The sequence below is a fragment of the Parafrankia colletiae genome (genome assembly GCF_001854655.1).
Taxonomy (GTDB): domain Bacteria; phylum Actinomycetota; class Actinomycetes; order Frankiales; family Frankiaceae; genus Parafrankia; species Parafrankia colletiae.
In genome coordinates, this window is record NZ_MBLM01000161.1 from 1 (window position 1) to 40,892 (window position 40,892).

The following is a 40,892-nucleotide window of genomic DNA, read 5'->3' on the forward strand; positions in this document are numbered from 1 at the left end:
CAAGAACTGGCACATCCTCGATCGCTACCGCGGCTGCCCCCGCCGCGTCGCAGCAACCGCCCAGGCCATCCACATCCTCTCAACCGAAGCCGCTTGAAACGTCAGGATGGAAAAGGCTCACCGGACGACTGGTGGCCGCCGAGCTTCGGCGCCGGGGATTTTCCGTCGTRCTGGCCGGCCGCGACGGTGAACGGCTGCGGGCGCTGGCGACGGAGCTGGGTGATAGGGAGCCCGGTGATTCCGTCGACGGCCGGGAGGTCGAGATAGGGATACGTCAGGTCGGTGTCGACGACCCGGCGGCCCTGGCGGACGCGTTCCGCGGCAGCGAGGCCGTCGTCAACGTGGCGGGCCCGTTCACGCTGGTGGGTGAACCGGTGGTCCGGGCCGCGATCGAGGCGGGCACGCACTATCTCGACACGACCGCCGAGCAGCTGTTCGTGAAGAAGATCTTCGACGAGTTCTCCGACGCCGCCGAGGACGCCGGGGTGACCGTTCTCCCCGCCACCGGTTTCTACGTCGTCCCCGTCCCCCGGCACGTGCTGACCGAGCGGCTGTCGGTCTCATCAGCGCCAGTGTCGTCACGCCGGAGTTCCTGCAGCTGCTCCAGCTGCCCGCCGAGACCGTCGCGACCATCATCGACAACCTCCCGGAGGGACCGGAGGGCACCCGCCGTCCGGCGGCAGGGTTCACCATCGTCGCGGAGGCGACCGGTGTCGACGGGCGGCGCGCCCGCGGTGTGCTGCAGGGCCACGACATCTACGGGTCGACCGCGGTGATCGCGGCGGAGGGCGTGCGCAGGCTGCTCGCCCAGCCGCCCGATCCCGGTGTGCTGACCCCCGCGCAGGCGTTCGACGCCGCGGACTTCCTCGACGCCCTCATTCCGCACGTCTACTCCTGGAACGTGGAGGAGCCGGCGGACTCACCTGCCGCGCGGTAGCGCGCACCGGCCGCGGGCCCGGGCGGGAGCACGACCGCCCGGGCCCGCGGCCCGCAGACCGGTGCCACCCACTCGAAAGGGATTCCCGACTCATGACGGAAAAACAGGAGGCTGCGGCGGCGGTGCGGCCCGCATCTCCGAATCCCGCATCTCCGAACCCCGCGTCCTTGAATGCCGGGGAGTTCGTGTGGACGTCCGTGCACACGATCGCGCTCACCCTGCTGTGTATCGCGGCGATGCTCGAAACCCTCGACATCACGATCGTGAACGTCGCGCTGCCCAGCATCCAGGACGACCTCGGTTTCACCCTGGGTGACCTGCCGTGGGTGGTGAACGCGTACACGGTGGCGTTCGGTGGTTTCCTGCTGCTCGGCGGCCGAACCGGTGACGTGTTCGGCCAGCGGAGGATATTCGTCGGGGGAATCGCCCTGTTCCTGGTCGCCTCGCTCGCCGCGGGCCTGTCGCAGGGAGCGGGCGGCCTCATCGCCACGCGGGCGCTGCAGGGCCTGGCCGGAGCGTTCACCATCCCGATGACGCTGGCGATGATCGCGTCGATCTTCCCGGCGGGCCCGGCGCGCAACAAGGCGCTGGCGGTCTGGGGCACCACCGCCGGGGTGAGCAGCGCTCTGGGCGTGGTGCTGGGCGGCGTGCTCGTCTCCGGGCCTGGCTGGCGGTGGATCTTCCTGCTGAACGTGCCGGTGTGCGCGCTCATCCTGGCCGGTGCCAACCGCTACCTGCCGGCGGACCGCGCGACCCGGTCGCACCGCTTCGACGTCGTCGGCGCGCTGGTCGCCACCGCCGGCACCGCGCTGCTGATCTACGCGGTCCTGCAGGCCAGCGAGCACGACTGGGGGTCCGGGCGGACGATCGGCCTGCTCGCCGGCGCCGTCGCGATCCTCGTCTACTTCGTCGTCCACGAGCTGTTCGTCGCGGCCGAGCCGCTGATGACGTTCTCGCTGTTCCGCAACCGTTCGGTGTCCGGCGCCAATGCGGTCCAGGCGCTCGTCGCGGTCGCGCTGTGGGCGATGCTGTTCTTCGTCACCCTGTACGCGCAGGAGGTACTGAACTACTCCCCGCTGAAGACCGGCCTGGCCTACCTGCCGCTCGCCGTGACGCTGCTGGTCGCCGCGCCGGTCGGCCCGCTGCTCGTCCCGAAGATCGGCATCCGTGCCGTCGTCGCCATCGGCTGCGCGATCGTCGCGGGCGGTCTGCTGCTGTTCGCCGGGATCTCGCCGGACGGCGGCCTGGGCATGAACATCATCCTTCCGTCGGTGGTGGTCAGCCTCGGGTTCGCGATCCTGTTCGTCCCGATCAACATTGCCGCGGTGACGGGCGTGCCCGCGGAGAGCACGGGCATCGCCGCAGCGCTGCTCAATGTCAGCCGGTACGTCGGGGGGGCGCTCGGCTTCGCGGTCATCGCGACGCTCGCCGAGAACCGGACGGCCGACGCGGTCCGCGCCGGTGACGCGGCGGCGACCGCGCTCACCGAGGGGTTCAAACTCGGCTTTGTCATCACTGCGGTGACCATGGTCGTCGGGGTGCTGGCCGCGCTGCTGCTGTTCCGTGAGGACGGCCGCGGCGAGAAGGTGAACCTCGCCGCGGTGCAGTCCGCCGCGATCGAGGGCGGCGGCTGACCGGCCCGCGGCCGGCCGGGCACGGACAGCCCCGCCCTCCCCGACCCGGGGGGCGGTCAGCCGGCGAGCCGGACCGTGTGGTGACGCGCCCATTCTCAACGTGGTGACGCGCCCATTCTCAACGCGCTCGGCACCGGCGCGCCACTGAAGATCGTCGGGGCGTCGTCACCCACATCGCCTGGCCCGCGCACAGCCGCTCCCTCGCCCTCGCCGGGCTGATCCGCACGGCCACGCAGCTGCAGGCACGAGCCGGTTGATCGGCCGCCTACAYGGCCTCACCTGCTGTCGCCTGGGCACCCGAACCGCATGCATGATTCGATGGGAGGGAGCTGGAAGTCTGTCACGTGACGTGATGACTCCAGCTCCTGCTCCACCGTCATCCGTCATCCCTCATCCGAAACGCGCACCGGTCCCCAGGAACTAGGGATTATAGAAGTAATCCCACCGGTCGCCTACAAAAGCGCAGGACCAGTCCTGGTCAAGAGGCGGCGTGTTTCCGTATGCAACGCAGCCCTCCCTGGAGCTGAAGCTTGGTCCCACATTGGTCGCAGATGCAGGATTTGCGGCAAGTATGAACAGGGCTGACATCAGGGCGAATGTGCAAACGGTAACGATCTTCTTGATCACGTCTGGATCTCCAATCGAGAGCGGATGGCCCGGCCCCGAACACTGATCCGGGTCTTCTCGGCCGGCAAGCGTCTCCACCTTGGCGGCGACTGGCGATATAACGTGTCGTCGGAAATGCAGACCAGAAGAGGATGACTGGGGGGGAAGATGCCCGCCCCGCGACTCACGAAACCACGACAGGACGGATTGCTGTCATGTAGTACTGGGCATGAAATGGCAGTAGTGCTGGGCATGAAAGGGCAGCTAGGGGCAGTGTGGGTGACCGGCGGAGAAGTGGCGATAGGCGGAGAATGTCACGCCACGTCAATGGGCGGTGTCGCGGCGGCGGGCGAGCACCAGGCTGACCGCGACGGTGAGAACGGCGTAGGCCACGGTGACGCCCAGGCCGTGCCAGGGGCCGGCGTGGTAGTCGGGGCGTTGGACAGTGTGCTGGACGGAGAAGCCGGCGAACGGTGTCCAACGCCCGACGAACTCCTGGATGCGGTCGCTGGTGGCGAGCAGCCCGGGTAGGAGGAGCGTGGCGACCACCAGCGGGATCGCGATCGAGGTCCGCCGCACGACGGTGGCGATGCCGACGGCGTAGAGGGCGACAGCGGCGGTCAGGAGTCCGGTGCCGACGATCGCTCGCAGCGGTGCCACGCTGAGCAGGTCGGGTTCGGGGTAGCTGGGGGCGACGTAGCCCTGGCCTCGTTGGAGCGGGCGAGCCACCAGGTAGGAGACGCAGGACGAGACGACGCCGATGACGAGGGTGGTCGTGACGGCGACGAACGCCTTGGCGAGGATGACCCGGTGGCGACGAGGCGTCGCGGTGTAGGTGGTCGAGATCATGCCCGAGCGTTCTTCGTTTCCGATCGAGGTCGCGCCGACGACAGCGGCGACGACGGCGCCGACGAGGACGCCGACGAGCGTGTTGGCGACGATGTCGTCGTCGCCGGGCACGCCGGGCGGGTCGGTGGAGGGCGTGTTCGCGACGACGAGCGCGGAGAACGCGACCGGGAGCGTGGCGAGGAGGCCGAACGCGACGAGCGTGCCGCGGCTGCCGAGGATTTTGATCCACTCGGCCCGCACGATGCTCGGCCGCGGGCGTCGTACCGCAGCCGACGTCATGGACGGACCTGCTCGGGTGCGGTGACGACCTGCTCGGGTGAGGTGACGAGTCGGAGGTAGACGTCTTCGAGGCTCGGGGGGCCGCTGGTGTCGACCTCTTCGGCCAGCAGCGAGTCGATGCCCGCGTCGGCGGCGATCCGGCCGTGGTGGATCACGACGACACGGTCGGCGATGCCTTCGAGCTCCCGCATCAGGTGTGACGACAGAAGGACGGTCCGGCCTTCGTCTCGCAGGTTTCTCACCAGGCCGCGGAACCAGACCATGCCTTCGGGGTCGAGTCCGTTCATGGGTTCGTCGAGCATCAGGATCGGCGGATCGCCGAGAAGGGCCACGGCGACACCGAGTCGCTGCTTCATCCCGAGCGACCATCCGCCGACCCGGCGTCGGGCTGCGGCGCTCAGGCCGACGTACTCGAGCAGCGCGTCTGCCCGGCCCGTGGGGATGCCGCCGGCGGCAGCCAGCCAGCGAAGGTGGGTACGGCCGGTCAGGCCGGGATCCACGGCGGTTGCGTCGAGCAGCGCGCCGATCCTGGTCAGCGGGTTGTGGAGGTGCCGGTAGTGCTGGCCGGCGACAAGGGCGCGGCCCGCGGTCGGACTGGCCAGCCCGAGCACGATACGCATCAGGGTCGTCTTGCCGGAGCCGTTCGGGCCCACGAGCGCGGTGACCGCGCCTGGTGGCACCGTGAACGTGACGTCGTCGAGGGCGACCACGGTGCCGAACCGTTTCGTCAGCGCCTCGAACGTCAGGCCGGGTGGGGGGAGGTCGGATCGCATGGGTTGGACGGTAGGGACGACCGCAGTGGCGGCGGATCCCCCGCGGGAGCGGTTGTGGGCCTCCCCCACGAGAGCGATGCGCGGCCTCCGTCCGGCCGGACAGACTGGTCGGCGATGAGCACACGAGTTCTCCCGACGATCGGCGGGGGCGTCGAGGAGCGGCTGACGCGCGCCCTGGCGATGCGGTGGCCGTGGATCGGTGCATCGGGAGCGCTCCTGATCGCGGCATCGGCCCAGGCCGGATTCGACGACCGGTTCCTGACATCGATCGCGATCGTCGTTCCTGTCGCGTTCGCCGTCCGCTTCCCGCGGACGGCGGCGGTGGTCGCCACGGCCGCGGCCCTGGGATGGTTCTTCCCACAGGGCTACCCGATTCCCGTCGCTGCCGGGGCCGGTCTGATGGTCGTGTACGGGGTGGCGGCCTACCGGTTGAGGGCGGTCGACATCGGTGTCGTCGGCGCCCTGTTCCTCGTGAACGCCGTGTCCCCGTTCAACGGCTCGGATGCGGGAGCCGCCACCTACCTGCTCCTCGCCGTCGTCGCGGGAGCGCTCGGTTTCGGCCGGCTCCTGCGGAGCCGAAGCGCGATCATCTCCGAACACGAGGCGCTCGCCGTGGCGCACATGTCCGCGCTGCGCGAGCACCTCCTCCTGACCGACCGCACAGCCATCGCACGTGAGCTCCACGACGTGGTCGCCCACCACATCTCGCACATCGCGATCCAGGCCGAGACCGCCCGGTACACGACACCCGACCTGCCTGAGCTCGCCGCCACCCGGTTGGCGGCGATCGGCGAGTCCGCCCGCACCGCACTCACCGAGATGCGCACCATCCTCAGGGTGATCCGCTCGCCCGCTTCGCAGCCCGAGGGCACCGGACGCGGTCAGCCCGAGTCGACGCTCGCACCTCGCCCGGGTCTCGGCCAGCTCGACGCGCTCGTCGAGGCCGCTCGCGGCCACGGCACCCCGGTCGCGGTCACGGTGGGCGGACCCGCCGCCCCGATCCCCGCCGACATCGACCTCGTCGCCTACCGGGTGATCCAGGAGTCCCTCACGAACGCCCGCCGCCACGCTCCCGGCGCGGAGGTGGACGTCGCTGTCGACCGCGCCCCGGGCCTGCTCCGCCTGACGATCCACAACGGAAGTCGAGGCCCGGTCGGGTCCACCGACGGGACCGGGCTCGGTCTGGTCGGCATGCGCGAGCGGGTCGAGGCCGTCGGCGGGACCCTGCGCCACGGGCCTGTCCCCGACGGTGGGTTCACCGTCGTCGCGGAGCTTCCCCTGCGACAGGACCGATGACCGCGCCGATACCGATCCGGGTGCTGATCGCCGACGACGACGAGATCGTCCGGGCCGGGTTCTCCGCGCTGCTCGAGACCCGCGACGACATCGCCGTCGTCGGTACCGCACGCGACGGGCAGGACGCTGTCCGTGCCGCGGGCGCGCACCGCCCCGACGTCGTCCTGATGGACGTCCGGATGCCCGTCCTCGACGGCATCGCCGCCACTCGCCGCATCACCACGACGCTCGTACCCGTACCCAGAGTGATCGTTCTGACGACGTTCGACCTCGACGAGTACGTCTACGACGCGCTCTCGGCGGGAGCCAGCGGCTTCCTCCTCAAGGACGTGCCGGCCACGACGCTCTTCGACGCCGTGCGCGTCGTCGCCCGCGGTGATGCCCTGCTCACCCCCGACGTCACCCGACGCCTCATCGACGAGTTCGCCCGCGTCCGGCCCCGCGTCCGGCCCGAACGGCTCACCCAGCTCACCGCCCGCGAGGTCGACGTCCTGCGGATGCTCGCGGCCGGCCATTCCAACCCCGAGATCGCCGCCCGGCTATACATCAGCAACGAAACCGTCAAGACCCACGTCAGCAGCATTCTCGCCAAGATCGATGCCCGCGACCGCACCCAGGCCGTCATCACCGCCTACGAGTCCGGACTCGTGCGACCTGGCGCACCATGACCGCCCGCGCCCGCTCGTGAATTCATCGGATGCGGCCGGGAACAGATTGCCTCGGGGGGCGAGGCCGGTCACTTGTTCAAATTGGTGGTGAAGTAGTCGGTGAGCTTGTCGACGGCGAGGTCGATGTACTCGCGCCTGTCGTAGAGGTCGACGTGGCTGGCGCCCCTGATCCAGTGGATCTCCGCGGGGCCGGTGRCGCGCCGGTGGGCCTCCAGACCCATCCAGGCGGTGACGGCGCGCTCGCCGAGGATCTGCAGGATCGGGCGGGGGCCGATCAGCGGGACGGCATAGAAGACGTCACTGGAGGCCATCCTGTCGATGCTCTCCCAGGCCAGGAACTTCGCCGAGCGCTCGTGGTAGCCGCGGGGGCCGCAGTAGTACTCCCAGCCCTCGACGCCGTGCTGGCCGCCGAGTGCGCCGGCCTGTGCGGCGGTCTCGGGGAACATGGTCATCACACCGGGGTCCTCGCCGCGGGCGGCGGCCGTGCGGGCCTGGGCGGAGGCGTCCAGCAGGGACTGGAAGACGGCCGGGTCCTGGGTGCCGTCGGCGCCGTAACGGAACTGGCGGGCGGGTTCGGCGGTGCACACCGTCGCCACGGCCCTGACCCGGTGGTCGCCGCTGGTGGCGGCGAGCGAGTAACCGCCGGAGGCGCACACGCCCAGCAGGCCGACCCGGTCGGCGTCGACCTCGGGCCGGGTGGTGAGGTAGGAGACGGCGGCCTTGAAGTCCTCCACCCGCTGGGCGGGGTCCTCCAGACCGCGCGGCAGACCACCGGACTCACCCTGGTAGGCGGCGTCGAAAGCCAGGGCCACAAACCCCCGCTCGGCCATCAGCTGCGCGTAGGTACCGGACGTCTGCTCCTTCACCCCGGTACCGGGGTGACCGACCACCAGCGCCGGAAGCGGGCCGTCGACCGGGCTGTCGGGAACGTGGAGGTGCGCGACGATCCCGATACCGGCGCTGTCGAACGTGACGCTGGTCCTGGCCATGAGAACAGCTCTCCCTTGTCGATCAGTCACAATGCGCCTGCCATCCTGTGCGGCAGGTGCATAGTTGGTTCCTCTGCCGCCGACTATGTGCCGACGAGGCCGGGCGGGAATCAGTCAATGACCCGATGATTCGCCAGGAACCCGGTGAAGTGCTCGTTCAGCACACCCTGTCCGCGGTGTCTCCACCATCGACCCCGGCCCACACCGCGGCAAAGAGGAAGGTCTCTGCCCGGGAAGGAACCTGCCCCCTCACACATGTGCCGTGTCCGCGGCGGAAACCGCACACTGGAGACCATGAACTCGGCATCCCCCTCCCACTTCGGCGCCTTCCTGAAGGCCCGCCGGGCACAGCTGGATCCGCGGGAATGCGGCCTTTCCGTGACGGACTCCACGCGCAGGGTCGCGGGGCTGCGTCGCGAGGAGGTCGCCCAGCTCGCCGCGATCAGCGTGGATTACTACACCCGGCTCGAACAGGGCCGCGTCCGGGCCTCCGCACCCGTGCTCGCCACCCTCGTCCGCGCCCTGCGCCTCAACGACGACCAGGAGAGCTATCTGTACGAGCTCGCGGGCAGGAGCGACGCCCGGCCGCACCGGCGCCGTCCGGCCCAGCGCGTACGGCCTGCCATGCGCCGGCTGCTGGACCAGCTCACCCAGACGCCCGCGCTGGTCCTCGGTAAACGCCTGGACATCCTCGGCTGGAACCCGGCGGCAGCCGCTCTCTACACCGACTTCTCGTCGCTCTCACCGGCTCGCCGCAACTACGTGAACCTGCTGTTCACGAACCCGGTGCTCCGCGAGATGCACCAGGACTGGGAACACGACGCCCGCGAAGCGGTCGCCGCGCTGCGCACGGAGGCCGCCGCCGATCCCGACGACCCGGAACTCGCCCGCCTCGTCGGGGAGCTGTCCGTCCAGGACCCCGATTTCCGCACCTGGTGGGCCGAGCACCGCGTCAGTAGCGCCAGCTATGGCACGAAGCGCTACCGGCACCGCCTCGTGGGCGACCTCACCCTCGACTGCGACACCTGGGCCAGCCCCGACGGCTCCGGACAACGCCTGATGGTCCTCACCGCCGAACCCGGCAGCCCCTCCCACGACGCCCTGCGCATCCTCACTTCCTGGACCGCGGAGCAGCCCAGCACCGAACGAACAGAGGACCGGAGCCGATGAGCACCTGGGCACCCGAAGACCTCGCCCTGCTCGCCGAGACCTACACCCTGCTCACGACCAGCGGTCTCGAACCGCCCGTCGGGCTCGACGCCGCCTTCCGCGACAGGTACGGACCGGTGTCCGACGCCCTCGTCGCGAGCCCGCAGGCTCGTGCCGCGACGATCAGAATCGACCCGGCGCCCGTAGGCCCGTAGCGGGGGCCACGGGCCTACGGCCTGCTACACCGAGGCTGGTGCCGAGACCGGCAGGGTTCGCCACTAGAAGGCAGACCGGATCAGACCTCCGTCCACTCGGATGGTTGCGCCGCTCACGTACTCGGCGTAGTCGCTGCACAGATACGCGACGGCAGCAGCGATCTCTTCCGGCCTGCCGAAGCGGCCGTGATCGTTGGGGATCAGCGCCTCAACAGCGTTCGCCTGGATTTCGTCCCAGGTGTGGCCCCAGCCACGCGAGGGGCCGATGCTTGTCACAAGTTCCCTTGTCGCCTCAACCAGGATGGCTCCGGGCGATACGACGTTGGACGTGACGCCGGTGCCCTTCAGGTCGCGAGCGAGCGACACTGCCAGGTTGTGCCGGGCGGCAAGAGTGGCGTTGTACTGAGGGTGGGTGTTCATCGGCTGGATCGCGAGGCCACCACCGATCGTGATCACGCGTCCCCATCCACGGTCACGCATCGCGGGCACGAGGTGTCGGATCATCCGGACGCCGGAGACGACATTCACGTTGTACGTGTCGGCCCATTCCTGGGGTGTCGCGTCGGCCCAGGAGACGTGGCGGTAGAAGCCGGCGTTGTTGACGAGGATGTCGATGGGTCCGTCAGCCAGCGCTGCACGGGCCACGTCAGCCGCCCCGTCGTCGGTGGAGAGGTCTCCGAGCGCTACCGAAGCACTGCCGCCGTCGGCACGGATCTCCTCCCTGACGGCCTCAGCCCGGGTCCTGTCCCGGCCGTGGACGACCACGGCCGCTCCTTCACCGGCGAGCAGCTTCGCGGTCGCCTGCCCCAGCCCGGCACTGGAGCCGGTCACGAGAGCGCGCTTGTTCCTGAGGTTGAGGTTCATCTGCATGCCTCCTTAGGCATCTGTGTGTGGAGTGGAGTGCGAACGGGCCTTCTCATGCGGCTCGGTCAGAGACGGCGACCAGGGCGGCGGCAGGGGCGAGTACGGCGGCCTGTTGGGAGGTGTGCCGCCGCTGGGCGGCGAGGATGACCAGTCCGACGACCACGGCCAGGGCGTAGAAGGCTGTCGCGACCTGGAAGACCGTGGCGTAGCCGTGGGCTGCGGTGACGGCCGCGGGGGCCGGGTCGTGGTGCACGGCGGCGCCGTACACGACGGTCAGCAGGGCGAGGCCGATGGAGCCGCCGAGCTGGTGGGCGGTGTTGACGAGGCCCGAGGCCGCACCGGCGTCGGTGGATTCGACATCGGCCATGCCGAAGTCGGTGAGAAGGATGATCGCAATGCCCTGGCCGGCCCCGAGGACGAGCAGGGGCAACAGGACCCACGGCAGGTATGCCGTGCCGGCGTCGATCTGGCCGARCCAGGCCATGCCGACCAGCGCCACGGTGAGCGAGGCGACCAGCAGGACGGGCTTGCTGATGCGTGGCGCAAGGTAGCGGACGACGTAGACCATCGCGAAGAACATCGCCGTCATCGGGATGTAGGCGACGCCAGTGGCCAGCGGGCCCAGGCCGCGGACATTCTGGAGGTACTGGCTGAGGAAGTAGAAGGTGGAGAACATCGCGCCGACGATGAGGACGCGGCCGAGGTAGGCGCCGGTGCGCTGGGCGCTCGCGAAGAGCCGCAGGGGGACGATCGGCTGCTGTCGGCGCAGCTCGACGAGCACGAAGACGATGATCAGCGCGACCGCTGCGGCGAGCGGGACGACGGTGCGTGCGCTGCCCCATCCGGTCTCGGCGGCCTCGACCAAGCCGTAGACCAGGGCCGACATGCCCATAGTGATGGTCAGCGCCCCGAGGATGTCGACGCGCCCGGGCTGCCGCTCAGTCTCGGGCAGGTAGCGCGGGGAGGCGGAGTTCGCGACGCACGGCATCGCCGGCGCCCGCGTCGACCGCATCGCCGAGACGGCGTCGGCGAACAAGGCGATGATCTACAAGTACTTCGGCGCGAAGGACGAGCTGTTCGACGCCGTCTTCGCCAACCGCGTACTCGCCTTCGTCGACGAGGTCGAGTTCGACGCGGCCGACCTGCCCGGCTACGCCGGCCGCGCCTTCGACCTCTACGAGCGTTACCCCAACACGCTGCGCCTGACGACCTGGTACGGCCTCGAGCGGGCCGACGGCAAGCTGCCCGCCATCGTGGAGTCCAACATCGCGAAGCTCACGAAGATCGAGGAGGCGCAGAAGTCCGGCCAGCTGACGACGGCGTACTCGCCTCTGGAACTGCTCACCGAGGTCCGGGCGCTCTCGATGAGCTGGCACCTGCACACGCCCGAGTTGGCGCTGGTACGCCGCCCGAGTCGCGCGCGGTGCCGTGAGATCGTCGTCGAGAGCATCCGGCGCCTGGTGAGTGTCGACTAGCCCAGCTCGGTCTCCGTTCCCTCCACGCGCCGGCCGGGCTCTCGAGCCGCAGCCGCCCGCCGAGCGCTCCCACCCGGTCGGCCAGACGGCGGCGTACTGGCGCTCCTCGTGCTGATCGGAGTGGCCGGCAGCAAACTCTGTCCACCGTCTGGGCCGGCTTCGTTCTCACTACCGCCGGTCTGCTCCTCACTCCGCGACGCGGACCGGCCACGCTTCCGGCATCTCACGGTTGTCCGGTACGTGACGCTGGTCACAATTCGTCTGCTGATCTGGCTGTGGGTGAACGGAAAATGCGCAAAGTCAGCGACCGGGATCGTTTCTGGTGACGCTGAGTGTTTGCCTTCGAGTCAAGATCCTGTCTAACGTTGTACCCGTTCCGGTCGGAGCACGAAACCAGCCGGGACGTGAACACCGGGCCGATGCCGAATTCTGCCCATGGTCCCGGTGCATGTCGTCTCCCATTTTCGCGGGGCAGAAACGGAGAACCCCTCCAGGGTTGTGCCGGGCGGATGCGATAAAGCATTCACCGCTGTGAGCCAGGCCTGTCGGCCAGAGGGCTCGCGTACCCTTTTCGGGCCTCCGTAGGTGACGTGGGAAAGTATTCTTCTTGTCGATCCGACGCACCGCCAAGAGCAGCCTGCGCAACCGTCTCGCCGCCGTCACCGTGGCGGGGGCCGTGGCCAYCGGCCTCGGGATGATGGCTGCCTCTCCGGCCAGCGCCGCCTCCGACGCCTCCATCGCCCAGGCCGCCGAGAGCGCGGGCCTGTCCGGCTGCCGTGGCGTACCGACTTCCACCTGGGTCGCCATCGCGCTGGCCGAGTCCGGTGGCAACCCCAGCGCCCGGTTGGCCACCAGCATCGAGGACTCCCGCGGCCTCTGGCAGATCAACACCTGGGCCCACCCCTGGACCAAGAGCACCAACCTGTACGACCCCTCCGCCAACGCCGCCGCCGCCAAGAAGGTCTGCTCCATGCAGGGGCCGACCGCCTGGTCGACCTACACCAACGGCGCCTACCTGAAGTACCTCGGCCGCGGCTAGACCGGCTGACTGAAGCCGAACCGTGCCCGAGCACGGACGCACGGAGGGCCTCCCCACCCCGGGGAGGCCCTCCGCCTGCCGCTCATGCGACGCACGAAGTGCCCCTCACAACCGGGGGTCGACGGGCTCCGACTCCAGCGCGAGCACCGCGAAGACGCACTCGTGGACCCGCCAGAGCGGTTCGCCGGCCGCTGCGCGTTCCAGCGCTTCCAGTCCGAGGGCGTACTCCCGGAAAGCCAGCGAGCGCTTGCGTCCCAGGGCGCGGGAACGCAGCCGCTCCAGGTTCGAGGGCTCGGTGTAGTCGGGGCCGTAGATGATGYGGAGATACTCCCGGCCACGCACCTTCACGCCGGCCTGGGCCAGGCCGCGTTTTCCCTTTGCCAGCCCGGCCAGCGGTTTGACGACCATTCCCTCGCCGCCGGCGGCGGTCAGGGCCTCCCACCACCCGATCCCGGCGGCGACCGAGGCCGGGTCGCCCGCGTCCACCTGGATCCGTTCCGTGGTGACGATGAGGTCCGGGTCGGCGGCCGCCAGTCGGTCGGCGACGCCGAGGTGCCAGAGATGGTCCCGTCCCACGTGGGTCGTGCCGGCCGGCCACGAACCGCCCCAACCCGGGCCGCTCGCGGCGTTCGCGGCGTCCTGCGGTGCCGGTCCTGTCGCCAGCAGCATGAACGGCGCGAACCGGACCCCGTCGAGGCCGTCCACCGGCCAGCAGTAGCGCTGGTAGGCGGCGGTGAACGCGGCGGCGTTCGCGGCCCGTCCACGGGTGCGGTCCAGCAGGTCACCGACGTCGATCCCGCGGGCCGACGCCTGGGTGAGCGCGTCGACGGCGACGGGCAGCGCGGCGCGGGCGGCTGCCCCGGCGGCGGCGTACTGCCGGCGGATGAGGTCCTGGGCCTTCGCGCTCCACGGCATGATCTCCGCGTCGAACACCGCCCAGCCGGCGCCGGTCTCGGCCCACAGCCCGCTGGCGGTCATCGCGGCCCGCAGCCGGGCGAGCAGTGCTTCGGTGCGGTCGCGGTCGAAGAACGGCCGGCCGGTCCGGGTGAACACCGCGCCGGTGGTGCCGTCGGTGGCGCCGAACCGGGTAGCCGCGACCGCCTCGTCCCGGCAGACGACGGCGATCGCCCGGGAGCCCATGTGCTTCTGCTCGCACAGCAGGTCCTCGACGCCGTCGGCCCGGTAGGCCTCGAAGGCGTCCGCCGGGTGTTCGAGCAGGCCGGGGAGCTTCGAGGTGGGTGGCGGGCTCATCGTCGGCGGCAGGTGGACGAGCCAGCGCGGGTCGAGGGCGAAGCGGCTCATCACCTCCAGAGCGGCGAGGGCGTTCTCCTCCCGCACCTGTACCCTGCCGCCGTGCCTCGTCTCGACGATCCGCCGGCCGAGGACGTCGGTCACGTCCAGGATCTCCAGGCCCGCGCCCACGGGGACCGCGCCCATCGGGACTGTGCGCGCCGACGGCGCCGGCTCCGACGGTGACAGCAACGGGAAGGACGAGAGCAGCGCCTCGGCTGACACCGGTGTCTCGGCTGACAGCAGTGTCTCGGCTGACGCCGGTGATCCGGTTGCTGGAGGCGACCCGGCCGGAAGTGGCGACCCCGCGGAGAGCGGCGACTCGGGTGGCACCGGGCCGGTGATGGGGCGGATCGGCTCGAAGTAGACCTGCGCCGCCGGCACGGAGACCAGTTCCCGCTCGGGATACCGCAGTGCGGTCAGCCGTCCACCGAAGACGCAGCCGGTGTCGAGGCAGATCGTGTTGTTCACCCACTCGGGCTCGGGGACGGGCGTGTGACCGTAGGCCACCATCGCCTTTCCCCGGTAGTCCCGTGCCCACGGGTAGCGGACAGGGAGCCCGTACTCGTCGGTCTCACCGGTGGTGTCGCCGTAGAGCGCGAACGAGCGCACCCGGCCCGACGCCCGCCCGTGGTACGCCTCCTTCAGCCCGGCGTGCGCGACGACCAGGCGGCCCTCGTCGAACACCAGGTGGGAGACCAGCCCGTCGCAGAACCGGTCGACCTCGGTGCGGAACTCGTCGCTTTCCTCGCCGAGCTGCCGCAGTGATTCCGCGAGGCCGTGGCCGATGGTCACCTTCTTTCCGCGCATCGCCCGGACGAGCTTGTTCTCGTGGTTGCCCGGGACGGCGAACGCCTCGCCCGCGGCGACCATCCCCATCGCCAGTCGCAGGACGCCGGGCGTGTCCGGGCCGCGGTCCACCAGGTCACCGACGAAGACCGCGCGCCGACCGTCCGGATGGCTCGCGCCGACCGGCCGTCCCGCGTCGTCACGGCGCAGGGCGTAGCCGAGCCTGGTCAGGAGCTGCTCGAGTTCGGCGCGGCAGCCGTGGACGTCGCCGATCACGTCGAACGGCCCGGCGACGTCGCGCCGGTCGGTCAGCAGCCGGGTGTACTCGATCGTCGCGGCGGCGATCTCCGCCTCCGAGCGCAGGACGTGGACCCGCCGGAACCCCTCTCGGGCCAGGCCGCGCAGCGAGCGCCGCAGCTCGGCCTGCTGCCGGCGGACAACATGCGGGCCGAAGTCACGGTCGGGCCGCGTCGCGTTGCGCGCCAGGCAGACCGACTCCGGCACGTCGAGGACGATCGCGACCGGCAGCACGTCGTGCGACCTGGCCAGCTCGATCAGGGATGCACGGGACGCGCGCTGGACGTTCGTCGCGTCGACAACCGTGAGCCGCCCGGCGGCGAGCCGCTTACCGGCGATGTAGTGCAGGACGTCGAACGCGTCGGGGGTCGCGGCCTGGTCGTTCTCGTCGTCCGCGATGAGCCCCCGGCAGGCGTCGGACGACAGCACCTGCGTCGGACGGAAATGCGCCCCGGCGAAGGTCGACTTTCCGGAGCCGGTGACGCCGACGAGGACGACAAGGCAGATCTCGGGAATGGTCAACGGCGCCTGCGGAGCGTCGACCCCCGGCAGGGGACGGTCGCCTGTCGGTGTGCTCATCGGCCTTCTCCCGCCGGCAGCCGTTCGAGGATCGCCAGTTGCGTGGGCTGGCCGACCTGCGGATCATCGATGCCGACTCCACCGAGCCTGGCCGTGTAGGGGTACCGGGCGACGAGGCCGCCGACCCAGGTGGCGAACTCGTCCCGCGTCCACTCGAAACGGTGGTCGCGGTGCCGCAGCGCACCGGACGGCAGGCCCTCGTACCGGATGTTGTACTCGATGTTCGGCGTCGTGACGATCACCAGGCGGGGCTGCGCGTGGCCCAGCACCACCTCGGCGAGCGCGGGCAGCCGGGGCGGGTCGACGTGCTCGACGACCTCGGAGAGCACGATCGCGTCCAGGCCGGTGAGGCGGCTGTCCCGGTAGGTCAGCGACGAGACGATCAGGCGTAGCCGGGCGCGGACCTGGTCGGGCATCCGCTCGATCCGCAGCCGCCGCGCGGCGAGTTCCAGCGCGCGGTGGGAGACATCGACCGCGATGACCTCGGTGAAGTTCGGCTCGGCGAGCAGTCTCGCGACCAGCTTGCCGTCGCCGCACCCGACGTCGGCGACCCGGTGTGCGTCCGAGGCGCGCAGCACCGCGAGGATCGCCCGCCGCCGCAGCTCCGCCAACGACGGCGGCCGCGTCTCGCCGACGTCGCCGCTCGTGCCCTCGGCGCCCACCTCGGCCACTTCCGTCTCGGGTACCTCTGCTTCGGCCACTTCCGCCTCAGCCACTTCTGTCTCGGCCACTTCTGCCTCGGTCGCGACCAGGCCGGGCTCGAAGCCGGTGCCGAGGGTGTCGGCCGCGAGGTCGTCGACGGCCGCGAGCTGGGTGAGCGCCGTGGTGGCCAGGGCCCGGCGGTGAGCGAGATAGCGCCTGGCGATCAGTTGCCGTTCCGGATGCCCCGGCAGCCAGCTGGCCCCCTCACGGAGGAGTTTGTCGATCTCGTCCCGTCCGACGAAGTAGTGCTTCGCGTCGTCGAGGACCGGCAGCAGGACGTAGACCTGGGTGAGCGCGTCGGCGAGCCGGAGAGTCCCGGTGAGCGTGACGTCGTGGTGTGGCGCGTCGCCCCACTCCGGGAACCGCGGGTCCAGCGGGAGCGGGACGGCCGCGACCTGCCACCCCAACGGTTCGAACAGCCGTCTGGCGAGATCGGCGCCGCCGGCCCGGCAGGGCAGGGACGGCAGCCTGATCTCCAGTGGCAGCGCGGTCGCGGCCAGCTCCGGCCGGGCCTTGCAGCGTCCCGCCATCGCCGTCGAGAACACCGCCGCCATCGCGACGGCAAGCAGACTGGACGCCGCGTACGTCCGGTCGTCGACGTACTGGGCCGCATCCGCCCCGCCCCCACCGCCGCGCCTGCCCGCGGGACCTGCCTGCCTGTTACGGACCAGCCCGACGGGGTCGATCTCCAGCAACAGCGCCGCGGTGCAACGCTCCTCGGTCGCCTCCGGGTAGAAGACATGCGCGCTCCCGGCGGCGGTATCGAACCGCTGCGCCTTGTCCGGATGCTTGTGGAGCAGGAACCCCAGATCGGTGGCGGGACGGTGGGTCGTCGACACGGCAAGCAGCACCTCGCGATTCTTCCGGACCCGAACCCCGTCCGTCGCCCCGATTTCGCGGGACCCCTGCAGCCCTGGCGCTGGTCGAGGGCGRCCCGCTGACGGGCCGCCCGGCCGACGCGTCCTGCGACCAGGGCCTGYGCCCCGGCCCTGGAACGCCACGCGCGGCGGATCGACGAGGAACTCGTCCCCCGTCCTGCTCGCCGATCTCACTGCCGCGACGGAGCCGCCTGTCACGTGAACCGCGCTGTGCGCCTGGGTGGGTATGTGCACGGGGATAGGTCGCTGATTGTTTCCACGTCAAAATACGGAATTGGCGGCAATCGCGGCCTGCGGCCGGGGCGAATTCCCTTCGACCCTCCCGGAGGTAGCTGCATGTAGGCGACCGATATACGTTGCGTTCCTTTCTGGTTCCTCCGGCCCCTTCGGTGGGAACCTTCTGATCTCTGGTAGCGAAATGGTTGTGGTGGGTGGCCGGGGCTCGGGGTGCTCGATGGTGGATGGTCCAGCATGGAGAAAATAGTGCGTTCGCATGGTCACTGTTGGTAGTTGGTTGCCGGGGTGATGCGGTGCCGCTGTGTCCGGCCGGTGTCATAGACCTGCCTGCTTCAATCCATGGTCGATTGGCGTTACGGTTCGCTAGGGTTGGCTGCGTCATTAGGCCTCCCGTCCGTCGTCCGGAGACGGTGGATCCGAACACCGGCCGCTGTCGGGTAGTCGGGTGGTCGAGCGGCGATGGCTCGGTACGCGGTCAATTCTGCCGGTCGGATGTTTCCGCGTAGCCGAGGGATTTGGCAACATGGCTTGGGGGAGTCGTGCCCACGTGACGCTTCAATCGCCGGAGAACCCGAAAAGAGTCGGCCTTCCCAGACGTCTGTCGTGGCGTGTCGTGGCCGTCGCCCTCGCGTTTCTGTGCGCGGCGGCGGTCGGGGTGCCGGCGACGGCGGCGCCCCGCGCGGCGACCCCGGACACGGGCGCGGGCGTCTCCGCCACCGACACCGCTGCCACCACGACTCCCGCTGCGGGAGCGGCTCCGGTCACCGCCGGTTCCGCGGAGAACATCGAGCCGCGTGCCGTGYGTGCGGTCATCATCGCCGACGAGTCCGGCAGTCTCGATGYCGAGGCGGTGCGGCAGGAGAAGGAAGCCGTCGAGCTGCTCGCCTTCAGCGCGCTGACTCCCGACTCGGAAATCGCGGTGGTCGGCTTCGGCAGCTCGAACGGTGAACAGGGGCAGCAGGCCGTCCAGACGTACTGCCCGCTGACGAAGGCCGATCCGGAGAAACAGCAGTCGCTGGTCACGTGCATCGACGGGTTGCATCGCCGGGAACCATCGGAGGGTAACGACACCGACCACGCCGCGGCCATCGGCCAGGCGCTGAGCATTCTCGGGCCGGCCCGGGACGACAGTTCCTCGCTCATCTTCCTGCTCACCGACGGCCGTCTCGACGTGCCGAACAGCCCGCAGTACGGAGCGCCGGCAGCGCGCAACACCGAGGCAGGCCGCCAGCTTTCCGTCGCGGTGGCCAGGGCCAGAGAGAACGGTGTGCAGATCTGGCCGCTCGGATTCGGCTCGGCGGACAAGGCGGCCCTCGATGCCTTCGCCGCCGGAGGTGCTCAGCAGACCTGCAGTGACCTGGAGGAATACCAGCCCAAAGCCAGGCTCGCGACCTCCCTGAGCGAGGTGACGCGCTCGCTGTTCGAGGCCATCGGCAATGCCAACTGCGCTCGGACGACCGGCTTCGAGACAGACGAACTGCAGCCCGGATCCTCGGCCGAGGTGGAGGTCGAGATCCCCGAGATCAGCACCGACGGGGTCATCGTGGCAGTCAAGGGCGACCCGCGGGTCCGGGTGGCCTACATCGACCCGGAGAACAACGACGTCAGCGACAGGGAGGAGTTCGACCGTTCCGTCTTCACCCGGAGCACCCCCAACGGCACGGTGGAGTCGCTACGGGTGCAGAACCCGCGGCCGGGGACCTGGAAGGTCCGGTTCACGGCCCCGGACGGCCTCTCGTCCGAGCAGACCGTCGGCGCCGCCGCGATGTGGCAGGGGGTGCTGCGGGCAGTGGTCCTCCTCGACCCGCCGGTCCCGGGGCCCGGGCAGGACGCCGTGATCACAGTGCGGCTGCAGACCCGCGACGGGGAGATCAAGGACCCGCGCACGCTGGACGGTATCCGGTTCGGCGCACAGGTCTCCGGCGCGGGCTTCGACGAGGAGCAGGTGAGCCTGGTCGACGACGGCACGGGCGGTGACGCGCAGGAGGGCGACGCCGTCTTCAGCGGCCGGATCGCCATTCCGCCCGACGCGACCGGGAACCTGACGATCCGCGGCACGGTCGTCGGCCCGGGTGTGGTGGGAGCGTCCGTCGATGCCCAGACGGTCATCCAGAACGGGCCCGCTCCCCTGACCGCGTCGATGAAGTTCGACAGCGACGGCACGGTGGCACCCGGGGAGTCGCTGTCCGGCACGGTCGTGATCGACAACATCGACGGTCACGCCCACACCCTCTCCCTGCAGCTGCAGTACCTCGTCACCGGCGTGAACGCGGTGATCGATCCGCCGACCATCACCAGCACCCGGCGGGGCCGTTCAGAACACCGTTTCACCGTCACCTTCGCCGAGGACTCGGTGCGGGGCCGGACCGGTGGCACGGCGGTCCTCGTCGACGCCGGCGATCCAGCCCGAACGATCGCCTGGGCCGTCCTCCGGGCGGAGGTCCGGGAGCCACCCTCCTGGCTGGACCGCTTCTGGTGGCTGCTGGTGCTGCTCGGGGCGCTCGTGCTCACGCTGGTGCTTTTCGCCGCCTGGCGGCTGCGGGCCGCCCGGGAGGCGGGCGACGTCAGCAACGTCACGGTCCGCATCTTCCGCGACGGCGCGCAGGTCGGCGAGCTGCGGGCCCGGCGGGACACCGGCGGCCGGTTCGCGTTCGTCGTGCACGATGCGACCGGGACGACCCCGCGGCTGGACTACGCGCACGGTGGCACCGGCTACGTGGTGACCCGCAACAGGCACCGCGTTCTGCTGCTGCGGACACCGAGCCACCAGGTGCAGGAGCTGCTGAACCAGCTGCCGGTGCCGATCGAGGGCGGTCTGACGCTGGTGGTGGCCGAGGCCACGACCTCGCCGGGCGCGTTCCCCCCCGGACCCGGTGTGGACGACCCCTACGAGGGGGCCGGTGACTACCGCTCGTCGGGAGAGGACCGCGGCGACAGCTATCTCGGCGGCGGGATTCCCAGCGGTGCGACGCCGGGCGGCTCCGGGCAGACCGGCGCGGCGGCCAGCGGCGGCGTGGGGTTCGAGGGCGACCCGTACGACGAGACGACGATCATTCGATCGTCCGACCCGGGCCGTGCGGGTCCCGACCCGGTCGCGGCGAAGCCGCCCCGGGGGACGTGGCGGCCGGGCCGGCCGAAGCGGTCGTCCCGGCCGCAGGGCCCGCCGCCCGGTTTCTCCTCGTACCCCCAGCACACCTTCGACGATCTCTCCGACTGACGGACCCGGTGACGAGCCATGAACATCTACCAGCCCATGCTGTTCGTCGGACTCGGCGGGACAGGCTGTCTGATCGGTGCCGAACTCGAACGCCGTCTGCGCGGTGAGCTGTGCGGCCCGGACGGCCGGGCGCTGAACCTGCGCGTACCCGGCAAGAACTACCTGCCGTACCAGCTTCCGTCCTGCCTGCAGTTCGTCTACGCGGACCTCAGCGAGAACGAGCTGACCCGGCTGCGCACCCGAGTGGTGCCGTCGGAGGAGCACGTGAACGCGGCGGCGGTCACCCAGCACGTCACGCACGGTCTGATCCCGACCATCGACAACTATCCCGACCTGGCCCTCAGTCTGCGGGTGAACGCTCGGGAGCATGTCCGCCGCTGGCTGCCGCCCTCCGACGGCGAGCCGCTGGTCGCCCCGCTGATCCTCGGCGCGGGCCAGCTGCCGACGATCGGGCGGGCGGCGCTGTTCGAGACGTTCCGCTCCGGGGTCGCGCCCGCCCGGGAGCCGGTCGCCCAGGCGGTCGGCCAGATCGCCACCTCCGGCCAGGAGCTGGCCGCGCTGGGCGGCAAGCTCGGGCAGACCTGCGACGTCTTCGTCGCCTTCTCGGTGGCGGGCGGTACCGGCGCCGGCATCTTCTACGACTACCTGCACCTGATCGGTGACGCGTTCCAGCAGGCGAAGGTCCGCGCCAAGATCTACCCGCTGGTGCTCATGCCGTCGGCGTTCGATGAGGGGCTCGGCGGTGGCCGCCCGGCCCGGCTGAACGCCGGCCGGGCCCTACTCGACCTGTTCCGGCTGGTCGACGACCAGAACGGCCGTCCCGCGGGCACCAACCTGACGATGCACGGCACCAGCGGCACGCTCGGGGTGCGCTACCCCGACGGAGGCCGGCCCATCAACCTGATGACCTCGACCATCAAGACCGGGTTCCTGTTCAGCCGGGCCGGCGGGGTGCAGCGCGACGATCTGCACCGTTCGATCGTCTCGCTGGTCCTCTCCCTGGTCGGGACCGGCCTGGAACCCGGTGGCGGCTCCGCCGCCACCGAGACCTTCCAGTCGTTCGCGGACAGCTTCATCAACTCCGACGCCGAGCGGGGCAGCCCTGCCTCCTCCGGCATCGGGCGCCGCGGTGTCTCCACCAGCCTGGTCGCGTCCATGACGATCCCGGCTGAGGACCTGGCCGACCTCGTGGCCGCCCGGCTGCTCGCCCGTGCGGTGGACGACCTGTCGTCGCCCGCGCCCGGCTCCTCGGCGGACGACGCGGCGCTGATCAGGCGGTTCGCCTTCGCGGCGAACATCGGGCCGATCCTGAGCCGTCAGCCGCTCGGCATCACCGAGCTGTCGGCGGAGCGGGGTGCCGGGCCGATCCTGGCCGCGCTGCAGGCTCGGCTACAGGCGATGCAGGGCAGCCTGACCAGCCTGCACGCCAGCGTCTCCCGGCAGGTGCCGGAGACCGCCGCCGCGTTCGACCCGGCCGCCGGACTGGACGACCTGCTCGGCGCCATCGACCTGCTGCACGCCCGGCGCATCGTCGAGGGACAGCCAGCGGCGGCCGAGCAGGTGAGCCGCGACGGTGTGGTGGGCTTCCTGGCGAACCGGCGCAGCGAGCCCAGACCCCCCGCCGGCATCACACTGAACCCGCCGGTCCCGGCCCCGGGCTCGGTGCGCGACCACCGCATCGGCTCCAGGGCACGCTGGGGTGACCCGGCCGTCCGGCAGATCATCAGTGCTCAGGACGCCTGGTACAACTGGCGGACCAGGTCCATCTGGAACGCCGTCTGGGATGAGCACCAGCGGCGCTGGGAACGCCCGATCACCCGGCTGCGCGCCCAGCTCAGACTGGCCGCGGACGCCTTCGCGGAGCACAGCCGGGCCGAGCCGGGCGAGTTCGCGAGGCGCGCGGCCGAGCTGTACCGGGCGCGAACGGGCGTCACCAACCTGCTGCCGCCGCACGGCGACATGGACAACTTCTACCAGCGGGCGCTCGGGCGCCTGGTGGCCGCCCAGGGACTGGGCGGCGCGGCGTCGGAAGGGCAGGTGGTCCACCGGGTGCTCGGCCCGGACGGCTGGCGCCGGGTGTGGCAGGCGCTGATCGAGCGCGGTGGCGACGCCGCCGTGGCCGCCGCGCGGGACCGGCTCAAGGAGGAGGTGAAGCGGCTCTTCCAGGAAACCAGTGGGATCGACGGCGAACCGCTGCTGCCGACGATGGCCAGCCTGCTGGCCGAGGTCGTGCGCCGGGACGGCCCGCCCGCCGTCGGTGACGACGACCTGCGCCAGTTCGAGACGAAGATCCATGGGCTGGTGCCGGCGAGCTTCTCTCCGCAGGGCTCCGGCAAGCTGAAGATCCTGGTCTCCTATCCGGCCGGTTCCCGTGACACCCAGATCGAGAGATACCTGAACAGCGCGCTGCGGCTACCGAAGGAGCCCGGCATCTCGATGGAGTTCCGGCCGATCAACGCCGAGTCGATCGTGGTCGTGCTGCTGCGCTCCTCGATGAGCATCACCCAGGTTCCGGAGCTGCGCGAGATCCTGCACCACTGGGCCAGCGCACTGCGCAGCGAGCAGCGGGAGGACTTCCTGCGTTGGCGCCAGCGGCTGGGCTACGACTACGGCTGGCTGGCCACCACCGAGCACGACCGTGTTGCGATTCTGCACCGGCTGCTGTGCGCGATGTGGAACGGGCAGGTGCAGGTGCTTGACGGCGGGTCCGGCTCGCCGTACGCGATCCGTGTCGTGCTCGGTGACAGTGGTGACGGCGCTGACGGTTTCGGCCGCCGCAGCGATGGCCGCCGCAGCGATGGTGGGTACGGCGGCGGCGGGTACGGCGGCGGCGGGTACGGCAAACCCGGCTACGGCGGGGCCGGCCGGCAGCCTGCCCGCGACGACCGCGACGAGGTGGACATGACTCTCGCGCTCTCCCCGTTCGAGCCGGCCTCGTCCTGGGGCAGCCTGCTGCGCGCCTACGAGGACTGGTCGTTCGCCGACGACGAGGTGGTCCGCGACGACTTCTGCCGGGAGCTGATGAAGGCACAGCCGAACGGCCTGAACTCCCATGTGGTCGACCCGCACCCGGTGTTCCGGGCCTTCGTCGACAACGCAGACGAACAGGCGCGGCTGCTCGCCGACATGCTCGACAGGCTCCCGGTGGGCAGCCGCGGCTGGGCCGAGCAACAACACGACTTCTGGGCGCATACCGTGCCCGCGGCCCTCGACGCGCCGTTCGCCAACGTGTCCACCCCGGCCCGCCGCGACCTGCGCGAGCTCTACCGGATGGTCAACGACCGTCCTGTGGACTTCACCAAGTGAAGCCGTTCGCCGTCGAGGCCAAGGTCATCGACATCGACCTGCGGCAGCGTTACGACGACCTGTTGGCCTTCGGGTCCTTCACGGACGTCCAGCGTGCCTTCGCCGACTCGTACGGCCTGAGCGAGGCGGACCTGACCCGTGTGCTGGTCATCGACGACAGCCGCGACCTGGAGAGGCACGCGCGGGCGTTCGAGCGGATTGCGAAGGCACCCGGCGTGAAACGGATGATCTGCCTCGCTGTCGGCCCGGCCCTGGACGACGCGGCCAACGGCACGGACACGTTGCTGTACGGCGGTGGTGGCGCCGAGTCGAAGCGGACGGCGGTGCGCCGGCCGTTCGAGCTCGCGTCGCACGCGACGCTCTGGGTGGGTGACTCCCGCGGTATCGGCTGGAGCCTCGGCAATCACCAGCCCGACGTGATCGCGACGGGGCCCTCGCCGGCAAGCAGCTCGATGTTCGACTCGCTCGTCGACGCGCTGCTGTCCCCGCGGGTGTTCGATCGCGTCTACGAGGTGGTGCGGACCATGCCTGGTGCGGTCGCCTCGCCGGGCCTGCGCGTCATGATCGGCCAGGTCGACGACGACGTGCTCGCTGACGCCAGGGCCCGGGCCATCGACCGCATCCTCGCCTCGCATCAGGCGGACGAGGGGGCGCGACCGGCCAGCGACCTGGTGCCCGAGCCGTTCCGGTTGCTGCTGCGATACCCACGGGTGGCCGATGCGGGCAATCCGATCCTCGTCCCCGGCGGGGAGATGGCCAGAACCGTCGCCACCTGCCGCGACCTGGTCACCGATGCCAGCTCGGCGCTGACCTTCGTCACCAACCCCGGCGTGGCGCTGCAGAACCTGCGAGTGCCGCGCACCGGCGCCCACCACGGCCAGAGCCTCCGGTTCAGCCAGGCGGGGCTGATCGCCGCCGCCACCCGGCAGGTCGGGGCGCGCACGCTGTGGCTGCGGGACGAGCTGGTGCGCCTCTTCGAGGAGCACGACAGCCTGCATCCGCTCGGCACCACCGCGCGGGAGGAGCTGCACGCCCGGGGCTTCGCCCTGACCCCACCGGCAGGCACGGCCCGGGCAGACCTGCTCGCCGCGCTGCGCCAGATGGTCGAGGCCGCGCTGGCCAGTCGTCGCCCGGTCGCGGAGATCACGGGCTGGCTGCGCTGGATGCACGAGTTCCTCCTGCCCGGGGGCAGCGCGGCGCGGTGCGAGGAGCTCGTGGGTGCCTGCCCCACCGACCGGCTGGAGTTCCTGCGGGACATGCCTYGCCGGCTCGTCGTCACTCTCACGACGCTGCTGGCTGTCCTGCCGGTCCTGATCGGAGCCGGGCTCGCTGCGGCCGCTGCGGGCTCCGTGTCGGGCAGCCTCGGCGCCTGGGTCGGGACGGCGGCCGTGGCGCTGGCCGTGGCGCGTGGCTATCCGCTGGTGGTGGCCCGGCGAATGACCCCGCTGACCGACCATCATGCGTCCGACGCGGTCTTTCTGGTGCTTGTAGCCCTGGCGGGCGCCGCCGGGTCGTTCGGGCTGTTCGCGGTCGGCCGTGGGGATCCCGGTGGCTATCTGCCGATGGCCGTCGGAATGGGCGCGCTGGCGCTCGCCTGCCTGCTCGGCTGGTGGCTGCTGCTGGGGCGGGCGAGCGGCCCGCCCGGCGAAAGCCCGATCGACCTGCTCGGCCTGCTGGCGACCGCGGTCGCGGGCGCGCATGTCGGGCTGGTCGTGGGCACCGCCCAGAACCTGGACGAGTTCTTCAGCGTGCCGGTGCGACTCGCGGCCGGGGCGCTGGCGCTGACCGCGTTGACCTGGTGGCCGCACCTCGTGTGGACGCGGGCGGTGCGCGCGTGGGATCCGGCGCAGTACGTGGGGCTGGCCCAGGGGACCTCCGAGAGCGCGGCCCGGATCATGGAGGACGTGGCCCGGTACGACTGGTCGCTCACCGCGCCGCGCCGTGCCGGTGCCGACCTGGTCCGGGCCATGTCGCTGGCCTTCGAGGACGTGACGGCGACTCTCAGCACCTACTCGGACCGGCTGCGCGGGTTCCCGGCCCAGCCGCCGCGTCAGCGGCGCCCCGGGGCCGACACCGATGTCGCGCTGCGGCTGCGCGCCATGGGTACGCCGATCAGCGACGTGGTGGAGGCCGACGTCATCGACCTGATCGCCAGTGTCATCGAGCGGTGCTGGCCGGACATCGAACGCGAGGCGCTCGACGCGCTGAGCAGCCGGGTACGTGGCGAGACCGGCTTCGGTCTCGACCGCTACGACCGACACCTCGCCCGGACGGGCGTCCACGCGCCCCCGCCGTTCCGGACCGACGACGCCGATCGTGAGAAGATCGTCGACGTCGCCTGGCAGGAGTCCGAGCGCCTCGGTGTGCTGCTGCGGACCTCCGTCTCCGACAGCGGACTGATGCAGATGTGCGCGCCCGAGCACCTGCAGCTGCTGAATGTCGACGCGAGCGGGGCCAGCGCCGTCCGGTTCGCGCCGCGGGCGGCGCGCTCGGCGCTGGTGAGCCGCGGGTCGGACCCCAGGCCGGTGGCGGGGACGCCGTCCGGTCCGCTGCCCCCCGAGGTGCTCGCCGAGCTCGAATGGACCGACTGGGGGCAGATCGCCGGGGTGCTGCGGCTGGTCCGGATGCGCTCCGGCACCGTCGAGACCGTGCTCAAGGAGGGGCCGTGACCTGGCCGACAGGATCAGCCGGCGGCGGCGACTGGTGGGACAGCAGCCCCCGCTCCAGCCGCGACGCCACCCTGACCCACCGCACCAGCCGGGGCGAGCCGATCGACGCGCTGCGCGAGGAGAGCATCGTCTTCCGGGACGCGCGCGGAGTGCGCCGGACGATGCAGGCCCGGGTGACCGACGACCAGGTCGATCCCCGGTACAGCCGGCGTCTCGTCGTCGACCTGGACACGCTCACCGAGTACGTCCAGAAGCGGGCGCACGCCGCCGGGCGGCGCACGCCGACCGACGCGGCCTCGGTGTCGTGGCCCTCCGACGGGATCGACGAGATCGACAACGAGATCCAGATCGGTCTGCATCTGATCGACGTCTTCGGCGAGCAGGACTACCCGCGGGAACTGTCCCGGCTGTTCGGCTACTACCCCGACGACGCCGACCCGGAGCCGTTCGTGCTGCTGGTCGAGCGGGGGCGCCCGGTCGAGCAGTTCGCCGGCCGGCTGCTGCTCGACCAGAACGAGCAGTTCCCCGCGAGCCTGCTGCGGGCGCTGGACCTGCTGGAGTCCGCCGCGGTCGTGCACCGCTGGCTGAGTACCGGCACGGTGCTGTTCGACGACCGGCACGTCCAGATCACCGACTTCCGGTACGCCGTGTTCAGCGACGAGCCCTGCGGACCGGCGCCCGACCCCCACCCGGCCCCCGAGGCCCGCGGCGGCACCATCGTGGCCACGCCGAAGGCGGACACGTACAGCGCCGGCCATGTCCTGCTCCGGGTGACCGACGGCCCGGGACGCGGCGCCGCGGCGCTGCGTCGCGACGAACGCAGACATCCCGGCGGGGGCGTGGTGACGGCGATGACCGAGGAGGACCCGGCCCGGCGTCCCCCGGCAGCCGCGCTGCTGGAGCGCCTGCGGCAGGACCGCAGCCCCGCGGTGTACCGCGCATGGGGCTCGCGGTCGGAGCGGGACTCCCGGTTCCTCGCCGGGCTCAGCGCCTTCGACACGATCGCCCGCCGCCGACGGCCCGTCGACGACGACCAGACAGGACCGCCCGGGCCGGCGGCGGACGAATCCGCGGGACGGTGATGACGACGTGACCACGCCCCTGGGACCGACCGAGGTGCGGTGCCCCATCTGCCTGGACGTCTTCGACTGGGACGACACCGATCTGTTCGTCTTCCGGGACGGCGCCTACGTCCCGCTGGATCTGACGGGCGTGAGCGACCCGGTCAAGCGTCACGACGAGATGATCGGCATGTACCGGCGGTGCCCGAACCCGTCGGCGGACATGGCCGAGCGGCACTTCCTGCCCATCTCCTATGCCAGTTCCGGGCCGCCGCTGGTGATCGGTCTGGTCGGGCGCACCGAGTCCGGCAAGTCGCACCTCCTGGCGTCGATCATCAGTGAGCTGGAGCGGGGTGGGCTCTCCCCGCTCGGCCTCAACGCCGCCCCGGTCGACGAGGAGAGCCACCGCAGGTACCTGCGGGAGCATGTCGCGTCCTTCGTCGACGGGGGGCGGGCGATCGAGCACACGGCCCGGGTGCAGCGGGACGCGATGGTCACCTTCACCGATGCGGTGCTGGTCGGCGGCGGCGGGCGGGAACGGGCGGTGGCCTTCTTCGACGTCGCCGGCGACGACCTGGCGGTGCGGACGAGGTCGATGCGGTTCGTGCTCGCACTCGACGCACTGATCTTCGTTGTCGACCCGGAGTACGCGCTGCGTCAGGGTGCTCCGTCCGACGGTGACGTGGCGTTCGAGACGGTGATGGCCCGGCTGCGGGCCCAGCCGGGGCTGACCGAGCGCCTGCCGGTCGCCATCGTGGTGAGCAAGTCCGATATCTACCGGTTCGAACAGCCGGTGGCGCGCTGGTACCGCCGGCCGAGCCTGTCGGCCTATCTGGACGGGCAGCCGGACCCGGCGGAGATCGCGGCCGAGAGCCGGGACGCCTTCGCCTTCCTGCACTCCCGGGGCGCCCGGGCCTGGCTGCGCCCGTACGAGACGTTCCGCCACTCGACCCTGCACTTCGTGTCGGCCACCGGGTCGAAGGCGGTCGCCGACGAGCGGACCGGCGGGCACAAGGTCTTCCCCCGAGGCGTCCGGCCGCGCCGCGTGCTCGACCCTCTCGGCGCAATCTTCGCGATGTCCGGCCTGCTCGGCGACGAGGCGGCCAGGAAGGCCGGAGCCTGATGACGCCGGGACGTCTCGACCAGAACGAGTTCGAGTTCGTCGACGAACGCGGCGGGTTCGTCCTCGTCGCCAGCTCGATCACGAACCCGGACGAGCGGGAGCGGTGGCTGCGCTGGCTCGCCGGCTGGGAGAACGTGAACCGCACCAACCGCGTCTCCCAGCCGCGGACGTCGCGCGCCTACCTGCGCGCCGGCGAGAACGCGGCGGTCGTCCTGCGTGAGCAGACCGGCGAGGACTCCCGGCGCGGCATGCGGGTGAGCGTGCTGATTGGCCGCTCCGGCGACCTCACCGCCAGGTTCGCGGCGCGTATCGCGCGCTGGCCCGACGGCCGGCCCTGGCCGCCGGCCCGCGGCGGGGAGGAGGTGGCCCGCCTCCCCCCGCGGGGGCCGGCGGACTACGGCGTCCGCAGACCCGACCAGCAGACGGACGTCGCCTGGCACGGCGAGCTGCGGGTGACGTCTCCGGCGCCCGACCTGGGGGAGGTCCTCCTCCAGGACCCGCTGGCGGTGACCCTCGCGGCGGTGCTGCGGCAGCGGGCCGACGAGGCGGCCGGCCAGGGGCGGCAGGTCGTGCTGGTCGGCGCGGACGAGCCAACCGCGACGGCACTGGTGGTGGCCCTGACCGGCCTGCTGAGTTATGTCGGCGATGATCCCCGCTGGCCGACGTTCTCGACCTTCGAGGCCACCTATCCGCGGGTCGCGGCGCATCCGCACGACCCAAAAATGATCTTCATGCCGGACCGGGTCGAGCCGGAGCGGGGCTTCGACCGTCCCGTGGCGTACGTCTACCTCGCCCCCGCCCTGTGCGGGGAGGGACAGCAGCCCTACGTGGCGCATCGCGCCGCCGGCCCGGACCCGTTCGCCCGGATCGCCCGGGCCGTCATCCGGGCCGGCACCATCGGGCTCAGCGAGGGGCAGTGGCGTGCCTTCCCGGTGCTGGCCGACCGCTGGCTGCAGCGGCCGGCCGACTGGGCCGCGCAGGTGGATGCCTGGGCGGCGTCGCATGGAGTCCCGCCACCGCCCGGGCCGGGCGAACCGGCGCCGCACTTCTCATCCGACCCACCGCCGAGCGTGCTGCCGCCGAGCGTGCCGCCGACAACCATGCCGCCGCCACCGGACCGGTCGACGGATCCGCGGTCCGGCCCGTCGAAGCCCGACAGCGGCACGGGCGCGCCACCACGGACCCCGCACGACGCCGAGGAGCTGCTGCGCCGGGCGATCCGCAACTTCCCGGATGCCGGCCCGTTTCCGCGGTCGATGCACACCGTCGACGCGTTCATCCAGCTCGCGCGTACCCGCCAGTGGCTGAACTCCAACGAGCGCAACCTCGTCAAAGCCTTCCTGCTGCGCACCTTTCACTGGGAACAGCGGCCCGTCACGGAAGCGGAGACGGGGACAGCCGGGTCCCGCAGCATCCGGCTCCCGGCCACCGAGGCACTGGCCGCAGTTCCCCTGCGCCAGGACCTCGCCGCGAACGAGCTGGTGGAGTGCCTGCTCGAGGTGCTGCAGCTCAACGCGGACAACAGAAGTGGTGACCTGGGGCGTCATCTGAGGAGGGCGCTGGAACTGCTGGTGGCGTTTCGTCCGCTGCCCCCTGCCGCCCGCGACCAACCGGCGGCCACCGCGCCCGGCCCGGCAACCCGGACGAGCCCCTCCGCCGCCGGCGTCTCACCTGCCGCCGGGTGGCCTACCACCTCCGGCGACTCGGCCGGCTCAGGGAACCCGGCCAGCGCCGTCGACCCGGCCAGCTCAGGTGACTGGGCTGGTTCAGGAAACCGGGTCGGCTCAGGTGACTGGGCTGGTTCAGGAAACCGGGTCGGCTCAGGTGACTGGGCTCGCCCGGCGGGCACGGCCGGCGGGCTCCAACACGGCAGCGCTGACCAGCCCTCCGTCCAACAGGATCTCCCTGCCGCGATCGAGACCGGCGCGTCGGCGTACACCGCGGGCCCTGCCCAGCCGGCCGTCGTCGTCCCCGTGGGCGAGCCCGCGCTGAGGATTGACGATGTCTTCGTCATTCACCTGCAGCAGCTCGTGGCCGTGGCGGCGGAGACCGTCCGCCTCCGTCCGCCGGTCGAGGGCCTTCTGATGACCGCGAGTCTGCTGGGCACGGCAGCGTGGCTGCCGTCGGAAGCCGTCACCGAGGTGCTCCGAGCCAGCGTCGCCCACCGGGACGACGAACCGCTGGTCGCCCAGGACCTCGACCTGGAGCGTTCCTGGATGCAGCCGATCCGCGCCGTGCCGCCGGCCGCCGGGACTGACCTCGACGAGCTTCAGTACACGGTGTGGGCAGAGCTCGAACGGCTCGCCGGGGAGCTGCGCGGCCTGAACCGGACGCCGGCAGACCAGACGCCGGCAGACCAGACGCCGGCAGACCAGACGGTGACGGACCAGACGGTGACGGACTGGACGTACACCGACCAGGCGGCGAGAGACTGAGCGGTCGTGGCGGCGCTTGTTCGTCCGCTGCGCAGGCTGCCGGCCAAGCTCGACATGCTGGGCGCGGAGCTGGTCGATGCCGTCGACCAGCTCGAGGAGGAGCTGCGACGCCAGACCGAGGGCCCGTCCGGGAAGGAAGGGGCTCCCGGCCGCCGGCACACACCCGGGAACGGCACTCTCGGGCTGGTGCCCGGGCTCCTGACCAGTCACTGGGCGGCGGTCGCGTTCATCGGGCTCTGCCTGCTGTCCGCTGTCCTGGATCTTCTGTGACGACTCCCTTCACTCTCGTCCAGCCGTCTGACGGTGACGGGACGGAGCCGGAGCCGGGGCCGGAGCCGGCGAGCGAGGCAGCCGCTGGCGCTGCGCGCGCCGGCGAACGATGGTTCGCGCTGCCGTGGGCGCTGGCCGGTGCGGTCGTGCCGGCCCTGCTCGTCCTCTGGGACATCAAGGCCTACGACCGGGCGTTCGACCACGGGCTCGGCCGTGGTGCGGTGACACTCGCCTTCGCCGCGCTGCTCGGCGCACTGCTGGTGCTGGCAGTCCACCGGGTGTACCCGGATGACGCCGCGCTTGCGATGGCAGCGGCGCTGGGCGCCGTGCTCACCATGGGCTTCCTGAACCGTGAGCGGTTCCTGCCTTCCTTCTGGCCGTTCCTGAGCGTCGCCGTGGGCACTGCGGCCATGCTCGCAGCGGCGCTGCTGGCCGCCGGGCGCTGGCGGTGGCCCGATCCGTGGGCCAGGCCGGGGCGGGCACGGCAGCCACCGGGGCGGTCGCTCACGCCGTTGCTCGTCCTGCTCACGCTGCTCACTGTGGCAGTCCTGGGCCTCACGGCCCCGTGGACGGAGCCGCTCTCGTCCGGACCGCTCGGAGCCGCACCGGCCGAGCTGTTGCGTTACCTGTTGTTCGCGCTGGTGGCCGCACTGCTGCCGGCTCGCACCGCGCAGCGCGGCCATGCGGGCCACACCGAACGCGACGGGCCGGACGACACCGGGGCCGACGACGACACCGGGGGAGGCGACGACGACACCGGGGCTGACGACAACGGGGACGACGACGGCAACGGGGGAGGCGACGGGGGCGACGGGAGTCGGGTCCGCCCCTGGGTAACCGGGGTTGCCTGGGCGGTGGCCGCGCCGCTCGGCCTGCTGCTCGCCACCGCGGACGTCGCCTCCGCGGCGCTGCTGGCCATCGGTCTGCTCACCGTCCTGGCCGCCCGCCGGCTGTGGGCGGCAGCCGCCGCCGTCGCGGTGGTGACCGGCGGTGGCGGCCTGGCCTGGTGCGTGGTCGCCGTCGGCGTGCTCGACGAGGAGCGCCGTGCCGCGGGCCTGCCTGATCTGACGGACCGCGGCTGGCACGACGACATCTGGGACCGCTTTCGCCTGATCGACGCCGGCTGGACCGGGCCGACCCCGACCGGTCTGCTGCCTGCTCACGGATCCTGGTCCGACCGGGAGCTCCCGCTGGTCGGCCTGGTCGAGCAGTACGGCGTGACGTTCGCCGTGTTCGCCGGGCTGGCCGTGGCCACCCTGGTCGCACTACTGGTGTGGCTGGTCGCGCGCGCTCCGCTGTCGCCGGTGAGAGCGGTGTCGGCGGGACTGGTCGCCATGCTCGCGGCCGGGCTGGCACTGCCGGGTCTGGTGCTGCTCACGGATGCTCCGCGGCTCGGGACCGCCGTGCCGCTGCTGTCCGGCGGCGGGACGTCGCTGATCCTCGCCCTGACCTCGGTCGGGCTGGCACTCGGCGCCGCGGCCCGTGCGGGCGGCGGCCGGGACGCCGGGCGGCCGGTGAGCTTCGGCGGCTTCGCGGTGTCCCGCCCCGGCGCCGTCCTCACCGCCGGAGCGGTCGCGGCGGTGACGGCGGCGGTGACGCTGGCGCCGCTGGCCGGTGCCCATGGCGACGTCACCCTCGTGCACAGCGCCGATGGTCGCGTCGTCGGGCTCACCGACCGGGGGACGGACCCCGGCCAGCCGCAGCTTGTGCCGGAGCTGGCCGCCGTGGCAGATCTTCCACTGCCTCCCGACGCCGAGTCCGTCACCCTGGACTGGCGGATCCAGCACATCGCGGAGAACGCACTCGGCGACCATCGGGGCGCGCTGGTGGTCCTCGAACTGCCACGGACCGAGGGGGACGGAGAGCCGGCCCACCTGCGGGCCGCGGTCACGACACGCAGACCAGTCGGAGCGGCCGCCGGCGGCGCGCCGGACGGTGGGATCACCGCCGAGCACCCCGCATCGGGGCTTGTCCGGCTCCTCTACCACGCGCGTTCCGAGACCTCCGCCGCGGAACGACAGGACTATCCACGGGTTGCCGGGTCGCCTGCCCCGCCATTGGCGCCCGGAGCCGAGAAGGTKCTCCTCGACTGTGTTCCACCCTCGGAGGACCCGCGTGTGAGTGACGGTTTCGCCACGACGGCGGAAGCCGCCGCCGGTGCGAGCCGGGAGAGCGCGGGCGTTCCAGCGCAGGACTGCCAGGGCGGGGGCACGCTGAGCCTCAGTGTCCTGGACGCGTCCGTACTCGCCGCCGTCCTGTTGGAACAGGGGGGGGAGCCGGGGACGTCGCCGGTTCCCTGCCCGGTCCTCGTCCCCGGGCTGAGGTGCACCTCGGGTCCCTACCAGGGGCTGCGCCCGGAGGTCGTCAAGGAGCTCTACGCGGGGATGTCGGAGCGCGGGCTGGCGGAGGTCGAGGACGGGAGCGTCCGGTACGACACCTTCCGCGACGGCAAGGTGACCTGGTTGATCGGCGGCGTGGAGTCGGGCGGGCGTCGCTGGTCGTTCGGGATGGCCATCGAGGGTCCGCGTCCGTCCACCATTGCCGCTGTCGGTGGCATTGTCACCGCGCTGGCCGCAGTCGGGAGTGAGTAGGACAGTGCCCGCTCCGACACCCGGGCAGGGACCGGGCACCATGCCCGGTCCGACATCAGAACTGGTGCCTGACCCGATGTCCGAGCCGGCGGGGAGGCGGTCGGTGGAGCCGCCGTGGGAACCGTCGCCACCGGTCGTCGGCCCTGGGCCGGGGTGGTCACCGGCGGAACAGGTGCTGCGCCGTGCCGTGTGCGCCTTTGACGACCGGGCCTCCCTGGCCGCGGAGATCCACACGCTGGACGCGCTCGTCTCCGCGATGAAGCGCCGCCAGTGGCTGACCGCCGACGAGAGCCTCGCGTTGCACGCGGCCCTGACCGCGCTCCTCCCCGGCCTGCACGGCCGGCCGGTCCTGCGGCACGGAGCCGCCACGGAGCCGGCGCGGCCGGTGCGCCGCCGGCCCGAATGCGTGCCGGCGCTGCTGCGTGCGCTGCCCACCGCCCGCGCCCAGCCGGATCCGGTGCTCGACGAGCTCGTCGCGGCGCTCACCACCCCGGCCGGTGTGCGCACCGACCGGACCGAACTGCGTGACGCCCTCGACAGCCTGGTGAGCCGCGTCCCGCGCGCACCGGCGCTGGACGCGGCGACCAGCGTCGAGCAGTTCGAGCTGCACCTGGTCAGCTGTGTCCAGGCGGCCCAGGGCCGGATTCTCGGACTGGCCGTGACGGCGGCCGACCCGACCGCCGCCGTGTTGTGGGTGCTGCTGGACAGCATCCGGGACGGCGCGTGGCTCACCGAGGCCAGCCTGGAAGGCCTGCGGGACGAGCTGTTCCCGCCGGCGGCCCGGGCCGGGGCGAACCTTCCCATCGGCCCCGCGGCCATCGGGCCGCAGCTCGACCCGGAGGTCGCGGAGCGCGTCCTCGCGGCGGCCAACCAGGTGATCGCGGACCTGCGCCGCGACCTCGCGGAGCTCCACGAGGACCTCGCGACAGCCACCGCGGAGGAGCTGGCCTGGGCGGCCGACCTCGCTGTCGACGCGCTGTCCGCGCTGTCGAGGCAGGTGCTGAGCCCGGGGCAGGGGGACGCTCGGGTTCAGTCCGCGGTGACCAGGCTGCGCACGACGGTCATCCGCGCGATGGCGGATGACGACGGCTCCGGCCGGATCATCCGACCCGACGGAACGGACGAGACCCGCCGGGAACGGTCCGCCGCCGCCCAGGAGACCATCGACGAGCTCGCCTGGCGGATCCGGACCGCCCCGACGTCGGCCGGTCTCACCATCCTTGTCGCCGACGCCATCGCGGCGCTGCTCGAACGCCTCGACACGCCCGTCTCCGTCGACGACCTTGACGCCGCGCTGCAACAGCGCTGGCCGGACGACCAGTGACGCCCCGCCGACCCATGAGGCCGACAAGGAGGCCAGTCAGCCGTGAGCAGCTTGTCGGATGAGCCGTCGCCGGGCGCCCGGAACCGATCCACCCGAGCCGTCGCGGCGACGATGGTCCTGGTCGCCGCGCTGCTGGCCGGGGCGCTGGTAGCCGCGCTGGTGCCCGACCGCGCCCAGGACGGAGTCCTGTCGCCGGTGAGGACGGAGGAGCTTCTGGCCAGATCCACCGGCGTCCCCTCGCCGCGGTCCCCGGCACCACCGGGCGCGCCGGCAACCACGCCGGCAGGCACGACGCCGACCGCCACTGCGACGCCCACCCCAATCCCCACCCCAACCCCCACTGCCTCGGCCACGACAGCCCCCACGGGACGCCCCGCGGTAACCATCTTCAACAACTCAAAGGAGGAGAACCTGGCGGAGAGGGCGAAAGTCGTTCTGCAGCGACTGCAGTACGTGGTGGGTGCGGTCGGGAACATCAATGCCGTGCCGGGAGGGGCGCGGGGTTCCCTCCGTCTCGCGAAGACGACGATCTTCTACGAGGGCGAACACGAGGCTGCCGCGGTGGAACTGGCTGCCGCCCTTGGTCAGTACGATGGCGAAGAAGTCGAAACTCGACCGAACGACGGGTCGAGGGTCTCCCCGAACGGCACTCTTGTCCTCGTCCTTACCAAGAGCTTCTCGCCCGGTTCCTGAACCTTTCTCGTCATCCCGTGCAGGAATCCCGGGCTCTTATCCAGGGGTGCTTCGTCGTAGCCGTGGAATCCTGTCGAAGTACCCGGCGAGCCTCGCGGCCTGGTCGAAGAACTCCATCACTCTCGAGGAGTCATCGTCGAGGTGGGCGAGCGTCTCCGCACCGAGGTAGAACGCGACGGCCGCATTGGCGAGTACGGGCATGCGCACCAGGCTGGCGAACGGCTTGCCGCTCAGCAGCGTGGTGAGCACCTCGGCGGCCAGCGCCTCCCAGCGCCGGGTCTCCAGCGTCAGCCGGGTCGCCAGCCGCGACCCCGGTCGCGCCCCGGCATACAGTTCCTGGACGGCAGAGATGTGCCCGACCTCGGTGTCTTCGAGGTAGAGCCGGCGAAGTATCTCCACCGCGCGCCCGGCCCGGTCCACACCGGACAGCTCATCCCGGTACCGCTGGGCGCGCGCCTCACAGGTGTGGGTGAGGGCTGCGACCAGGACGTCGTCCAGATCGGCGAAGTGGTAGTAGAGAACGCCAGGGGCGAATCCGCCGGCCTGGGCGATCGCCCGTGCGGTCGTGCCGGTGTAACCGTGCCGCACGAGGCAGGCCAGGGTGGCGTCGAGAATCCGGCCGCGGGTGTCAGACAACGCGTATCGGCCGAACGCCGTTGGCGGCGAGGTAGCCCTCGAGTCGACGGGCGAGCGCCGCGAGATGGTGGCTGGGTACCTGTGGGTAGAGATGGTGTTCGAGGTGGTAGGTGAGCTCGAGGAACACAGCGGGGATGATCCTCCCGCGCAGGGTCCGGGTCTGCGTCAGGGGTGTGCCGCCGTAGTCGTGGTGCGGCAGGTACACCGTCAGGAGCGGGTACACCCAGCTCCCGACGATCGCCATCACCGCATAGACCAGCACGGCCGGGGTGTACGGCCACAGCAGGGCGCCCCCCGCGAGCACCACCACGGGCGCGGCGGCCTCGGCGAGCAGCCAGCCGCGGTCGCGTCCCCGCAGGTAGGACCACCACCACAGGCGTGGCAGGAACACCGGGCCGTAGCCCACGGCGCCGAGCAGCGACAGCTCGGCGGGATGCCCCTCCGGATCGTCGGGGTGGGGGAACAACTGGTGGTGGCGGGTGTGCGTGGCGCGGTAGGCGTGCCCGCTCTCCAGGAGGACGAGCCCCATGGCGAACAGCGCCCGATCGGTGGCTGGTCCGGACAGGCCGAGCGTGCCGTGCACCACGTCATGCGTGACCGTGACGACCGCGACGAAGATGCCGAAGACGATCACCGGTGTGAGCCACCACCAGCCTGCCCATGCCGCCACCGCGAAACACAGCACACCGGCGAACGGGCGGGCGAGCGCGATCCACCGCTGCCGGCGGGTGGTGACGAGCAGATCGGCACCCAGGTCGGCCAGCGCAGGCGGACCGGGTGGACCGGGAGGACCGGGAGGAACGGGCGGATGGGGCGCGCCCAGGGAGGTCATCGCTTGAATCCCCTCTCGCGCAGCATTCCTTCCGCGACGATGCGACTGCCCAACACGCAGGCCACCGTGCCCAGACCCGGCCAGGTCGAGTCACCGACCAACCAGAACCCGGGGCCGCCGAGATCATGCGGAACGGCGTGCTGATTGGTGTTGCGAAGGTGCTGGCGGGCGCCTCCGACGGCGCCGGCCGGGCGGAAACCGAACCGTTCGTAGCTGCGCGGGGTGCCCGTCGCCGCGAACACCGCTCGCTCGCCCAACGACGGGTAGGCGCGGCGGGCACACCCTACGAGCAGCTCGCCGATCCCTTTCTTGCGCTGCTCGTATTCGCTGTCGTCGAGTCCCGCCCATGCGGACAGCTCCGTGTGGGTGGAGATCATGACGGCGCGGTACCCCGGCGGCGCGCTGAGCGTGTCCCCGGGTTCGGAGACGGAGACGAACATGTTGTTGCCCTCGCCGAGCGGGCGGTCGTACGACTGCAGGAACTGATGGTGCGTGAACTCCTGCCCGTGCACCTCCTCCTCGGGTACTCCGAGGAACACGACGCACGCGCCGCCGAGCGCCTGCGCGTCGCGTTCCAGATAGGCCCGCAGCCGGTCGGCCACCGGGAGGCCGGCGCAGATCGAGGCAGTGGTGGCGGCGGGTACCGCGGCCACGATCCGGCGGGCACCGATCGCGCCTCGGCGCGTCGACACCCGGTAGGCGCCCGGCTCGCCGTCGATCCGCGAGACCGCGCACCCGGTGCGCAGCCGGCCTCCCAACCCCCGGTAGTGCGTGACGAGCGCCTGCCAGAAGCCGTGCATCCCCCCGGCGTGCCGGCTCAGGCCGGCGCCCCGGATCGTCACGCCGAGCGCCGCGTTGATCAGCGGGGCGTCATCGACGGTCGCGTGCACCGTGTCCTCGACGAGCATCGCCAGCAGCCCGACGAGGGCCGGGTCGTCGCGCAGCCCGTGGCGGCGCAGCGCGTCCCCGAGTGTCCAGGTCAGATAGCGGGTGAGTGGGACGCCGGCCGGACCGAGCGCCCGCAGGTCGTGCAGTGCGTCCGCCGGACGGCGCACAGGGAGACGCACCCCTGACCGGCTCGCCCGCCAGAACGTCCGCGCCAACCGGTCGAGCAGGGACCACAGTCGCCGGTGCCGGTCGGTGTCGCCGAGCATGCGCCGACGCTCGGCGTGCCACAGCGCCGGATCGCGGTGCAGCACGACCTCGCGGTCGGGTAGGTGGGCCACATAACCCGGCAGCTCGCAGGCGTCCAACGGGTCCATTCCGATGCTCTGCAGCAACTCGAAGCCGACGCCGCCCGGCGCGAAGTCGACGAGCGTGGTGRCACCCACGTCGAAGGAGAATCCGCGCTTGCGGAAGTAGCCCGCGCAGCCGCCGGCATGGCCGTGCGCCTCGAGTACCACCGTCGACAGGCCGGCGGTCTGCAGCCGAAGCGCCGTCGCCATGCCGGCCGGGCCACCGCCGACCACCGCGACGTCGAACGGCTCGGTTGCTGTCGGCACGTCCTGAACATCTGTTCTGAACATTTGTTCAGAATGCGGCGAAGGGTCAGGTGAGTCAATGCATTCGGTCGTATTGATCAGGAAATCGCGGGAGACCCGCACCTCGCGCGCGGACCGAGTCGACCTCAGGCGTCCCGCCTCGGCGGCGATACCACCGTTCGACCCGGCGGATCCGCGATCAGGCCCGACCGGCGGGCCGCGATCGGCGACTCCTGGTCGCTGCCTGTCACCGGACGCACCATGAGGGAGGCGGTGGACGGCCACGCCGCGGCCCCTGAGGCGATTGTCCCAAAGATTCCAGTCGCGAACAGTGGGGCTTCCAGCCGCGAACAGTGGGGCGCTCCGCGCATCGCGCGCCCCGGTGGCACGGACGGAGAGCCGACACCTGTTCGCGTTGCCCCGGGGTGACCGGGGCCATGCCGGGGACGTCGCCGGGGAGGTTCGTGGCACCGCCGTCCGGGACAGGTCCTCAGTAACTGAGGAATAGGAGTACTGCCTGATGCAGCCGTCCCCGGCCAGTGATCGTCGCACGCCCTTGGTCGACCACACCGTTCCGCCTCGGGGCCCCCGCCGGCGTCCGGCCGCGAGCTCCGGGAGGCTGCGTTCCTCGGTGGTGGTGTCCCCGGCTCCCTGGGAATATCGACGGGGTGGAGCGGACTTGACCGACACCGTGACTACGCAACACGGATGTACCCGTCACGGTCGGGTCGGAGGCGAACGGGGATCGCGGGTCGTCGGGGCGCCGCATCCCCAGTTGCGGTCGATGGTCGTGCGCGGCTACGCCGGTTACCCAGAGTCGACGGCGGTGCACGGGAACTTCGTGCTGCCGGCGACCGCCGCGGTGCTGGTGGTGCTGAAGATGGTCGACTCGAGCGGTCGCCCGCCGGAGTTCCTCAGCGGTCCGCACGTTTCGCGCGTACGCGTCGACGGAGCCTGTTCGCCCTCGTACCTGGAACTCTGGCTGGACCCGCTGGGCGCCTACACGCTGCTGGGTGTTTCCGGTGCCGAGGTGGGCGGGCACCTGGTCGACCTGAGCGACGTGATCGGGCGGCGAAGTCGCGACCTGGCGGACAGGATCCGCGACGAGCCCACGTGGCAGCGGCGTTTCGGCATCCTCGACGACTTCCTGTTGCGTAACTCCGAGACCGGTCCGCGTCCAGATCCCCGGGTGCGCCGGGCATGGGAGTGTCTCGTCGAGACCGGAGGCGCCATGCCCATCGGCCACATCGCCGCCGACGTGGGGTGGAGCCACAAGCATCTGATCACCAGATTCACCCAACACCTTGGGCTTGCGCCCAAGACCGCGGCTCGTCTCGTTCGCTTCGACCGGGTTCGGGCGCGAGTCGACGTGAACCCGGGAGCGAGCTGGGGGGACGTGGCGGCCGACTGTGGCTACGCCGACCAGGCGCACCTGACCCGGGACTTCCGTGAGTTCTCCGGGGTCACGCCAACCGAGTACGCGGCCGCGCGAAGGTAGGCACCTTCACATCTGTTCGGCGGACGTGCCGGAGATGCCCCACCCCCGAATCGCACCTCGGTGACGGCTCCGGCAGCCTGGTGGGCTGCCGCCGAACCCCGCGGCTGGGCCTCGGACCAATGCCGTGAAGCGTAGTTTGATCTTGCCGGGATCTGGTCATGCTGCGCGCGGGGCGAGCGGGTGGACCCGGATCGTCGGCGGGCCTGGGTGG

General features: G+C 71.4%; 30 protein-coding genes. 20 read left to right on the plus strand and 10 right to left on the minus strand.

Annotation, left to right across the window (positions count from 1 at the left end; translation table 11 throughout):
* Positions 1-131 precede the first annotated feature (131 nt).
* The 3 genes from CC117_RS40740 (at position 132) to CC117_RS29675 (ending at position 2,571) form a co-directional block, all read left to right on the plus strand.
* A complete protein-coding gene (locus CC117_RS40740; RefSeq protein ID WP_157905477.1) occupies positions 132-776 on the plus strand; it encodes a saccharopine dehydrogenase NADP-binding domain-containing protein in 645 nt (214 codons plus the stop codon).
* Entirely contained in the window at positions 737-937 is a 201-nt protein-coding gene (locus CC117_RS37680) for a hypothetical protein (protein ID WP_071090371.1), read from the plus strand. Before CC117_RS40740 ends, CC117_RS37680 begins: the two co-directional genes overlap by 40 nt.
* 92 nt (positions 938-1,029) lie before the next feature.
* A complete protein-coding gene (locus CC117_RS29675; protein ID WP_071090374.1) occupies positions 1,030-2,571 on the plus strand; it encodes an MFS transporter in 1,542 nt (513 codons plus the stop codon).
* 930 nt (positions 2,572-3,501) lie between these two features.
* Here CC117_RS29675 and CC117_RS29680 read toward each other — a convergent pair.
* Both CC117_RS29680 and CC117_RS29685 read right to left on the minus strand, forming a co-directional pair.
* Entirely contained in the window at positions 3,502-4,305 is an 804-nt protein-coding gene (locus tag CC117_RS29680; RefSeq protein WP_071090378.1) for an ABC transporter permease, read from the minus strand.
* Positions 4,302-5,078, minus strand: a complete 777-nt coding sequence (locus CC117_RS29685; protein ID WP_071090382.1) for an ABC transporter ATP-binding protein — start codon at positions 5,076-5,078, stop codon at positions 4,302-4,304. Before CC117_RS29685 ends, CC117_RS29680 begins: the two co-directional genes overlap by 4 nt.
* A gap of 114 nt (positions 5,079-5,192) precedes the next feature.
* Here CC117_RS29685 and CC117_RS29690 point away from each other — a divergent pair, with 114 nt between their 5' ends.
* Both CC117_RS29690 and CC117_RS29695 read left to right on the plus strand, forming a co-directional pair.
* Positions 5,193-6,374 carry a sensor histidine kinase gene (locus tag CC117_RS29690; RefSeq protein ID WP_071090385.1) on the plus strand — a complete coding sequence of 394 codons (1,182 nt, stop codon included), beginning with the start codon at positions 5,193-5,195 and terminating at the stop codon, positions 6,372-6,374.
* Positions 6,371-7,042 (plus strand): response regulator transcription factor, encoded by a 672-nt coding sequence (locus tag CC117_RS29695; RefSeq protein ID WP_071090388.1) that lies wholly within the window; start codon positions 6,371-6,373, stop codon positions 7,040-7,042. Before CC117_RS29690 ends, CC117_RS29695 begins: the two co-directional genes overlap by 4 nt.
* A 68-nt stretch (positions 7,043-7,110) precedes the next feature.
* Here CC117_RS29695 and CC117_RS29700 read toward each other — a convergent pair whose 3' ends face one another.
* Positions 7,111-8,031 carry an alpha/beta hydrolase gene (locus CC117_RS29700; protein WP_071090391.1) on the minus strand — a complete coding sequence of 307 codons (921 nt, stop codon included), beginning with the start codon at positions 8,029-8,031 and terminating at the stop codon, positions 7,111-7,113.
* A gap of 294 nt (positions 8,032-8,325) precedes the next feature.
* Between CC117_RS29700 and CC117_RS29705 the strand changes: the two genes are divergently transcribed.
* Both CC117_RS29705 and CC117_RS29710 read left to right on the plus strand, forming a co-directional pair.
* Positions 8,326-9,201, plus strand: a complete 876-nt coding sequence (locus tag CC117_RS29705; RefSeq protein WP_071090448.1) for a helix-turn-helix domain-containing protein — start codon at positions 8,326-8,328, stop codon at positions 9,199-9,201.
* A complete protein-coding gene (locus CC117_RS29710; protein ID WP_071090394.1) occupies positions 9,198-9,395 on the plus strand; it encodes a hypothetical protein in 198 nt (65 codons plus the stop codon). The genes CC117_RS29705 and CC117_RS29710 overlap by 4 nt, the downstream gene beginning before the upstream one ends.
* 63 nt (positions 9,396-9,458) lie before the next feature.
* Here the strand turns inward: CC117_RS29710 and CC117_RS29715 are convergent, their stop codons facing one another.
* Both CC117_RS29715 and CC117_RS29720 read right to left on the minus strand, forming a co-directional pair.
* Entirely contained in the window at positions 9,459-10,259 is an 801-nt protein-coding gene (locus tag CC117_RS29715) for an SDR family NAD(P)-dependent oxidoreductase (RefSeq protein WP_071090450.1), read from the minus strand.
* Between the two features lie 52 nt (positions 10,260-10,311).
* On the minus strand, positions 10,312-11,295 hold the full coding sequence (locus CC117_RS29720) for an MFS transporter (RefSeq protein ID WP_198542033.1): 984 nt from the start codon (positions 11,293-11,295) through the stop codon (positions 10,312-10,314).
* Between CC117_RS29720 and CC117_RS39520 the strand changes: the two genes are divergently transcribed.
* Both CC117_RS39520 and CC117_RS29730 read left to right on the plus strand, forming a co-directional pair.
* Positions 11,270-11,734: a TetR/AcrR family transcriptional regulator gene (locus CC117_RS39520; protein ID WP_407673611.1), complete on the plus strand. Its 465-nt coding sequence runs from the start codon at positions 11,270-11,272 to the stop codon at positions 11,732-11,734. The genes CC117_RS29720 and CC117_RS39520 overlap by 26 nt on opposite strands.
* Positions 11,735-12,341: 607 nt before the next feature.
* Positions 12,342-12,773: a transglycosylase SLT domain-containing protein gene (locus CC117_RS29730; RefSeq protein ID WP_071090397.1), complete on the plus strand. Its 432-nt coding sequence runs from the start codon at positions 12,342-12,344 to the stop codon at positions 12,771-12,773.
* Positions 12,774-12,878: 105 nt separating this feature from the next.
* Here CC117_RS29730 and CC117_RS29735 read toward each other — a convergent pair whose 3' ends face one another.
* Positions 12,879-15,728: a polynucleotide kinase-phosphatase gene (locus tag CC117_RS29735; RefSeq protein WP_071090400.1), complete on the minus strand. Its 2,850-nt coding sequence runs from the start codon at positions 15,726-15,728 to the stop codon at positions 12,879-12,881.
* Positions 15,725-17,281, minus strand: a complete 1,557-nt coding sequence (locus CC117_RS29740; RefSeq protein WP_071090403.1) for a 3' terminal RNA ribose 2'-O-methyltransferase Hen1 — start codon at positions 17,279-17,281, stop codon at positions 15,725-15,727. The genes CC117_RS29735 and CC117_RS29740 overlap by 4 nt, the downstream gene beginning before the upstream one ends.
* Before the next feature lie 811 nt (positions 17,282-18,092).
* Between CC117_RS29740 and CC117_RS29745 the strand changes: the two genes are divergently transcribed.
* The 10 genes from CC117_RS29745 (at position 18,093) to CC117_RS29790 (ending at position 36,234) form a co-directional block, all read left to right on the plus strand.
* Positions 18,093-20,762, plus strand: coding sequence for a VWA domain-containing protein (locus CC117_RS29745; RefSeq protein ID WP_131803159.1), 2,670 nt, complete (start codon positions 18,093-18,095; stop codon positions 20,760-20,762).
* A gap of 18 nt (positions 20,763-20,780) precedes the next feature.
* Positions 20,781-24,068, plus strand: a complete 3,288-nt coding sequence (locus CC117_RS29750; protein WP_071090410.1) for a tubulin-like doman-containing protein — start codon at positions 20,781-20,783, stop codon at positions 24,066-24,068.
* A complete protein-coding gene (locus tag CC117_RS29755; RefSeq protein WP_071090413.1) occupies positions 24,065-26,737 on the plus strand; it encodes a hypothetical protein in 2,673 nt (890 codons plus the stop codon). The genes CC117_RS29750 and CC117_RS29755 overlap by 4 nt, the downstream gene beginning before the upstream one ends.
* Positions 26,734-27,819 carry a protein kinase family protein gene (locus tag CC117_RS29760; RefSeq protein ID WP_071090416.1) on the plus strand — a complete coding sequence of 362 codons (1,086 nt, stop codon included), beginning with the start codon at positions 26,734-26,736 and terminating at the stop codon, positions 27,817-27,819. Before CC117_RS29755 ends, CC117_RS29760 begins: the two co-directional genes overlap by 4 nt.
* Positions 27,820-27,826: 7 nt before the next feature.
* Positions 27,827-28,921 (plus strand): TRAFAC clade GTPase domain-containing protein, encoded by a 1,095-nt coding sequence (locus CC117_RS29765; RefSeq protein WP_071090419.1) that lies wholly within the window; start codon positions 27,827-27,829, stop codon positions 28,919-28,921.
* Positions 28,921-31,356 carry a hypothetical protein gene (locus CC117_RS29770; protein WP_071090422.1) on the plus strand — a complete coding sequence of 812 codons (2,436 nt, stop codon included), beginning with the start codon at positions 28,921-28,923 and terminating at the stop codon, positions 31,354-31,356. Before CC117_RS29765 ends, CC117_RS29770 begins: the two co-directional genes overlap by 1 nt.
* Positions 31,357-31,362: 6 nt before the next feature.
* Positions 31,363-31,626: a hypothetical protein gene (locus CC117_RS29775; RefSeq protein WP_071090426.1), complete on the plus strand. Its 264-nt coding sequence runs from the start codon at positions 31,363-31,365 to the stop codon at positions 31,624-31,626.
* Positions 31,623-34,217 (plus strand): thioesterase domain-containing protein, encoded by a 2,595-nt coding sequence (locus tag CC117_RS38290; protein WP_071090429.1) that lies wholly within the window; start codon positions 31,623-31,625, stop codon positions 34,215-34,217. The genes CC117_RS29775 and CC117_RS38290 overlap by 4 nt, the downstream gene beginning before the upstream one ends.
* Positions 34,218-34,320: 103 nt before the next feature.
* Positions 34,321-35,541 (plus strand): serine/threonine-protein kinase, encoded by a 1,221-nt coding sequence (locus CC117_RS29785; RefSeq protein WP_084133018.1) that lies wholly within the window; start codon positions 34,321-34,323, stop codon positions 35,539-35,541.
* Between the two features lie 42 nt (positions 35,542-35,583).
* Entirely contained in the window at positions 35,584-36,234 is a 651-nt protein-coding gene (locus CC117_RS29790) for a LytR C-terminal domain-containing protein (protein WP_071090437.1), read from the plus strand.
* Positions 36,235-36,270: 36 nt separating this feature from the next.
* Here the strand turns inward: CC117_RS29790 and CC117_RS29795 are convergent, their stop codons facing one another.
* From CC117_RS29795 to CC117_RS29805, 3 genes are read right to left on the minus strand one after another with little or no spacing between them, the layout of a single operon-like run.
* Positions 36,271-36,870, minus strand: coding sequence for a TetR/AcrR family transcriptional regulator (locus tag CC117_RS29795; protein ID WP_071090440.1), 600 nt, complete (start codon positions 36,868-36,870; stop codon positions 36,271-36,273).
* On the minus strand, positions 36,863-37,702 hold the full coding sequence (locus CC117_RS35480) for a fatty acid desaturase (protein WP_084133015.1): 840 nt from the start codon (positions 37,700-37,702) through the stop codon (positions 36,863-36,865). Before CC117_RS35480 ends, CC117_RS29795 begins: the two co-directional genes overlap by 8 nt.
* Positions 37,699-39,228, minus strand: coding sequence for a phytoene desaturase family protein (locus CC117_RS29805; protein ID WP_071090443.1), 1,530 nt, complete (start codon positions 39,226-39,228; stop codon positions 37,699-37,701). The genes CC117_RS35480 and CC117_RS29805 overlap by 4 nt, the downstream gene beginning before the upstream one ends.
* A gap of 739 nt (positions 39,229-39,967) precedes the next feature.
* On the opposite strand from CC117_RS29805, the gene CC117_RS29810 reads away from it, so the two are divergent.
* Positions 39,968-40,681: a helix-turn-helix domain-containing protein gene (locus CC117_RS29810; RefSeq protein WP_241830548.1), complete on the plus strand. Its 714-nt coding sequence runs from the start codon at positions 39,968-39,970 to the stop codon at positions 40,679-40,681.
* Positions 40,682-40,892 lie beyond the last annotated feature (211 nt).

Coding starts and splice junctions, on each gene's coding strand:
- CC117_RS29685 (WP_071090382.1), bottom strand. CDS start 5,078: ATGCGATCCGACCTCCCCCCACCCGGCCTGACGTTCGAGGCGCTGACG.
- CC117_RS29810 (WP_241830548.1), top strand. CDS start 39,968: ATGGTCGTGCGCGGCTACGCCGGTTACCCAGAGTCGACGGCGGTGCAC.
- CC117_RS29770 (WP_071090422.1), top strand. CDS start 28,921: ATGACGCCGGGACGTCTCGACCAGAACGAGTTCGAGTTCGTCGACGAA.
- CC117_RS29680 (WP_071090378.1), bottom strand. CDS start 4,305: ATGACGTCGGCTGCGGTACGACGCCCGCGGCCGAGCATCGTGCGGGCC.
- CC117_RS29715 (WP_071090450.1), bottom strand. CDS start 10,259: ATGAACCTCAACCTCAGGAACAAGCGCGCTCTCGTGACCGGCTCCAGT.
- CC117_RS35480 (WP_084133015.1), bottom strand. CDS start 37,702: ATGACCTCCCTGGGCGCGCCCCATCCGCCCGTTCCTCCCGGTCCTCCC.
- CC117_RS29710 (WP_071090394.1), top strand. CDS start 9,198: ATGAGCACCTGGGCACCCGAAGACCTCGCCCTGCTCGCCGAGACCTAC.
- CC117_RS29750 (WP_071090410.1), top strand. CDS start 20,781: ATGAACATCTACCAGCCCATGCTGTTCGTCGGACTCGGCGGGACAGGC.
- CC117_RS29690 (WP_071090385.1), top strand. CDS start 5,193: ATGAGCACACGAGTTCTCCCGACGATCGGCGGGGGCGTCGAGGAGCGG.
- CC117_RS29675 (WP_071090374.1), top strand. CDS start 1,030: ATGACGGAAAAACAGGAGGCTGCGGCGGCGGTGCGGCCCGCATCTCCG.
- CC117_RS29705 (WP_071090448.1), top strand. CDS start 8,326: ATGAACTCGGCATCCCCCTCCCACTTCGGCGCCTTCCTGAAGGCCCGC.
- CC117_RS29695 (WP_071090388.1), top strand. CDS start 6,371: ATGACCGCGCCGATACCGATCCGGGTGCTGATCGCCGACGACGACGAG.